General features: G+C 71.2%; 54 protein-coding genes, 3 tRNA genes and 1 pseudogene (1 of these 58 cut by a window edge). 16 read left to right on the top strand and 42 right to left on the bottom strand.

Annotated elements, in window-relative coordinates:
* Positions 1 to 1109, bottom strand: the 5' end (the start) of a protein-coding gene (locus tag ACZ6SA_RS41365) for a LuxR C-terminal-related transcriptional regulator (protein WP_465834448.1). Its footprint begins 1309 nt before the window's first position; the window shows 1109 of its 2418 coding nt (coding positions 1-1109); its start codon is at positions 1107 to 1109; its stop codon lies beyond the left edge, outside the window.
* Positions 1110 to 1242: 133 nt separating this feature from the next.
* Positions 1243 to 1986: an AMP-binding protein gene (locus tag ACZ6SA_RS41360; protein WP_465834446.1), complete on the bottom strand. Its 744-nt coding sequence runs from the start codon at positions 1984 to 1986 to the stop codon at positions 1243 to 1245.
* 173 nt (positions 1987 to 2159) lie between these two features.
* On the opposite strand from ACZ6SA_RS41360, the gene typA reads away from it, so the two are divergent.
* Positions 2160 to 4010: a translational GTPase TypA gene (gene typA, locus ACZ6SA_RS41355; RefSeq protein WP_347645257.1), complete on the top strand. Its 1851-nt coding sequence runs from the start codon at positions 2160 to 2162 to the stop codon at positions 4008 to 4010.
* 81 nt (positions 4011 to 4091) lie between these two features.
* On the opposite strand, the gene ACZ6SA_RS41350 is transcribed toward typA, so the two are convergent.
* The 5 genes from ACZ6SA_RS41350 to ACZ6SA_RS41330 form a co-directional block, all read right to left on the bottom strand.
* Complete coding sequence (locus ACZ6SA_RS41350; protein WP_465834443.1) at positions 4092 to 4742, bottom strand: DUF2461 domain-containing protein; 651 nt, start codon at positions 4740 to 4742, stop codon at positions 4092 to 4094.
* 36 nt (positions 4743 to 4778) lie between these two features.
* Positions 4779 to 5564, bottom strand: coding sequence for a polysaccharide deacetylase family protein (locus ACZ6SA_RS41345; RefSeq protein ID WP_465834441.1), 786 nt, complete (start codon positions 5562 to 5564; stop codon positions 4779 to 4781).
* Positions 5565 to 5594: 30 nt separating this feature from the next.
* A complete protein-coding gene (locus tag ACZ6SA_RS41340; protein ID WP_347645263.1) occupies positions 5595 to 5900 on the bottom strand; it encodes a hypothetical protein in 306 nt (101 codons plus the stop codon).
* 82 nt (positions 5901 to 5982) lie between these two features.
* Positions 5983 to 6558 carry a helix-turn-helix domain-containing protein gene (locus ACZ6SA_RS41335; RefSeq protein WP_347645264.1) on the bottom strand — a complete coding sequence of 192 codons (576 nt, stop codon included), beginning with the start codon at positions 6556 to 6558 and terminating at the stop codon, positions 5983 to 5985.
* Between the two features lie 125 nt (positions 6559 to 6683).
* Positions 6684 to 6821, bottom strand: a complete 138-nt coding sequence (locus tag ACZ6SA_RS41330) for a hypothetical protein (RefSeq protein ID WP_465834438.1) — start codon at positions 6819 to 6821, stop codon at positions 6684 to 6686.
* Between the two features lie 29 nt (positions 6822 to 6850).
* Here ACZ6SA_RS41330 and ACZ6SA_RS41325 point away from each other — a divergent pair, with 29 nt between their 5' ends.
* A complete protein-coding gene (locus ACZ6SA_RS41325; RefSeq protein ID WP_465834436.1) occupies positions 6851 to 7489 on the top strand; it encodes an EamA family transporter in 639 nt (212 codons plus the stop codon).
* Between the two features lie 18 nt (positions 7490 to 7507).
* Complete coding sequence (locus ACZ6SA_RS41320) at positions 7508 to 8452, top strand: anti-sigma factor RsbA family regulatory protein (protein ID WP_465834434.1); 945 nt, start codon at positions 7508 to 7510, stop codon at positions 8450 to 8452.
* Positions 8453 to 8478: 26 nt separating this feature from the next.
* On the opposite strand, the gene ACZ6SA_RS41315 is transcribed toward ACZ6SA_RS41320, so the two are convergent.
* Positions 8479 to 9063, bottom strand: coding sequence for a sigma-70 family RNA polymerase sigma factor (locus ACZ6SA_RS41315; protein ID WP_347645269.1), 585 nt, complete (start codon positions 9061 to 9063; stop codon positions 8479 to 8481).
* A 570-nt stretch (positions 9064 to 9633) separates the two neighbouring features.
* Positions 9634 to 10602 carry an ABC transporter substrate-binding protein gene (locus ACZ6SA_RS41310; RefSeq protein ID WP_465834432.1) on the bottom strand — a complete coding sequence of 323 codons (969 nt, stop codon included), beginning with the start codon at positions 10600 to 10602 and terminating at the stop codon, positions 9634 to 9636.
* 100 nt (positions 10603 to 10702) lie between these two features.
* Between ACZ6SA_RS41310 and ACZ6SA_RS41305 the strand changes: the two genes are divergently transcribed.
* Genes ACZ6SA_RS41305 through ACZ6SA_RS41295 form a run of 3 tightly spaced genes read left to right on the top strand, consistent with a single transcriptional unit; the run spans position 10703 to position 13577 of the window.
* Positions 10703 to 11737, top strand: coding sequence for a FecCD family ABC transporter permease (locus tag ACZ6SA_RS41305; protein ID WP_465834430.1), 1035 nt, complete (start codon positions 10703 to 10705; stop codon positions 11735 to 11737).
* The gene (locus ACZ6SA_RS41300; protein WP_443154773.1) at positions 11734 to 12777 is read left to right on the top strand and encodes a FecCD family ABC transporter permease; all 1044 of its coding nucleotides are present in this window, start codon (positions 11734 to 11736) and stop codon (positions 12775 to 12777) included. Before ACZ6SA_RS41305 ends, ACZ6SA_RS41300 begins: the two co-directional genes overlap by 4 nt.
* Positions 12774 to 13577, top strand: coding sequence for an ABC transporter ATP-binding protein (locus tag ACZ6SA_RS41295; protein WP_465834427.1), 804 nt, complete (start codon positions 12774 to 12776; stop codon positions 13575 to 13577). The genes ACZ6SA_RS41300 and ACZ6SA_RS41295 overlap by 4 nt, the downstream gene beginning before the upstream one ends.
* Here ACZ6SA_RS41295 and ACZ6SA_RS41290 read toward each other — a convergent pair.
* The 7 genes from ACZ6SA_RS41290 to ACZ6SA_RS41260 form a co-directional block, all read right to left on the bottom strand.
* On the bottom strand, positions 13498 to 14754 hold the full coding sequence (locus ACZ6SA_RS41290) for an MFS transporter (RefSeq protein ID WP_465834425.1): 1257 nt from the start codon (positions 14752 to 14754) through the stop codon (positions 13498 to 13500). The genes ACZ6SA_RS41295 and ACZ6SA_RS41290 overlap by 80 nt on opposite strands.
* A 4-nt stretch (positions 14755 to 14758) precedes the next feature.
* The gene (locus ACZ6SA_RS41285) at positions 14759 to 16447 is read right to left on the bottom strand and encodes a tetratricopeptide repeat protein (protein ID WP_465834423.1); all 1689 of its coding nucleotides are present in this window, start codon (positions 16445 to 16447) and stop codon (positions 14759 to 14761) included.
* A gap of 273 nt (positions 16448 to 16720) precedes the next feature.
* Positions 16721 to 17893: a signal recognition particle-docking protein FtsY gene (gene ftsY, locus ACZ6SA_RS41280; protein ID WP_465834421.1), complete on the bottom strand. Its 1173-nt coding sequence runs from the start codon at positions 17891 to 17893 to the stop codon at positions 16721 to 16723.
* 53 nt (positions 17894 to 17946) lie between these two features.
* The gene (gene smc, locus ACZ6SA_RS41275; protein WP_465834419.1) at positions 17947 to 21693 is read right to left on the bottom strand and encodes a chromosome segregation protein SMC; all 3747 of its coding nucleotides are present in this window, start codon (positions 21691 to 21693) and stop codon (positions 17947 to 17949) included.
* A 174-nt stretch (positions 21694 to 21867) separates the two neighbouring features.
* Positions 21868 to 22062 (bottom strand): hypothetical protein, encoded by a 195-nt coding sequence (locus ACZ6SA_RS41270; RefSeq protein ID WP_090938435.1) that lies wholly within the window; start codon positions 22060 to 22062, stop codon positions 21868 to 21870.
* 191 nt (positions 22063 to 22253) lie between these two features.
* Positions 22254 to 22559, bottom strand: coding sequence for an acylphosphatase (locus tag ACZ6SA_RS41265; protein WP_347645282.1), 306 nt, complete (start codon positions 22557 to 22559; stop codon positions 22254 to 22256).
* Between the two features lie 18 nt (positions 22560 to 22577).
* Positions 22578 to 23480: a LysR family transcriptional regulator gene (locus ACZ6SA_RS41260; protein WP_465834417.1), complete on the bottom strand. Its 903-nt coding sequence runs from the start codon at positions 23478 to 23480 to the stop codon at positions 22578 to 22580.
* A gap of 90 nt (positions 23481 to 23570) precedes the next feature.
* Between ACZ6SA_RS41260 and ACZ6SA_RS41255 the strand changes: the two genes are divergently transcribed.
* On the top strand, positions 23571 to 24821 hold the full coding sequence (locus ACZ6SA_RS41255; protein ID WP_465834415.1) for an MFS transporter: 1251 nt from the start codon (positions 23571 to 23573) through the stop codon (positions 24819 to 24821).
* Here the strand turns inward: ACZ6SA_RS41255 and mutM are convergent.
* The 8 genes from mutM to ACZ6SA_RS41215 all read right to left on the bottom strand — a co-directional run bounded on the left by mutM (position 24730) and on the right by ACZ6SA_RS41215 (position 32665).
* On the bottom strand, positions 24730 to 25614 hold the full coding sequence (gene mutM, locus ACZ6SA_RS41250) for a bifunctional DNA-formamidopyrimidine glycosylase/DNA-(apurinic or apyrimidinic site) lyase (RefSeq protein WP_465834516.1): 885 nt from the start codon (positions 25612 to 25614) through the stop codon (positions 24730 to 24732). The two genes, ACZ6SA_RS41255 and mutM, sit on opposite strands and share 92 nt — an antisense overlap.
* A gap of 60 nt (positions 25615 to 25674) precedes the next feature.
* Positions 25675 to 26394 carry a ribonuclease III gene (gene rnc, locus ACZ6SA_RS41245; protein WP_132628102.1) on the bottom strand — a complete coding sequence of 240 codons (720 nt, stop codon included), beginning with the start codon at positions 26392 to 26394 and terminating at the stop codon, positions 25675 to 25677.
* Positions 26395 to 26598: 204 nt separating this feature from the next.
* Positions 26599 to 26778 (bottom strand): 50S ribosomal protein L32, encoded by a 180-nt coding sequence (gene rpmF / locus ACZ6SA_RS41240; RefSeq protein WP_033409409.1) that lies wholly within the window; start codon positions 26776 to 26778, stop codon positions 26599 to 26601.
* A 1-nt stretch (position 26779) separates the two neighbouring features.
* Positions 26780 to 27349, bottom strand: coding sequence for a YceD family protein (locus ACZ6SA_RS41235; protein ID WP_465834412.1), 570 nt, complete (start codon positions 27347 to 27349; stop codon positions 26780 to 26782).
* 120 nt (positions 27350 to 27469) lie between these two features.
* Positions 27470 to 27946 (bottom strand): pantetheine-phosphate adenylyltransferase, encoded by a 477-nt coding sequence (coaD, locus tag ACZ6SA_RS41230; RefSeq protein WP_347618539.1) that lies wholly within the window; start codon positions 27944 to 27946, stop codon positions 27470 to 27472.
* A gap of 26 nt (positions 27947 to 27972) precedes the next feature.
* Positions 27973 to 28539: a 16S rRNA (guanine(966)-N(2))-methyltransferase RsmD gene (rsmD, locus tag ACZ6SA_RS41225; protein ID WP_347645289.1), complete on the bottom strand. Its 567-nt coding sequence runs from the start codon at positions 28537 to 28539 to the stop codon at positions 27973 to 27975.
* Positions 28540 to 28826: 287 nt separating this feature from the next.
* Positions 28827 to 31001 carry an ATP-dependent DNA helicase RecG gene (gene recG, locus ACZ6SA_RS41220; protein WP_465834409.1) on the bottom strand — a complete coding sequence of 725 codons (2175 nt, stop codon included), beginning with the start codon at positions 30999 to 31001 and terminating at the stop codon, positions 28827 to 28829.
* A gap of 116 nt (positions 31002 to 31117) precedes the next feature.
* On the bottom strand, positions 31118 to 32665 hold the full coding sequence (locus tag ACZ6SA_RS41215) for a DAK2 domain-containing protein (protein ID WP_465834407.1): 1548 nt from the start codon (positions 32663 to 32665) through the stop codon (positions 31118 to 31120).
* Between the two features lie 198 nt (positions 32666 to 32863).
* On the opposite strand from ACZ6SA_RS41215, the gene rpmB reads away from it, so the two are divergent.
* Positions 32864 to 33049 (top strand): 50S ribosomal protein L28, encoded by a 186-nt coding sequence (rpmB, locus tag ACZ6SA_RS41210; protein WP_043618345.1) that lies wholly within the window; start codon positions 32864 to 32866, stop codon positions 33047 to 33049.
* 323 nt (positions 33050 to 33372) lie between these two features.
* Here the strand turns inward: rpmB and thiD are convergent, their stop codons facing one another.
* From thiD to ACZ6SA_RS41195, 3 genes are all read right to left on the bottom strand, one after another.
* Positions 33373 to 34200 (bottom strand): bifunctional hydroxymethylpyrimidine kinase/phosphomethylpyrimidine kinase, encoded by an 828-nt coding sequence (gene thiD / locus ACZ6SA_RS41205; protein WP_347645294.1) that lies wholly within the window; start codon positions 34198 to 34200, stop codon positions 33373 to 33375.
* A gap of 17 nt (positions 34201 to 34217) precedes the next feature.
* The gene (locus ACZ6SA_RS41200) at positions 34218 to 35846 is read right to left on the bottom strand and encodes a hypothetical protein (RefSeq protein ID WP_465834404.1); all 1629 of its coding nucleotides are present in this window, start codon (positions 35844 to 35846) and stop codon (positions 34218 to 34220) included.
* Between the two features lie 269 nt (positions 35847 to 36115).
* Positions 36116 to 37063: a thiamine-phosphate kinase gene (locus ACZ6SA_RS41195; protein WP_465834514.1), complete on the bottom strand. Its 948-nt coding sequence runs from the start codon at positions 37061 to 37063 to the stop codon at positions 36116 to 36118.
* A gap of 68 nt (positions 37064 to 37131) precedes the next feature.
* Between ACZ6SA_RS41195 and ACZ6SA_RS41190 the strand changes: the two genes are divergently transcribed.
* Together ACZ6SA_RS41190 and ACZ6SA_RS41185 are read left to right on the top strand one after the other, a co-directional pair.
* On the top strand, positions 37132 to 37365 hold the full coding sequence (locus tag ACZ6SA_RS41190; RefSeq protein ID WP_132503568.1) for an Lrp/AsnC family transcriptional regulator: 234 nt from the start codon (positions 37132 to 37134) through the stop codon (positions 37363 to 37365).
* 13 nt (positions 37366 to 37378) lie between these two features.
* The gene (locus ACZ6SA_RS41185) at positions 37379 to 37801 is read left to right on the top strand and encodes a DUF3515 family protein (RefSeq protein WP_347645298.1); all 423 of its coding nucleotides are present in this window, start codon (positions 37379 to 37381) and stop codon (positions 37799 to 37801) included.
* 12 nt (positions 37802 to 37813) lie between these two features.
* Here the strand turns inward: ACZ6SA_RS41185 and ACZ6SA_RS41180 are convergent, their stop codons facing one another.
* From ACZ6SA_RS41180 to ACZ6SA_RS41165, 4 genes and pseudogenes are all read right to left on the bottom strand, one after another.
* Positions 37814 to 38908: a D-alanine--D-alanine ligase family protein gene (locus ACZ6SA_RS41180; protein WP_465834401.1), complete on the bottom strand. Its 1095-nt coding sequence runs from the start codon at positions 38906 to 38908 to the stop codon at positions 37814 to 37816.
* Positions 38909 to 38974: 66 nt separating this feature from the next.
* Entirely contained in the window at positions 38975 to 39985 is a 1011-nt protein-coding gene (locus ACZ6SA_RS41175) for an NAD(P)H-dependent glycerol-3-phosphate dehydrogenase (RefSeq protein WP_347645302.1), read from the bottom strand.
* A 4-nt stretch (positions 39986 to 39989) separates the two neighbouring features.
* Entirely contained in the window at positions 39990 to 40700 is a 711-nt protein-coding gene (locus ACZ6SA_RS41170) for a lysophospholipid acyltransferase family protein (RefSeq protein WP_347645304.1), read from the bottom strand.
* A 274-nt stretch (positions 40701 to 40974) separates the two neighbouring features.
* Positions 40975 to 41088: pseudogene (locus ACZ6SA_RS41165) on the bottom strand (helix-turn-helix domain-containing protein); the annotation flags it as partial.
* A gap of 142 nt (positions 41089 to 41230) precedes the next feature.
* Here ACZ6SA_RS41165 and cofC point away from each other — a divergent pair.
* Positions 41231 to 41869: a 2-phospho-L-lactate guanylyltransferase gene (gene cofC, locus ACZ6SA_RS41160; protein ID WP_443154784.1), complete on the top strand. Its 639-nt coding sequence runs from the start codon at positions 41231 to 41233 to the stop codon at positions 41867 to 41869.
* Positions 41870 to 41917: 48 nt separating this feature from the next.
* Here the strand turns inward: cofC and ACZ6SA_RS41155 are convergent, their stop codons facing one another.
* Entirely contained in the window at positions 41918 to 43123 is a 1206-nt protein-coding gene (locus tag ACZ6SA_RS41155; RefSeq protein ID WP_347645307.1) for an MFS transporter, read from the bottom strand.
* A gap of 81 nt (positions 43124 to 43204) precedes the next feature.
* Here ACZ6SA_RS41155 and ACZ6SA_RS41150 point away from each other — a divergent pair, with 81 nt between their 5' ends.
* Positions 43205 to 43411, top strand: coding sequence for a hypothetical protein (locus tag ACZ6SA_RS41150; protein ID WP_347645309.1), 207 nt, complete (start codon positions 43205 to 43207; stop codon positions 43409 to 43411).
* A gap of 44 nt (positions 43412 to 43455) precedes the next feature.
* On the opposite strand, the gene ACZ6SA_RS41145 is transcribed toward ACZ6SA_RS41150, so the two are convergent.
* From ACZ6SA_RS41145 to leuC, 4 genes are all read right to left on the bottom strand, one after another.
* Entirely contained in the window at positions 43456 to 43755 is a 300-nt protein-coding gene (locus ACZ6SA_RS41145; RefSeq protein ID WP_132334500.1) for an HU family DNA-binding protein, read from the bottom strand.
* Positions 43756 to 43854: 99 nt separating this feature from the next.
* On the bottom strand, positions 43855 to 44094 hold the full coding sequence (locus tag ACZ6SA_RS41140; protein ID WP_347645311.1) for an SCO5555 family protein: 240 nt from the start codon (positions 44092 to 44094) through the stop codon (positions 43855 to 43857).
* On the bottom strand, positions 44073 to 44660 hold the full coding sequence (gene leuD / locus ACZ6SA_RS41135) for a 3-isopropylmalate dehydratase small subunit (protein WP_347645312.1): 588 nt from the start codon (positions 44658 to 44660) through the stop codon (positions 44073 to 44075). The genes ACZ6SA_RS41140 and leuD overlap by 22 nt, the downstream gene beginning before the upstream one ends.
* 81 nt (positions 44661 to 44741) lie before the next feature.
* Positions 44742 to 46127 (bottom strand): 3-isopropylmalate dehydratase large subunit, encoded by a 1386-nt coding sequence (gene leuC, locus ACZ6SA_RS41130; RefSeq protein ID WP_347645313.1) that lies wholly within the window; start codon positions 46125 to 46127, stop codon positions 44742 to 44744.
* A 180-nt stretch (positions 46128 to 46307) separates the two neighbouring features.
* Between leuC and ACZ6SA_RS41125 the strand changes: the two genes are divergently transcribed.
* Both ACZ6SA_RS41125 and ACZ6SA_RS41120 read left to right on the top strand, forming a co-directional pair.
* Positions 46308 to 47024 (top strand): IclR family transcriptional regulator, encoded by a 717-nt coding sequence (locus tag ACZ6SA_RS41125; protein WP_347645314.1) that lies wholly within the window; start codon positions 46308 to 46310, stop codon positions 47022 to 47024.
* A gap of 71 nt (positions 47025 to 47095) precedes the next feature.
* Positions 47096 to 48802, top strand: coding sequence for a hypothetical protein (locus ACZ6SA_RS41120; protein ID WP_347645315.1), 1707 nt, complete (start codon positions 47096 to 47098; stop codon positions 48800 to 48802).
* A gap of 554 nt (positions 48803 to 49356) precedes the next feature.
* Here the strand turns inward: ACZ6SA_RS41120 and ACZ6SA_RS41115 are convergent.
* The 5 genes from ACZ6SA_RS41115 to ACZ6SA_RS41095 form a co-directional block, all read right to left on the bottom strand.
* A tRNA-Glu gene (locus ACZ6SA_RS41115) sits at positions 49357 to 49429 on the bottom strand.
* Positions 49430 to 49447: 18 nt separating this feature from the next.
* Positions 49448 to 49523, bottom strand: a tRNA-Glu gene (locus ACZ6SA_RS41110).
* Positions 49524 to 49602: 79 nt separating this feature from the next.
* Positions 49603 to 50184 carry a hypothetical protein gene (locus ACZ6SA_RS41105; RefSeq protein WP_347645317.1) on the bottom strand — a complete coding sequence of 194 codons (582 nt, stop codon included), beginning with the start codon at positions 50182 to 50184 and terminating at the stop codon, positions 49603 to 49605.
* Positions 50185 to 50295: 111 nt separating this feature from the next.
* On the bottom strand, positions 50296 to 50910 hold the full coding sequence (locus ACZ6SA_RS41100; RefSeq protein WP_347645319.1) for a response regulator transcription factor: 615 nt from the start codon (positions 50908 to 50910) through the stop codon (positions 50296 to 50298).
* 31 nt (positions 50911 to 50941) lie between these two features.
* Entirely contained in the window at positions 50942 to 52126 is a 1185-nt protein-coding gene (locus ACZ6SA_RS41095) for a sensor histidine kinase (RefSeq protein ID WP_465834394.1), read from the bottom strand.
* 108 nt (positions 52127 to 52234) lie between these two features.
* Between ACZ6SA_RS41095 and ACZ6SA_RS41090 the strand changes: the two genes are divergently transcribed.
* The gene (locus ACZ6SA_RS41090; protein WP_347645323.1) at positions 52235 to 53173 is read left to right on the top strand and encodes an alpha/beta hydrolase; all 939 of its coding nucleotides are present in this window, start codon (positions 52235 to 52237) and stop codon (positions 53171 to 53173) included.
* 38 nt (positions 53174 to 53211) lie between these two features.
* On the opposite strand, the gene ACZ6SA_RS41085 is transcribed toward ACZ6SA_RS41090, so the two are convergent.
* Positions 53212 to 53283, bottom strand: a tRNA-Gln gene (locus ACZ6SA_RS41085).
* 164 nt (positions 53284 to 53447) lie between these two features.
* Between ACZ6SA_RS41085 and ACZ6SA_RS41080 the strand changes: the two genes are divergently transcribed.
* Positions 53448 to 55418 (top strand): M3 family metallopeptidase, encoded by a 1971-nt coding sequence (locus ACZ6SA_RS41080; protein ID WP_347645325.1) that lies wholly within the window; start codon positions 53448 to 53450, stop codon positions 55416 to 55418.
* The last annotated feature ends 92 nt before the right edge of the window (positions 55419 to 55510 follow it).

Here is a 55510-nt window from a genome sequence, read left to right as displayed (position 1 = left end):
GGCACTTCCGGCTCGACCAGCTCGGTGGCGAAATGGTGTTCCTGCAGCTCGCAGAGCGCGCCGAGGTGCCGCTCGCGCAGGATCTCCCGCTCGCCCGCCGTGTCGAGGCGCCCGGCGGCGTACCGCTTGATGGTCTCGAGCAGCCAGTAGCGTGCGCGGCCCTCGTCGCAGAGCACGAGCGACTTGTCGACCAGGCCGCCGAGCAGGTCGACGATCTCCGCCTCGGAGATCGGCGGTTCGGCGCAGACCTGCTCGGCCAGGTCGAGGTCGAACGCGCCGGCGAACACCGCCAGCCTGCGCAGCAACACCTGCTCCTTCGCGGAGAGCAGGTCGTGGCTCCACTCGACGGCGCGGAGGAGCGTGCGCTGCCTGGCGGGAGCCGTGCGGCCGCCGGTCGTCAGCAGCGCGAACCTGTCGTCGACGCGGTCGGCTATCTGCCCGGGGCTGAGCAGGCTCGTACGGGCCGCCGCCAGCTCGATGGCCAGCGGCAGCCCATCGAGCGCCCGGCACAGGCGCGCCACGTCGGGCATGCTGCCGGGGCCCAGCCGCGTGCCCGCGGCGGCCGCGCGGTCGAGGAACAACCGCACCGACTCGGCGTCGGGACGGCCCGTGACGGGCGGCAGTTCGAGCGGCGGCACCCGCCAGACCAGCTCGCTGGCGATGCGCAGCGGCTCCCTGCTGGTCGCCATGACGTTCAGCGGCGGGCAGGCCGCGATCAGCGCCGCGACCACTTCCGCGCACCGTTCGACCAGGTGCTCGCAGTTGTCGAGCAGCAGCAGGCAGGGTTGACCGCGCAGCCTGGCCGCCACCGTGTCGAGCAGCGGGCGGCCGGCCTCATCGCGCACGCCGAGCACGCCGGCGAGCTCCCGCTCCACGAGCTCTGGACGGCCGGCCCCGGCCAGCTCCGCGAGCCAGACGCCGCCCGGGTAGGAGGGCAGCAGCCCGGCGGCCGCCCGCACCGCGAGCCGGGTCTTGCCGATGCCGCCGACCCCGCACAGCGTCACCACCCGCGTCTCGCCCATCAGCCGGCGCAGGTCGCCGACGTCGCGTTCGCGGCCCACGAACCGGTTGGGCTCGGCGGGAAGGTTGTGCCGGGGCAGCTCAGACATGTGGTCACCCGCGCATCGCAGAAGGATCACACTCTCCGACAGTGTCGCACTTTCCCCGCCAGGAGACCGGCGCATCAGACGCGCGCGCTCATGTTCCTCCAGCCGACCAGGGACGCGGCGGCGCCCGTCAGGATCACAGGCCGAGCGAGCTCACGACCGTCCGTTCGTCGACGACGCGCAGCGCGGGATTGCCGAGCAGCCTCCTCGCCAGGTCGTAGGGTGCGACGACGACGTTCGCCCCCCGCTCCTGGGCGAGCACGCGGCAGCCGACCAGGCTCGGCTCGTGGGCGACCACGACGTGGGCGCCGGACATCATGGCCAGGTCGATCACCCGCAGCACCCTGAACGGATCGTTGACCGCGCTGATCAGGACGTCGTCCTTGGAGATGGCCACCCGCGCGGCGAGCCTGCGCAGGTCGCCTGCCAGCTCGTCGTGGTCGAACACGCGCCGGCCGTCGAACGTGAGCGCCGGGCCCGCCAGCGGCCCGAACTCCACCCCGCGCTCGTCGAGCAGCTCGGAGAACGGCTCGGCACCCTCGACCGGGTAGAAGGAGTAGACCTGCTCGACCTGCGTGGCGGCGGGGTCGTAGTGGCGCTGGGTGATCATCATGCGGGCGGCGCCGGAGGTCGCGAGCACCGCGACGCCGCCCGCCCAGGCGACGGCGTGGATCGCGACCGGCAGCGTCGCGCCGGGCGGGACGTTGACGATGACCCTCTCGCCGTAGCCCAGACCCCGGCGGCGCAGGCCCGCCGCGCCACGGGTGACCCGTCTGACGAAGGTCGCGTACGACAGCACCTCGCCTGTCCGGACATCGCTCACCGCCGGCCGTTCGCCCCGTGTCGGCGCCGCGGCCATCACCAGCTCTGTCCAGGTCATGCCGTTAATGTAGGGACCCTGGCCAAGATTGCCATGCGCACAATTGTGCAACCGGCTATGTACGTAGGCGCCCCGCCGTCGTCCCGCTCGCGCTCGCCATCAGAGGGGATCAATTAGACTTGATGGGTCGCGACTTCGCGCGGCCGCCTCCACGACACAGAGCGAGACCTCTCATGCCTTTGAACAGCCGCGAAGACCTGCGGAACATCGCGATCATCGCGCACGTCGACCATGGCAAGACCACGCTGGTCGACGCCATGCTCTGGCAGTCCGGGGCCTTCCGCGCCAACCAGGACGTCGACGACCGCGTCATGGACTCCAACGACCTCGAGCGCGAGAAGGGCATCACCATTCTCGCGAAGAACACCGCGGTCAAGCACGGCGGCATGACCATCAACATCATCGACACCCCCGGCCACGCCGACTTCGGCGGCGAGGTCGAGCGCGGGCTCTCGATGGTCGACGGGGTCGTGCTGCTGGTCGACGCCTCCGAGGGCCCGCTGCCGCAGACCCGCTTCGTGCTGCGCAAGGCGCTGTCGGCGAAGATGCCGGTCATCCTGTGCATCAACAAGGTCGACCGCCCCGACGCCCGCATCAAAGAGGTCGTCGACGAGGTCTATGAGCTCTTCATGGATCTCGACGCCACCGAGGAGCAGATCGACTTCCCGATCGTCTACGCCTCGGCCAAGGCGGGCAGGGCCTCCATGGAGCGCCCCGACGACGGCGGCATGCCCGACTCGGGAGACCTCGAGCCGCTGTTCGACATCATCAAGTCGACCATCCCGGCGCCGACCTACGACCCGAGCGCGCCGCTCCAGGCCCACGTCACCAACCTCGACGCCTCCTCCTATCTCGGCCGCATCGCGCTGTGCCGCATCCACCAGGGCGTCATGCGAAAGGGCCAGCAGGTGGCCTGGTGCCGCACCGACGGCACGATCCAGCGCGTGAAGATCACCGAGCTGCTCATGACCGAGGCCCTGGAGCGCAAGGCGGCCGAGCAGGCGGGCCCCGGCGACATCATCGCCATCGCCGGCATCCCCGAGATCATGATCGGCGAGACGCTGGCCGACCCCGACGACCCGCGCCCGCTGCCGCTCATCACGGTCGACGAGCCGGCCATCTCGATGACCATCGGCACCAACACCTCGCCCCTCGTGGGCAAGGTCAAGGGCTCCAAGGTCACCGCGCGCATGGTGAAAGACCGCCTCGAGAAGGAGCTGGTCGGCAACGTGTCGCTGCGGGTGCTGCCCACCGAGCGGCCCGACGCCTGGGAGGTGCAGGGCCGCGGCGAGCTGGCGCTGGCCATCCTGGTCGAGCAGATGCGCCGCGAGGGCTACGAGCTCACCGTCGGCAAGCCGCAGGTGGTCACCAAAGAGATCGACGGCAAGGTGCACGAGCCCGTCGAGCGCCTCACGGTCGACTGCCCGGAAGAATACCTCGGCGCGGTCACGCAGCTCCTGGCGGTGCGCAAGGGCCGCATGGAGCACATGACCAACCACGGCACCGGCTGGATCCGCATGGAGTTCGTGGTCCCGGCGCGCGGCCTGATCGGCTTCCGCACGGAGTTCCTCACCGAGACCCGCGGCACGGGCCTGGTCCACCACGTCTTCGACTCCTACGAGCCCTGGTTCGGCGAGCTGCGCACCCGCAACAACGGGTCGCTGGTGGCCGACAGGTCCGGCCCGGTGACCGCGTTCGCGATGCTCAACCTGCAGGAGCGCGGCACGCTGTTCGTCTCGCCGACGACCGAGGTCTACGAAGGCATGATCATCGGCGAGAACTCCCGGTCCGACGACATGGACGTCAACATCACCAAGGAGAAGAAGCTCACCAACATGCGCTCCTCCACCAGCGAGGAGACGGAGAAGCTGATCCCGCCGCGCGTGCTCTCTTTGGAGCAGGCGCTCGAGTTCATCCGCGAGGACGAATGCGTGGAGATCACTCCTGACGCCGTGCGCATCCGCAAGGTGGTGCTCGACGCCGCGACCCGCGGCCGCGCGGCGGCCCGCGCCAAGCGCGCCTGACCCACCGGCCCACCGCGCCTGACGCACCGCGCCTGGCGCGGCCAGGCCGGTGGGGCGCGGCCTCCTGCTCCGGCGGCCAGGTCAGCGGGGCGGCAGCTCGCTGCCTCTCACGTGGGTGCAGAGCCACTCGACCAGGGGCCCGAAGTCGCGCCACGTGCGCGCCACCCGCTCGCGCACCTGCGGCGTGTGCACCCACGGCGCCGGCTCGAACCGTTTCCCCGCGTGGAGCGACCTGTGCCGCAGCAGCTCGATGCGGGGGTGGCCGGCGTCGAAGCCGCGCGGCCTGGTCTTGAGCCGCTCGCCGTGGAGCGTGTAGCCGGCCGCCTCCAGCGAGTCGACGATCGACTCCAGCGGCTTGCCCGACAGGTCTTCGTCGACGGCCGCGCGATAGCGGGCGACCTGGTCGGGGGCCTTCGTGTAGACGCCGCCCGCGGTGAACAGCCCGGCCGCGCTCAGCTCCACGTAGAGCCCGATGCCCGGCATCAGGTCGACGAACGCGCCCTGATGCGTCTTGTACGGCGACTTGTCCTTGGCGAAGCGCACGTCACGATAGGGCCGGAAGAGCTGCGCGGGCCCGAACTCCGTGGCCAGCTCGTCGGCGAGCGCGAGCATCGGCTCCCGCACGGCCTCCTCGTAGAGCTGTTTGTGCCGGCCGAAGTAGGTCTTCGAGTTGTCAGCCTCGAGCCCCTCGTAGAACAGGAACGCCTCGTCGGGAAAGCCGGTGAACCCCATGTGGACCAGCCTGCCACGCGGCCGGGCCGCCCCGGGTCACCGCCTCATGTACTTCCTCCCCGGCGTGGGGCTCCGGTGGCCGTACAGCTCTGAGACCGTGACGAACGTGAAGCCCCTTCTCGCGAGCGCGTCGAGCAGGGCGGGCACGGCCTTCACGGTGGTGCGGTGGATGTCGTGCATGAGGATGATCGAGCCGGGTGTGGCCCGGCCGGCCCGCCGGGCCACGATTTCGGGCGTCCGGTCCCGCCAGTCGAAGGTGTCGACGTTCCACAGGATCTGGGCCATGCCCGCGCGGCGTGCCTCGGCCGCGACGTGCCGGTCCGTCAGCCCGTACGGCGGCCGCATCACCCGCATCCTGACCCCGGTGAGCCGGCGCACGAGGCGGCCGGTGTGCCGCAGCTCCCGGTGGAGCTCCTTCCGCGTCAGCTCGGACAGCGCCCGGTGGCTCCAGGAGTGGTTGCCGAGCTCGTGCCCGTCGGCCGCGATACGCTGCACGGCTCGCCCGCCGCCGGCCGCCACCATCTCCCCGACCACGAAGAACGTGGCCCTGACGTGGCGCTCGTCCAGCACGTCGAGCAGCTGGTCCGTGTGCTCGCCCGGCCCGTCGTCGAAGGTCAGGGCCACGCACTTGGCCGAGGCGCAGTCGACGTGGCGCGGCCAGTCGGCCTGCATCGACTCCAGCCGCCTGGCCAGAACGGAGCGCTCGACCTGCGGCGGCTGGACGGGCACGATCGGGAGCGCCGGAGGATGGGGGTGCACCACCACCTGGGTGGCGAAGCTGACCAGAGCCAACAGGGCCAGCGGCAGAGCCCACCCGCGCATGCGTCCCCCCGAAACACCGCGTACGGGGGGCTACGGATAGTCCTGGGCCGGTTTCCCCCGCAGTTCCCTGACCAGGTCATCCCACCAGGGTGGGATATCGGCCCGCAGTTCTTCGGAGCGGCGCGCCACGCGCATGGCACATCCGGCCGGATCCGTACCCAGATGCCGACGTTTCACCGGCCCTTCCTGCCAACGGTAAAAGCCGTCCCTGTAGCGCACGACCAGGCCTATCCACACCGAGACGGTCGCATCGTCGCCCACGTCGTACGCGCTGGTGACGCCCAGACCGTGGAGCTCCGCCTGGAGCTTCTCCGTCGCCGCTCGGGCCTCACTCACCCGCCACCCCCTGCCGACGTTCTGCACACATCAGTGATGTACCCAGACAACGGGTGCCAGCCGCTTATAAGGGATATCTCCGTCATTGGTCGGGTGTCTCGCGGGGCTCGGCGACCACCATGACGAACCTGAGCTGCTCCTTGCCGTTGTTCGCGTAGCGGTGGGGACGGTCGGCGGTGAAGAGCACCGCGTCGTCCCTGCCGATGGTGTGGCTTTTGCCGTAGACGGTGATCGTCAGCTCGCCGTCGAGCACCGTGAGCATCTCGCGGGTGCCGGGCGGGTGGGCGTCGCCGTCGTGGTGCTCGCCAGGGGCCAGCCGCCAGTCCCACAACTCCAGGATCATCGGCACGTCCGCGCCCACGAGCAGGCGGGCCTGCACGTCGCCCTGGCGGAACGTGACGACGTCGGCCTTGTCGATGACGCGCACCATGGGCACGTCGGCGACCTCGACGAGTCGGGCCACGGTGACGCCCAGGGCGGAGGCGATCCTGGTGAGCGTGGAGACGCTCGGGTTGGTCCGGCCCTGCTCCACCTGGACGAGCATCCCCCTGCTCACCCCCGACCTGGCGGCCAGCGCGTCGAGCGTCAGCCCGCGGTGGGAGCGCTGGGCCCGGACGTTGTTGGCGATGGCCTGGGTGATCAGCTCGGGGTCCTCCATGGAGTGCAGTGTAGTGAAAACCTATTGCACTGTGCTGAACCTAATATGTTGTACTAAGCGTGCAGTTTGTTGGACTGGACGGAGTGCGACATGACGGTGATCCTGGCGGCCGCCTGCGCGGTGGTCTACGGCACGGCCGACTTCTTCGGCGGCCTGGCCACCAGACGAACCCAGGTGCTCTCGGTCGTCGTGCTGTCGCAGATCGCCGGCCTGGGGCTGATCCTGGCCCTGCTGCCGCTGCTGCCCGGCGCGTTCAGCGACACGGCGCTGTCATGGGGGCTGGCCGCGGGGCATGTCGGGGGCGGCCGGGCTGGTGCTGTTCTACCGGGCGCTGGCCACGGGCGTCATGTCGGTGGTCGCGCCGACGACCGCGGTCACCTCGGCCGCGCTGCCCGTGGTGTTCGGGCTGGCGACCGGCGAGCGGCCGGCGTCCTGGGCACTGGTCGGGGTGGCGCTGGCGCTGGGCTCCGTGCTGCTGGTCAGCCAGGACAGCTCAGGCGGCGGACACGGCTCCGTCGCCTCGGTGGCGGCGGCGCTGGCCGCGGGCGCCGGGTTCGGCGGCTTCTTCGTCCTGCTCTCCATGGCCTCCCACGAGTCCGGCCTGTGGCCGCTGGTCGGCGCCAGGCTCTCGTCGGTGACCGTGGTGGCCCTGCTCGCCCTGGTCACCCGGAGGACGCTCAGACCGCGGCCGGGGTCACTGGACATCATCGTCGCCGCCGGCGTGCTGGACATGACGGCGAACGTGCTCTTCCTGCTCGCCCAGCAGGACGGCCTGCTCAGCCTCGTCGCCGTGCTCGTCTCGCTCTACCCGGCCAGCACCCTTCTGCTGGCCCGCCACGTGCTCGGCGAGCGGCTGCGGGCCGTCCAGATGACCGGCGTGGCCTGCGCGCTCGGGGCGGTGGCGCTGATAGCCGTTGCACAGCATCCCTAGCCTTGCTACGTTTCGCCCGTGCGCCCTGATCGGGCACGTTCCGGTGACGAGCCGTTGAGGCACGTCGCGGTGCCGTACGGCTCGGACGAGGCGTTCGTGAGCCTGACCGTCCCGCGCGTGCGCGCGGCGCTGGGCGAGGGCAGACGGGTCCTGGTGATCACCGGGCCGGCCAAGCTCCGCCTGCTGGCCGACGCCCTGGGCCGCGACGCCGGGCGCGTCGACCTCCGCGACTCCGTGTCCTGGTACACCCACCCCTACCGGACCCTGGCCGGCCTGCACGACTACACGCGCGGCCGCCGCACGTTCGTCGTGGGCGAGCCCGTCTGGGAGGGCAGGAGCGCGCGAGATGTCAGGGAGCTCATCCGTTACGAGTCCGTCATCAACGCCGCGCTCCGCGCGCGGCCGGCGATCCTGTGGTGCCTCTACGACGTCCGCCACGTTCCCGCTGGCGTGCTCGACCACACCCATGTCACCCATCCCCTGCTGCTCGGCCCCGGTGGCGAGGGGGCCTGCGCCCGCTTCGTCGAGCCGCACGACCTGGTGCTGGACACCGATCGCGCGCCCCTGCCCGAGCCGGGCGGCGACGCCAAGACGTTCGACTTCACCGCGCGCGAGCTGAAGCGGCTGCGCCGCAGCGTCGGCGACTACGCCAGGGCGGCGGGCATGGACGGCGACCTCGTCCCGTCACTCGTGCTCAGCGCGTCGGAGATCGCGGCCAACAGCATCGAGCACGGCGCAGGCCACGGCACGATCACGATGTGGGTGGACGACGAGGAGCTCGTGTGCGAGATCGCCGACCCTGGCGGCGCGCTCCACGATCCCCTGCCCGGCTACATACCACCGGAGCCCGGATCCCCCAGGGGATACGGGCTCTGGATCAGCCGGCAACTGTGCGATCTCGTCGAGTTGCGCGCCGAGGACGGCCTGTTGCGCGTCCGCCTCCGTCTCGCCATGGGACCGTAGGCGCGCGCCGGAGCCGTGGCTCTGAGCTAGGCGGCGCTCTGTGCGGGGACGCGTACGGCGCCCTCTTCGCGGGCGTATCCCTCCAGCATGCCGCGCAGCTGGCGGCGGCCTCGGTGGAGGCGCGACATCACGGTGCCGATCGGGGTGCCCATGCGCTCAGCGATCTCCTTGTACGCGAAGCCCTCGACGTCGGCCAGGTAGACGGCCACGCGGAAGTCCTCGGGCAGGCTGCGCAGGGCGTTCATCACGATGTTGTCGGGGAGCCGGTCGAGCGCCTCGTTCTCGGCGGAACGCAGCCCGGTCGAGGAGTGGGACTCGGCGGCGTGCAGCTGCCAGTCCTCGATGTCCTCGGCCGCGGACAGCTTGGGAGAGCGCTGCTTCTTGCGGTAGTCGTTGATGAAGTTGTTGGTGAGGATCCGGTGCAACCACGCCTTGAGGTTGGTGCCCTCGCGGAACTGGTGGTAGGACGTGTACGCCTTCGCCACCGTCTCCTGCACGAGGTCCTCCGCGTCGGCGGTGTTGCGGGTCAGGCGCATGGCGGAGGCGAACAGCTGCGACGTCACGGGCACGACGTCCCGTTCGAACCAGTCCTGACGCTGCTCATCGGTCATAGTGATCAAATCAATCCCCCTTGCGCTATCCCCCGTTTCGGCACAAGCCGCCTGACAGCGGTTCCATCATCGCAAGCACCAGGTAAGGGGCGCGTTAGTGCGGTTCCGCCTTGGTCAGAAGAGGTCTTCGTCCATCTGCTCGCGGCGTGCGTGGTCACGTCCACGGCCGGACAAGTCTCATTATCATAACACTACCCACCCATTTTCACAGTAAGAGTGGCAAGAGTCACATGGGATAGCGTATAGGCATGAGTCTCGCCGGCCGTCATGTCCCTGGCACCCGCCGCTGGGTGGCCGACGCCATGCACCAGGTCGATGCCGACCGTTGCCGTGACACACATCTGCACGTCTTTCCGCTGCCCTCGGGCCGGGGTGTAAACCTTTCCTTGAAAGACGAGCCGATGCGGCCGGGAGTTCACTCGAACATCGAACTAGTTCGAACCGGGTCGTTGCCTGCCGTCCACGAGTTGGCCGGATCGGGCCGGCCACGGCCGTCGCCGGGCACCTGACAACCCCGAGTCGGTGCACAACGACAGCGCCGGGCCGGCTGTTCCCCGACCTCCATGGGCGTCAGGAGGCGGGTCTGGCGGGATCGACGGCGAAGAACTTCGCCACGTCGTCCAGCATGGCGTGCGCGCCCTGGATGCCCACGGCGCTCATCCAGGTCAGGTCGCTGACCTCGTGCTTGTCACCCTTGAGCTTGCCCCAGAGCGGGTTGTTGACGAACTTCTCCTTGGGCCCGTCAGACGACGGATCCGGATATGTCGCGACGAAGATCTGGTCGGCGTCCAGCTCCGCGATCCGCTCCTGGCTGACGTCCACGGCGATGGCGTCCTTCGCGGCCGGCTGGCCCTCAGGGCGGGGGAAGCCGACGTCCTTCATGACCACGCCGGAGTAGGAGTTCTCCACGTAGAGCCGGGTCGTCGGCTCGCCGGCGAAGCGCACGACGGAGATCGTCGGCAGCTCGCCGTCCTTCTTCTTGATCGCCTCGCCGATCGCGGCGGCCCGCTCCTCGTACTCCTTGATCCTGGTGTCGGCGAGTGCCTCCTTGCCCAGGGCCTGGCCCATGAGGCGGAGGTTGTCCTTCCAGATGGCCCCGGTGGTCTCGCTGAAGACCGTGGGCGCGATCTTGGAGAGCTTGTCGTACAGCGCCTCGTGACGGACCTTGGCCGAGACGATCAGGTCGGGCTTGAGCGCGATGATCTTCTCCAGGCTCGGCTGCTCCAGCGTTCCGACCGGAGCGGCCCGCTTGCCGTACCGCTCGGCGACGGCCCCGAGATAGCCGGGGAGCTCGGTGTCGATCGAGCGGTAGGTGGTGTAGCCCACCACCGGCGTCTCCAGGGTGAGCACCGCGTCGACGAAACTCTGGTCGAGCGCCACCACCCGCTTCGGCTGCTCCGGGATCACCGTCTCGCCCATGACGTGCTTGACGGTCCTGAAGGGGGCGCTCGGCGAGGGGGCGTCGGCGGTCTCCGCGGAACCGCAGGCGGCGAGCCCCACCACGAGGACGGCGCAGACCAACGCGCGCAACGGTCTCATCAGCACCCTTTCGGTCAAGATAAGGCAAACCTAATTTAGGTTAGCCCTGCCTAAGCTGGCATACTGCACCGGGATCCGGCAAACATCGAGGAGGGCGCGGGTGAGCGCAACGGCCGTCGCCCCCGGGCTTCGTGGCGTCCGCCACCGGCGGCTCACGGTCCTGATCGTGCTGGTCGCCTCCGTGCTCGTCGCCGTGGTGCTGAGCGTCACCGTCGGCTCCAAGTCCGTGCCGGTCACCGACGCCTGGCACGCGCTCACCGCGCCGACCGGCACCGAGAACGACATCGTCATCCGCGCGCTGCGCGTCCCCAGGACGGTGCTCGGCGTGCTCGCCGGAGTCGCGCTCGGCGTGGCCGGCGCGCTCATGCAGGGCCACACCCGCAACCCGCTCGCCGACCCCGGCCTGCTCGGCGTCACGCAGGGGGCGGCGTTCGCGATGGTGTCCTCGATCGTGCTGCTCGGCGTCTCCAGCCTGCTCGGCTACATCTGGTTCGGCCTGGCGGGGGCGCTGGTCGCCAGCGTCGCGGTGTTCGCGCTCGGCATGACGGGTGGCAAGGGCAGCCCGACCCCGGTCACGCTGGCGCTCGCGGGCACCGCCGTGAGCGCCTTCCTCTACGCGCTGACCTCGGCCATCGTGCTGCTGGACGAGCAGGCGATGGACGTGTTCCGCTTCTGGCAGGCGGGCTCCATCGCGGCCCGCGGCGCCGACGTCGTCTGGCAGGTGCTGCCGTTCATCCTGGTGGGCCTCGTGCTGGCGGCGGTCAACGCCCCCGGGCTCAACGCCCTCTCGCTCGGCGAGGACGTCGCGCGGAGCCTCGGCCAGAACATCCCCGTGACCCGCGCCGTCGGCGTCGCCGCCGTCACCCTGCTGTCGGGCGCGTCGGTCGCCGCCTGCGGCTCGCTGGCGTTCGTCGGGCTCATCGTGCCCCACCTGGTCCGTCCGCTGTCGGGCACCGACCACCGGTGGCTGCTGCCGTACTCCGGGCTCGTCGGCGCGGCGCTGCTGCTGCTCGCCGACGTGATCGGACGCGTGGTCGCCCCGCCGGGAGAGCTGGAGGTCGGTGTGGTGCTCGCGCTGCTCGGAGCGCCGTTCTTCGTCGCCCTCGTACGGCGCAGGAAGCCGGTGCGCCTGTGACCGCCCTCCCCTTGCGCGTCGCCGGCCTGTCCTGGCAGGTGCGCCCGCGCGGCGTCGTGCTCACCCTGGCCGGGCTGGTCCTGCTCGCCCTGCTCATGGGCCTGAACATGCGCATCGGCGACATCGAGATGAGCCTCGCCGACGTGGTCGCCGGCACGTTCGACGCCGGCAACGCGGGCCACTTCGTCATCATGGAACTGCGCCTGCCGCGCGCGCTCACCGGCGCCCTCGTCGGCGCGGCGCTCGCGCTGTCCGGGGCGATCATCCAGTCCATCGCCCGCAACCCCCTGGCCAGCCCCGAGATTCTCGGCGTCACCACCGGCGCCTCCGTCACGGTCGTGGCCGGCGTGGTGGCCAGCGGCAGCGTCTACGGCGGCGTGAGCGGCCTGCTGTCCACCCTCGGCATCCCCGCGCTCGCCCTGCTCGGCGGCCTGCTCGGCGCCGCCGTCGTCTACGGGCTGGCCTGGCGGCGGGGCCTGGACGGCTACCGCCTGGTGCTGGTCGGCATCGGCGTGGCCGCCGTGTTCACCAACATCAAGTTCTGGCTCCTCACGGTCGGCGACGTCAACGACACCAGCCGCGCCATGATCTGGATCAGCGGCTCGCTCAACGGCCGGGGCTGGGAGCACGTGACGCCCACGGCGCTTGCCCTGGCCGTGCTGGTGCCGCTGACCCTGCTCGGCACCCGCTCGCTCGACGCCCTGCGCTTCGGCGACGACACCGTCACCGCCCTCGGCGTCCGCATGAATCCGGCCCGCGCCCTGCTGATTCTCGCCGCCGTGCTGCTGGCGGCCGTGGCCACCGCCTCCGCCGGCCCGATCGCGTTCGTGGCCCTCGCCTCTCCGCAGATCGCGCTCAGGCTGGTCCGGTCAGGACGGCCGCCCCTGTTGTGCTCGGCGGTCATCGGCGGCGTGCTCACCACGGGCGCCGACCTGATCGCGCGCACCGCGTTCTCCCCGCTCGAGCTGCCCGTCGGCATCGTCACCGCCGTGCTGGGCGCGCCCTACCTGATCCATCTGATCTGGAGGTCACGCAAGTGAGACTGCAGGCCGCCGACGTCAGGCTCGGGTACGGCGAGCGCGTCATCGTCGACGGGCTCGACCTCGGCATCGAGGCGGGCACCGTGACCGCCATCATCGGCCCGAACGGCTGTGGCAAGTCCACCCTGCTGCGCGCGCTCGGCCGCCTGCTCAAACCGCAGGGCGGTGAGGTGCTGCTCGACGGCAAGCGCATCGACAAGCTCCCCACCCGGGAGGTCGCCAAGATCCTCGGCATGCTTCCCCAGGCGCCCGTCGCCCCCGAAGGCCTGACCGTGGCCGACCTGGTGGCCAGGGGGCGGCATCCGCACCAGACGTGGTATCGGCAGTGGTCCTCCGACGACGAGGGCGCGGTCACCGCGGCGCTGGACATGACGGGCCTCGCCGACCTGGCCGAACGTCCGCTGGACGAGTTGTCGGGCGGGCAACGGCAGCGGGCGTGGATCTCCATGGCCCTGGCCCAGGGCACCGACCTGCTGCTGCTCGACGAACCCACGACCTTCCTCGATCTCGCCCACCAGGTGGAGGTGCTGGAGCTCGTACGCCACCTGCACCAGCGGGCCGGACGCACGGTCGTCATGGTCCTGCACGACCTCAGCCTGGCCGCCCGCTACGCCGACCGGCTCGTGGCCATGCGCGCCGGGCAGGTGATCGCCTCGGGCGCCCCGCACGACGTGCTGACCGAGGAACTGCTGCGCGAGGTGTTCGAGCTGGACGCCAAGGTCATCGAGGATCCGGTGGCCGGGACTCCCCTGGTGGTGCCGATCGGCCCGCGTGCCCGTCCCGCAGGGCGGGAAGCCTGAGCCGGCCCAGCGGCGTGTGCGCCACGACCGCGGCGATGGCCAGCCAGCTCACACCAGCGACGGCCATCAGCGCGTACGCGTTGCGCGTCCCCGACTCGAACACGCCCGTGGCCAGCGACGCGAGCGGGATGGACAGAAAGGCGATCATCCTGGCCGTGCCGAGCACCCGTCCGAGCAGATGGTCGGGGACGAGCAGCTGGCGCGCGGTCGCGATGGCCACGATCGACGTCCCCGCCGCGGCGAACTGCCCCAGCCAGGCGAGCCCGATCGGCACAGGGCCGCGCGCCACGATCATGGCCAGCATCGACAGGCCGCCCGCGGCGACGGCCAGGCAGATCACCGGTCCCGGCGGATACCTGCGCAGCAACCGGCTGCCGAGCGCCGCCCCGAGCACCGCGCCCACCCCCTGGAAGGCGTAGACGACGCCGATCTCCCCCGGGCTGAACCCGTGGTACGAGCTGAGGTAGTAGACGAGCCCGGCCAGCAGCAGCCAGACCCCGAAGTTGCACGCCGCGGTCGCGAGCGCGGTGGTGAGCACCACCTTGTCGCCACGGAACAGGAAGCTGAGGCCCTCTCCGATGTCCGCGAGCACGGACCGGCCTCGTTTCGTCAGCGGGCCCCGCGCCGCCCTGACGGGCCAGATCAGCAGGGCCGACAGCAGGAACGTGCCCGCGTCCACGTAGATCGCGGCCTGGTGGCCGAGACCCACGACGAGAGCGCCGCCGATCACGGGGCCGACCATGTTCACCGCGTGCTCGCCCATGTGGAGCCGCGCGTTCGCCTGCGGCAGCCGCTCCACCGGGACCAGCGAGGGCACCATCGAGCGGAACGCGGGCTGGTAGAGGGGATCGACGCAGGCCAGCAGGAACGCCACCGCGTAGATCGCCCAGACCTGCCGCACGCCGGCCGTCACGATCACCGCGAGCAGCACGGTGACCGCGCCGGACGTCAGGTCGCCGATCACGAGCACGCGCCGCCGGTCGACCCGGTCCGCGAGCGCCCCGCCGACCATGCCGAGCGCGACGTACGGCAGGTATTCCATGGCGTACACGAGCCCGGTGCCGAGCGCCGAGCCGGTCAGGTCGTAGACCAGGAGCGGCAGGGCCAGCCGGTAGATCCAGGTGCCGAGCGAGGAGGCGAGGAAGGCGCTGAGCAGGAGCCAGTAGCGCCGTCCCATGGGCTCAGACCTCGCTGAGAGCCTGCCCGATGTCGCCGTCGCCGGGTGCCAGGACCGCGGCCCTGAGAAGGTCGTGGCGGGCTTCGCCCGGGTGTCCCGCGGCCCGGTGCACCACCGCCCTGTTGAACAGCAGCTCGGCCGTCTCCGCACGCTTGAGCGCGCTCGTCAGGTCGGCCAGGGCCGCGCCGTGGTCGCCGAGCTCGAAGGCCAGCTCGGCCCGCCCCGCCCAGGCCGCGACCAGATCGGGGGCGAGCTCCAGGGCCCGGTCGAAGGCGGCGCGCGCCTCCGGGTGGCGCTGCTCGGCCAGCTCGACCTGGCCGAGCACGCACAGCAGGTGCGGGTCGCGCGGCGCGAGCCGCAGCCCTCGCTCGACGTCCTGCCGGGCTTCGGTGTACGCGCCGGCCGCCGAGCTCAGCCCGGACCTGTTCACGTACGCGGGCGCGAACTCCGGGTCGAGCTCCAGCGTGTGATCCAGGTCGGCGCGGGCACCCGCGAGGTCGCCCGCCGCGTAACGCAGCTCGGACCGGTTGTAGTACGCCTCGGGGAAGGGCGGGCTGAGGCGCATGACGCTCTCGTAGTCGGCCAGCGCCTCGTCGTCGCGGCCCAGCTTGTGCAGCAGGTTGCCCCGGTCGAGGTAGTAGTCGGGATAGCCGGGATCGGCCTCGATGGCCCGCGTGTAGTCGGCCAGCGACTCCTCCGCCCGGCCCGTCATGGCCAGGAGCTGGGCCCGGTTGGCGCGGAGCACGAGCTTGTGGATCGGATGCTCGGCCGGCAGGTCGGCCTCGGCCAGGTCGATGGCCTGCCGCACCAGCTCCATCGCGGCGGCCGGGCGGCCCCTGCGCACCTCGACCAGGGCTTTGCCGTTGAGGTCGAAGCCGAGGTGGAAGGCCCGCTCCCTGGGGTCGGGCAGCAGCGACGTGATCGTGATCGCCTCGTTGATCCAGGCCAGCGCCTCCTCGGGGTCGCGCCGGGCGGGGTCGTGGTGGCGTACGAGGATCATGGCGGTGGCGTAGGCGATGGTGGCGCGATGTTTGGGGTCGGTGCTCTCGCGTCTGGCGCGGTCGTAGAGCTCTCGGGCTTCGTCCTCGCGCTCGATGGCCTCCAGCGAGGCGGCCACGCGCTGCAGGAGCTGCCGCCACCGCCCCGGGTCGGCGTCGTACGCCATGCCGCGCAGCGCCTCCAGGCCCGACTCGGCCATCGCGTGGTGGAAACCCTCGTCGCGGTAGCGGTCGAAGTCGCCCGGCAGCGCCCTTGTCGGGGGTGCTGTCGACGGCGCCTGCGGGCCCTCGTCGATCCGCAGCAGGCCGGGGTCGAGCCGGCGCCGCAGCACGGCGACGAGCTCGGTGTCGGTGTGGTCGGCGGCGTCGAGGTTGGCCACGGTCACGGCGAGCGGGCCAGCGCGGTGGAGGTGGTCACGGACGAACTCGGCCAGCCCGTTGGCGATCCTGAGGCTGCGCCGGGCGGCGGGGATGAGGATGCGCTGCGCGCGGGGGAGGTCGTCGGCCAGCGAGCGCCTGCGCGCCGGGACGACGTCGCGGAGTTTCGGCCCGGCCGTCCGGATCTCGATGTCATGCGCGGCGACCAGCTCGGGATGCCGCGCCAGGGCGGCCGGGACGAGATGGCCGAGCAGCCCGGCGGCGAGCGTGTACGGGCCGCCGATGCGGCGGTCCGCGTCCAGCATGATCGTGTCCACACGACCCCATTTCCGTGCTCGGGCGGGGCCGGCGCCCTCGATCAGGCGCCGGCCGGGGTGGGTCAGGTGCCGTGCCTCGGCGCTGCCGCGGCGGTCGGCTTCACGGTCCCTGGCCGGTGAACAACGATCTTCTTCATGATGCCCCTTCGTCGTTGAATGGAACCGAGCATTCAGCTTGGACCGGTACATGTCAGCACACGAAAAAGACATCAATCAATGGATATCTGGTAAGGCGTATTTCAGGACGAATTACGGCCAAGCCGGAAATTGTCCTCAGTCGCCGAGAATCGCGTCCACGAAGACCTCGGGATCGAACGGCGCCAGATCGTCGGGCCCCTCGCCCAGCCCCACGAGCTTGACCGGCACCCCCAGCTCCCGCTGCACCGAGATCACGATGCCGCCCTTGGCCGTGCCGTCGAGCTTGGTCAGCGCGATGCCGGTGATGTTGACCACCTCGGCGAACACCTGAGCCTGGCGCATGCCGTTCTGGCCGGTGGTGGCGTCGAGGACGAGCAGCACCTCGTCGACCGTGGCCTTCTTCTCGATGACCCGCTTGACCTTGCCCAGCTCATCCATGAGACCGGTCTTGGTGTGCAGGCGGCCGGCGGTGTCGACGATGACGACGTCGACCTTCTCCTCCGTGCCCTTGGCGACCGCGTCGAAGGCCACGGAGGCCGGGTCGCCGCCCTCGGGGCCGCGCACCGTGTCGGCGCCGACCCGCTCGCCCCAGGTCTGGAGCTGGTCGGCGGCGGCCGCCCGGAAGGTGTCGGCCGCGCCGAGCACGACCTTCTTGCCGTCGCCGACGAGCGAGCGCGCGAGCTTGCCGGTGGTGGTGGTCTTGCCGGTGCCGTTGACGCCCACGACGAGCACCACCGCGGGCCGTTCGCCGTGTTTGCGCACGTGCAGCGTGCGGTCGAGATCGGGGCCGACCTGCGTGAGCAGCTGCTCGCGCAGCAGGCCGCGCACCTCCTCGGGCGTGCGGCTGCCCAGCACCTTGACCTTGGTGCGCAGCTCCTCGACCATGACCTGGGTCGGCGCGACGCCCACGTCGGCCGTGATCAGGCTCTCCTCGATCGCGTCCCACACGTCGTCGTCGAGCCGGTCGCGGGAGAGCAGCTCCAGCAGCCCGCGGCCCAGAGCGCTCTGCGAGCGCGCCAGCCGCGAGCGCAGCCGCACCATCCGGCCCGCGGACGGCGGCGGCACCTCGACCTCGGGCTCCACCACGACCGGCTCGGCCGGCTTGGCCGGAGGCGGCAGCGTGGTGGTCGCCCCCTCGCCCTCCTCGCCAGCCCCCGCGGGCCGCTTCTCCTCGGGAAGCACGGGAGACTCGGGCGGCTTGACCGGCGGCGGCGCTTTTCGGCCCGGCCGGAAGAGCAGGAACAGACCGCCGACCGCCAGCAGGGCGACGACGGCCACGATCACGATGACGCCGAGGTAACCATCCACAAGATGTCAGTTTTCCAGATCGACCCCCATGCTCATGCCCAAGGCCACACCTATCAGGCCGACTCGCGCTCCCTCAGTCGCTGGCTGACCACCTGTGTGACACCGTCGCCGCGCATCGACACGCCGTAGAGGGCGTCGGCGATCTCCATCGTGCGCTTGTTGTGGGTGATCACGATGAGCTGCGAGCTCTGCCGCAACTCCTCGAACAACGTCAGCAGGCGCTGCGTGTTGGTGTCGTCGAGCGCGGCCTCGACCTCGTCCATCACGTAGAACGGCGACGGCCGCGCCTTGAAGATGGAGATCAGGAACGCCACCGCCGTCAGCGAGCGCTCGCCACCCGACAGCAGCGACAGCCGCTTGACCTTCTTGCCCGGCGGCCTGGCCTCGACCTCGATGCCGGTGGTCAGCATGTCGGCCGGCTCGGTGAGGACCAGCCGGCCCTCGCCCCCGGGAAAGACCCTGGTGAAGATCTGCTCGAACTCCCTGGCCACGTCGTCGTACGCCGAGGCGAACATCTGCTCCACCCGGTCGTCGACCTCCTTGACCACCGTCAGCAGGTCGCGCCTGGTCTTCTTGAGGTCTTCGAGCTGCGAGGTGAGGAACGCGTGCCGCTCCTCCAGCGCCGCGAACTCCTCCAGCGCCAGCGGGTTGACCTTGCCGAGCTGGTTCATCTGCCGCTCGGCCGCCCTGGCGCGCTTCTCCTGCTCCTCGCGGACGTACGGCACGGGCGGGTCACCGGGCACCGGGGCGTCGGGGCCGTACTCGGAGATCAGGGATTCGACCTCGACCCCGAACTCCTCCAGCGCCCGCTGCTCCATCTGCTCCAGCCGCAGGCGCTGCTCGGTGCGGGCCACTTCACTGCCGTGCACCCGGTTGACCAGCTTGTCCAGCTCCTGGCCGAGCTCGCGTACGCGCAGGCGCACCTGCTTGAGCTCGGCGTCGACGGCGACCCTGGTGAGGTCGGCCTCGTCACGTTCCCCGGCGGCCAGCTGGATGGAGGTCGCCAGGGCATCGAGCACCCGCTTGGCGCCCTTGCTGACGGCCTCGGCCACGGCGGCCTGCTGCCTGCGCCTGGCGCGCTGGGCGGCCGCCTGGGCGCGTTCCTGGCGCTCGCGCTGGGCGGCCCGCAGCAGGCCGTCGGCACGGCCCTCGATGCCCTTGACACGCTCCTCAGCGGTGCGCACCTGCAGGCGGGTGTCCATCTCGCGCTGCCTGGCGGCCTCGCATGCGCCCGCCAGCTCGTCGCGGCCGTCGGTGGTGGGCTCGGACTGCAGCTCCTGGGCGTATTCGGCCTCGGCCAGCCGGATCTCCAGCTCGGCCAGCTCTTCCAGCCCTTCCGCGCGGGCTTCCTCCGCCTTGGTGACGCTCCTGGCCAGGCGTTCGGCCTCGGCGCGGGCGGCGCCGGCGGCGGCCTCGAGCTGGGCCAGTTGCCTGGCGGCCGCGGCGTTGCGCTGGTCGGCCTCCCGCTGGCGGCTCCTGACCTGGTCGAGCGTGCCCTGCGCGGCGCTCACGCCGGCCTGGGCGGTCGTGACGGCGGTCTGGGCCTCGCCGACGCGGGCCTGCGCGGCCTCCAGGGCCGACTGAGCGGCCTGCTCCTGGTCGATCGCCTCGTCGAGGGCGCTGACGGTCTCCTCCGCCCTGCTCTCGGCCTCCTCCAGGTCTTTGACCGCCTCGTCGAGGGCGGCGCGGACCTGGAGCACGGAGGTGCCGCCGTCGGATCCGCCATCGGCGACGTACGCGCCCACCAGGTCGCCGTGCGTGGTGACGGCCCGCAGGCCGGGATGGCGCTCGACCAGCTCGCGCGCGGCCTGCACATCGTCGACGACCGCCACACCGGCCAGCACGTGATCGAGTGCCGGACGGAGATGGCGGGGCACGGTGACGAGGTCGGCCACCCAGCGACTGCCGTCGGGGGCCTCCCCCCGCCGCGCCGCACCCGCGCCTGTCGCGCCCGCCGCTGCGGGGTCGGCTGCGGGCTCCTGGCCGGACGGGGCCGATGAGGGATGGCCGGGGGCATGGGCGACAAGGAGCGTGGCCTGGCCCTTGCCCTGGGCGCGGAGCAGGTCGATGGCCTCGACGGCGGCGCCGAGGCTCTTCACGGTGATCGCCTCGGCGACGGGACCGAGCACGGCCGCCACGGCCGGCTCCGCCCCCGGCGTGACCTGCATGGCGGCCGCCAGCGGGCCGAGCACTCCGGCGAGGCCGGCGTCCAGCAGCGCCGCGCCGCCGTCGCCCTTGGCCAGCCCCAGCTCCAGCGCCTCCCTGCGCGCGGCCAGCGCGGCCACCGAACGCTGGGCCTCCTGGTCGGCGGCGCGGGCCGTGGCCACGGCCGACTTCGCGGACTGCAGGGCGGCCCGCGGCGCGTCGAGGCCGGCCTTGGCCTCCTCGGCCGCAGCCCGCGCCTCGTCGGCGACCGCCGCGGCCTCCTCGACCATGGCCTGCGCCGTGGCCAGCTCCTCGGCAAGCGCGGGGTCGGCGGCGGGCTCCTCCAGCCGCCGCGCCTCCAGGTCTTCCGTGGCCTGGCGCTCGCGCTCGGTCGCGTCGGCCACCGCCGCCCGGAGCCTGCCGATCTCCTCCTCGGCGGCCCTGGCCCTGCTGCGTACGGAATCGACCTGGCCGCGCAGCTTGGCCAGCCCTTCCCTGCGGTCGGCGGCGGCCCTGGCGGCCATCGCGAGCCGCTGCTCCTCCGCGTTCAGCTCGGATTCGGCCTCGGTGCGCCGCTCGACGGCCGCCTCCAGGAGCTCGTGCGCGTGTTCGAGCTCGGCCCTGAGGATCAGCTCCTGCTCGCGGGCCTCGGCCGCCTCGCGCTCCAGTTCCTCGGGGTCGCGGCCCCTGCGCTCGATGGCGGCGGCGTCGAGCGCGTGCCGGTGGCGTTCGGCGGCGAGTTGTTCGAGGCCGGTGATGCGCTCGCGCAGCGACGAGAGCCGGAAGTAGGTCTCCTGGGCGGCGGCCAGCCGGGGCTGTGCCTCCGCCTCGGCGGCCTCCAGCGCGGTCTCGCGCTGCTGGCCTTCCGCGAGCTCGTTCTCGACCTGGTTGCGCCTGGCCGTGATCGCGGCCTCGTCGGCGGCCTCGCGTTCCAGGGTGGCACGCAGCGTGCCCACGTCGTCGGCCAGCAGCCGGAGCCTGGCGTCACGCAGGTCGGCCTGGATGACGGCGGCCTTGCGGGCGATCTCGGCCTGGCGGCCCAGCGGCTTGAGCTGGCGGCGCAGCTCCGTGGTGAGGTCCTGCACGCGGGTCAGGTTGGCCTGCATGGCGTCGAGCTTGCGCAGCGCCTTTTCCTTGCGCTTGCGGTGTTTGAGCACGCCGGCGGCCTCTTCGATGAACGCCCGCCGATCCTCGGGCCCGGCGTGCAGCACGGCGTCGAGCTGCCCCTGCCCGACGATGACGTGCATCTCGCGGCCGATGCCCGAGTCGGACAGCAGTTCCTGGATGTCGAGCAGGCGGCAGGTGTCGCCGTTGATCGCGTATTCGCTCTGCCCCGACCTGAACATCAGCCGGCTGATCGTGACCTCGGTGTAGTCGATCGGCAGCGCGCCGTCGCTGTTGTCGATGGTCAGCGTCACCTCGGCGCGCCCGAGCGGGGGCCTGGAGGAGGTGCCGGCGAAGATGACGTCCTCCATCTTGCCGCCGCGCAGCGACTTGGCGCTGTGCTCGCCCATGACCCAGGCCAGGGCGTCGACGACGTTGGACTTGCCCGAGCCGTTGGGGCCGACGACGCAGGTGATGCCGGGCTCGAACCGCAGGGCGGTCGCGGAGGCGAAGGACTTGAAGCCGCGCAGGGTGAGGGTCTTCAAATACAAGCGCGGCCCCCTTTTCCCTCGACGACTTCGGAAAAGACTACTGGTCCCTGATGCGGCCCGCGGGCGCATGCCGTCGGAACCGGCGTGACCAGGGCAAAGGAAGCTTTCCGAGCAGGGGAAAATAACAAGGGACGCCTCTTCGAGACGTCCCTGGGTCTTGCGCTCCGATCACTCTCAGGTGAGTGCCGGCTCGCGCTCTTGCATGCGGCTTAGCGCCTCGTCGCGGGTTTGCGCCGCAAGAGCGTCATTCGTGGCCTGAAGTCGGATGAGTTCTGCCTCCAGATCCCGGATACGCTGCTGCAGGCGGCGCATTTCCGAGACCATTCGAGGGTCAGGACCGCCGACGTGGCCGAGTAGAGCCTTCGCCATGGTAAAGGGTCCTCCACGCTGAGTGACCAGACTGGTTCGCGCACTTCTTATTCCGCGGGAGGGGTGCGCGTGGTACTTAACAAGAGTCGCACCGGCAGTGTGGGCGGTCAAGTCGATCGAACCGCTGAGCCCTACTGATGGGCACTCCCGACATACAACTATACCCCATTTGGGGGGTTTAGGGGAAGTCGCTATCGCTCCACAAAACCGCCCAAACTACCTCGTGGTTCGCTCCAACGTTCCACTACTCCATCGACCCTGCCCGGCGTGTCGCAACCTCTGAGCAGCTCCAGCAGCTTGACGCACGCCGACCGCGGCCCCTCGGCGACCACCTCCACCCGGCCGTCCTCGGTGTTGCGCGCCCATCCCGCCAGTCCGAGCTCGAGCGCTCTGGCCCGGGTCCACCAGCGGAACCCCACACCCTGGACCCTCCCCCGCACCCAGGCAGTCACCCGGACGTTCTCCGATTTTTCGGTATTTTTCGTGTTCTCCGACATCTGATCTCCCCTGTGCTCTCACGCCACCAAGGCCTCCGAGCCGAGCGCGTGCCGGGCCGCCGCGTCGCGGAACGCCCGGATCGCCGCCGTCTCGGCCGCCCGCGCCCAGGCCAGGCCGAGAATCGACGGAGGCAGGCCGGCGACGGGGACGAAGCTCACGTCGGGACGCCTGTGGTGGGCGGCCGTGGGGGCGCAGAAGAGCATGCCGCCCCGGCCGAGCGCCACCTGGGTCAGGCCCTCCTGGCTCGTGGTCACCGTACCGGCCCGGGGAATCGGACGTCCTGAAGGGGTCACGGAGGGTGCCACGCGTTCCCGCCAGGCGCGCGGTGCTGGACCGTCCAGGCCGATCAGGGGCAGGCCCGCCAGTTCCTCGGCGCCGATGCTCGCCCGGCCGGCCAGGGGATGGCGGGTGGAGACGCCCAACTCGTACGACACCCGGTTCAGGCCCTCGCCCACCGCCAGGTCGGGCTCGCCCACCGGCAGCAGCGTGAACACGATGTCCACCCGTCCGGCCCGCAGCCTGCCGAACGGGTCGGACAGCGGGATCTCCACCAGTTCGACCTCGCAGCCGGGGTGGCGGCTCTCGAAGGCGCGTACGCTGCCCGTCACGACATCCGTGGGCGTGGCCAGGAACCCCACCCTGAGCACGCCCGTCACCTCGCGGGCGGCCGCCTTCGCCCGGCTCACGGCCGTGGCCAGCCCTTCGTACGCGGGCCTCAGGTCGGCCAGGAAACGTTCGCCGAGCGGTGTCAGGCGCACCCGCCTGCTGGTCCGCTGGAAGAGCCGGCCGCCGATCCTGGTCTCCAGCGAGCGCATGAGCTGGCTCACCCGGCCCGGAGACAGGTAGAGGCGCTCGGCCGTACGCGCGAAGTGCAACTCCTCGCTGAGCACGACGAAGCACTCCAGTTCCCTGAACTCCATCTCCACCTCCACCGATCGCTTAGCCTGCCTAAACCAAGCTTTCGGCCTTCGCCATTGTTCCCGCCCGCGGACGCCAGAAGGCTGAGCGACATGACAATGACCGATGTACGCGCCTCCACCCAGGCGCGATGGCTCGCCGTGACCTCGGTCGCGGTCGGCACCTTCACCATCGTGACCAGCGAGATGCTGCCCGTCGGGCTGCTGACCGCGATCGCCTCCGACCTCCGGGTCTCCGACGGCACGGCCGGGCTGATGATGACGGCCCCAGGGCTGGTCGCGGCGGTCGCCGCACCCCTGCTGGCGGTGACCACCCGCCGGGTCGACCGGCGGGTCACGCTGCTGGGGCTGATGGCGTTGCTGGCGGTGGCCAACCTGGCGGGCGCGTTCGCCCAGAGCCACGTCGTCATGATGGCCGCCCGGGTGCTGACCGGGGTGAGCATCGGCGGTTTCTGGGCGTTCGCGGCCGGGCTGGCGCCCCGGCTCGTGCCCGGCCGGTCGGTCGGACGGGCCACGTCGATCATCTTGTCCGGGGTGTCGGTGGCGTCGGTGCTGGGGGTGCCGGCGGCCACGTTCGTGTCGTCGTTCGCGGGGTGGCGGAGCGCGTTCATCGCCATGGGGGTGGTGGCGCTGGTCCTGCTCGCCGTGCTCGCCGCCACCCTGCCGCCGCTGCCCGGCGACCCGCCGCCCACGCCCGCCCGGCCGCGGAACGACCGCGAAACCGCCCAGAACGGCTCCACACCGGCGCGGGACGCCGCGGGGGGCACCGAGGCCGCCCGCCGGCCCGGCAGGCGGGCGGCGTGGCTCTCACGGCCGCTCAGGCTCGTGCTCGTGCTGACCGTCCTCCTCGTGTCCGGCCACTTCGCGGCCTACACCTACGTCCGGCCGTTCCTGGAGCAGGTCTCGCACGCCGGCCCCGCCCTCATCAGCACCGCGCTCCTCGTGTACGGCGCCGCCGGCGTGGCGGGCAACTTCGCCTCGGGTGCGCTGGCCGCCAGGAACCCCAGGCCGGTGCTGATCGCGCTGGCCGCGCTCATGGCCCTGGCCACGGCGGCGCTGCCGGTGATCGGGCTGCCCCTGGCCTTGCTCGTGGTGTGGGGCCTCGGCTACGGCGGCGTGGGCGTCGCCCTCCAGCTGTGGATCATGCGGGAGGGCGGCGGCGAGCTCGGCACGGCGCTGTTCGTCAGCGCCTTCAACGTCTCCATCGCGCTCGGCGCGCTCGCCGGCGGCCGGGTGGTCGACGGCGTCTCGATCAGCGCGGTGATGGGACTGGCGGCGGGCCTGGCCGCTCTGGGCGCGGTCGTCGCTGGCATCTGGGGCAGGAATAGGACGACCGGTTCATGAACGCCTCGCGCCGGATCGGGGCGCCGCAGCGCGAGCACGGCAGGTCGCGCCGGCCGTAGACCTCCAGAGAACGCTCGAAGTAGCCGCTGTCGCCGTTGACGTCGACGTAGAGGCTGTCGAACGACGTGCCGCCCTGCTGGAGGGCGGCGGCCATCACCGCGCGGACCGCGGCCAGCAGCTCGGCGATCTTGGGCCTGGTGAGCGTCTGCGTGGGACGGGCCCAGTGGAGCCGGGCGATCCACAGAGCCTCGTCGGCGTAGATGTTGCCGACGCCGCTGATCAGCGACTGGTCGAGCAGGGCCCGCTTGATCTCGGTGCGTTTGGCCCTGAGCCTGCGGGTGAACTCCTCCTCGTCGAACGCCGACTCGAACGGGTCGGGCGCGATGTGGGCGATCGGCTCGGGCACGCCGCCGACCAGGGCGGTGAGCATGATGTGGCCGAACGTACGCTGGTCGACGAAGCGCAGGTCGGGGCCGCCGTCCTCGAAGCGGAGGCGTACTCTGAGGTGTTTCTCCGGCGGCGCGTCACCGTCGACCACCAGCAACTGGCCGCTCATCCCCAGGTGGGCCATGAGCGCCTCCTCGGCGCCCGACAGCGGCAACCACAGATATTTGCCGCGGCGCTCGGCCGACAGCAGCGTGCGGCCCTTCAGCCGCGCGGTGAACTCGTCGGGGCCGGGCATGTGACGCCTGATCGCGCGGGGGTGCAGCACCTCCGCCGAGGCGATCTCACGGCCGATGACCCATTGCGCGAGGCCGCGCCTGACGACCTCGACCTCGGGCAGCTCGGGCAACACGCACCTCGCCCTCTGGACGCCGAACTCTCACCTTGTGGAAACCCCGGACGCGGACACTCAGCTCGCGGGCTGGCTCTCCCGCTGCTCCCTGCGAGCCCTGATGCGGGTCCACGCCGCCTCGGCCGCCTGCTGCTCGGCCTCCTTCTTGCTGCGCCCGGTGCCCGAGCCGTAGGACTCGCCGCCGACCCGCACCATCGCCGTGAACGACTTGGCGTGGTCGGGGCCGCTCTCCTCGACATGGTATTCGGGCACGCCGAGCGCCTCGGAGGCGGTCAGCTCCTGCAGGGAGGTCTTCCAGTCGAGCCCCGCGCCCAGCGACGCCGAGCGCACGATCAGCGGGTCGAACAGCAGGTGCACCACCCGGAACGCCTCGTCGAGACCCTTGTCGACATAGACCGCGCCGATGAGCGCCTCGAGCGTGTCGGCCAGGATGGACGACTTGTCGCGCCCGCCGGTGCCCTCCTCGCCCCTGCCGAGCCGCAGGAACCGGCCCAGCCCGAGCCCGCGGGCCACGTCGGCCAGCGCCCGCATGTTGACCACCGCGGCGCGCAGCTTCGCCAGCTGGCCCTCGGGCAGATCGGGATGGTTGCGGTAGAGAGTGTCGGTGACCACCAGGCCCAGCACCGAGTCGCCCAGGAACTCCAGGCGCTCGTTGGTGGGCAGGCCACCGTTCTCGTACGCGTAGGAGCGGTGCGTCAGCGCCCGCTCGAGGATCGCGGGATCCAGGGCGACCGCCAGGACCCGCTCCAACTCGTCTCTGGCGACCTCCACGGCCACCGGCTTAGGACCTGCGCCCACGTGCTTCCTCCTCGGACATCTTCACACGGCGCGCCGGCTGCGGAAGATGCCCGAAAACGTGGTGGGCGTCGGGGTAACGCGTAGCCCCGGCGTCCACCACGGCCGCGGGCGAACCGCCGCCGCACGCATCCGAAACGGTAACGCCGACCGAGGCACAATGGCACCCGGCCGGCATCACGTCAATCAGGCGGACGGCTCGATGACCTGACGACGGTTGTAGGTGCCGCAGGTGGGGCACGCGATGTGCGGCTGCTTCGGCGAACGGCACTGCGGGCAGCTCACCAGGGCGACAGCAGTCGTCTTCCACTGGGAGCGACGGGCGCGGGTGTTGCTCCGCGACATCTTTCGCTTCGGGACGGCCACGTCACTTCTCCTGATCGTTATCGTTCTCGGAAATCAGACCCTGCAACGACGCCCAGCGGGCGTCGATCTTCTCGTGCCGGTGACCCGCGCCGGCCTCGGCCAGCTTGATCCCGCACTCCGCGCAGAGCCCTTCGCAGTCATCCCTGCACACCGGGCTCAACGGAAGTGCGAGCACCACCGCGTCGCGGAAGGTCGGCTCGAGGTCGAGCAGCTCCCCGTCGAGCAGCGAATCCTCCTCCGAGGCGTCCTCGTCGGAGTAGAAGAACAGCTCCTGCAAGTTGACCTCGACATCCGAGGTGACAGGGTCGAGGCACCGCGCGCACTCCCCGGCCAGCGGGGCCTGCGCCGTGCCTGAGACGAGCACGCCTTCCATCACTGCCTCGAGCCGGAGATCCAGCTCGACTTCGGCGTCCTTGGGGACACCGATCATGTCGACGCCGAGATCTGCCGGTGCCGGGAGCGACAGGGTCATCTGCCTCATCGTGCCCGGCCGCTTTCCCAGGTCATGAGTGGAGATCACCCAAGGGGAGCGGGGGTCGAGGTGCTGAGTCATCCTGCTCTCGCTAGGCATGGCGAAAACCGTCGCCGTCGTACAAGGCCGAAAAGAAAGAATAGCAGCCCTGCGGGGGGCATGCCCCCCGCATACCCCCCGACCGCATCGCGCCGCGCCCGTTCCCTCAACGCTCGGGCGCTAGCTTCTGAGGCGCTCGATGAGCAGCTTGTGCACCAGATCCGGCACGAGGCCCGACACGTCGCCGCCGTATCGGGCGATCTCCTTCACCCGGCTGGAGGAGAGGAACGAGTATTCGGGGTTGGTCGGCATGAACAGCGTCTCGACCCCCGACAGGCGGTAGTTCAGCTGCGCCATCTGCAGCTCGTAGTCGAAGTCGCTGACCACCCTGATGCCCTTGACGATGGCGGGGATGTCGTGCTGCCTGCAGAAGTCGACCAGCAGGCCATGGAACTTCTCGACTTTGACGTTCGGATATTCCTTGGTCACGGTCTGCAGGATGTCGATCCGTTCGTCGACCGTGAACAGGCTGCTCTTCTCGACATTGATGAGAACGGCCACGGTCACCTCGTCGTACAGCCGCGCGGACCGGCCGATGATGTCGAGGTGGCCATTGGTGATGGGGTCGAACGACCCCGGGCAGACTACGCGGCGCAAGACGCCTCCCAGGTTTACGGGCAGGTCTACGGGTTCCCGGCGGCGCGACCGTACCAAACGGACGCTTCACCATATCGACGGACCCTCTCCTCAACGTAGCCTTCCGGCCACATAAGGGCCTTTCCCCTGCTTTCCCGCTCGAACGCCACCAACGCCTCTCCAGCCAGCCAGCCGTTGTCGCGCAGCAACTCCAGAACCCGCTCCACCTCGCCGTCGGTCGTGGCGTAGGGCGGGTCGGCGAACACGATGTCGTACGGCTCGTCAGGCGCCTTCCCGAGCACCCGCGTCACCTTGTCGGCCACCACGCGGGCGCCGTCGAGGCCGAGCGAATCGACGTTGGCCCTGATCGTCCTGACGGCCCTGGCATCGGACTCGACCAGCAGGGCCGCGGCCGCACCCCTGGACAGCGCCTCCAGCCCGACCGCGCCCGAACCGGCGTAGAGGTCGATCACCCGGGCGTCGCGGATCCCGTGCAGGGAGTCGAGCGTCAAGAGGATCCCTTCTCGCGCCCTGTCACTGGTCGGTCTCGTCCCGCGCCCCGGCGGCACGGCCAGGCGCCTGCCACCCGCGATGCCTGCGATGATCCGCGTCATGTGACCCATTGTTCCGTATGTTCGCGCAGGTCAAGGATGCACAAGTGTCTGCCTCGACTACGCAAGGGTGATTCACATCGGGAGGATCGGCCCGCATGATGAGTTCTGCGGCCTTCAAGGTGACCCACATGAAGGCCGACCGGCGTGATCGTGAGCCCTTCCGCACGCCGGTTCCCTCGGCACCTGACCCGAGGGTGGGCCCAGCCGGGGACGGCATTCGGGGGGAGGCCGTCCCCGCGGCTGGGCCTTTTACATGATCGTTTTGATCGGCGGCCGCCCTGCCCGCCTCAGGTCTTCTCCAGGTATTCCGCACGCTCGTCGGCCAGCAGCCGTTCGATCTCCGCGCGCAGACCCTCGTGGGACGCGAGCTCGGGATCGCGGGCCAGCAGCGCGCCGGCCTCCTCCCTGGCCGTGGCGATGACGTCCTCGTCGCGCAGGAGTTGCAGCAGCTTCAGCGAGGAGCGCTTGCCCGACTGCGCCGCGCCCAGGACGTCGCCCTCCCGCCGCTGCTCCAGGTCGACCCGTGACAGCTCGAACCCGTCGAGCGTCGCAGCCACCGCGTCGAGGCGGGCGCGGGCCGGGGTGCCCTCGGGGAAGTCGGAGACCAGCAGGCACAGGCCGGGCAGGCCGCCCCGGCCGACCCGACCGCGCAGCTGGTGGAGCTGGGAGACGCCGAAGCGGTCGGCGTCCATGATGATCATGACGGAGGAGTTGGGCACGTCGACCCCGACCTCGATGACCGTGGTGGCCACCAGGACGTCGAGCTCGCCCCGCGTGAAGGCGCGCATGAGCGCGTCCTTCTCCTCCGGAGGCAGCTTGCCGTGCAGCGTGCCGACCCGCAGGTCGTGGAAGGGCCCCTCGGACAGGAGCTGGGCCACGTCGAGCACCGCGAGCGGCGGGCGCCGCTCCTCGTCGGCGGGGGTCGCCAAATCGCCCTCGTCGCCCTCCAGGTCGCCGATGCGGGGGCACACGATGTAGGCCTGCCGCCCCAGCCCGACCTCCTCCCTGACCCGCTGCCAGGTGCGTTCGAGGTAGTGGGGCTTCTCGGCTGCCGGGACGACGTGGGTGGTGATGGGGGCACGACCCGACGGGAGCTGGGACAACGTCGAGACCTCCAGGTCGCCGAAGACCGTCATCGCGACCGTGCGCGGGATCGGCGTGGCCGTCATCACCAGGACGTGCGGGCGCGTCCCGCCGGCCTTCTCGCGCAGCGCGTCGCGCTGCTCCACCCCGAACCGGTGCTGCTCGTCGACCACGACCAGCCCGAGGTCGGCGAACTGGACGTGCTCCTGCAGCAGAGCATGCGTGCCGACGACGATGCCCGCCGTGCCGGAGGCGGCGTCGAGCAGGGCCGATCGGCGGCCGGCGGCGCCCATCGAGCCGGTCAGCAGGGTGACGGATGTGCCCCCGAACATGCCTCCCTGCGCCAGGTCGCCCAGCATGGTGGTGATCGAGCGGTGGTGCTGCTGGGCGAGCACCTCGGTCGGCGCCAGCAGCGCCGCCTGGCCGCCCGCGTCGACCACCTGGAGCATCGCGCGCAGCGCCACCACCGTCTTGCCCGCCCCGACCTCGCCCTGCAGGAGCCGGTGCATCGGATGCTCCAGCGCGAGGTCGGCGGCGATCTCCTCGCCGACCTTCGCCTGGCCCTCGGTCAGCGCGAACGGCAGCCGCGCGTCGAAGTCGTCCAGCATGCCGCCGGACCGCCTGGGCCTCGGCCTGGCGGGCCAGGCGGTGGCCGCCTGCCGCCGCTGGAGCAGCACCGCCTGCAGCACGAACGCCTCGTCGAACTTCAGCCTCTTGCGCGCCCTGCCGACCTCGGCGAAGTCTTTCGGCCGGTGGATGGCCACGAGCGCCTCGCCCAGGTCCTGCAGGCCGTGGCGGGCCCGCAGCTCGGCCGGCAGCGGATCTTCGAGCGGGCCCAGCGTGTCGAGCACGACGCCGACCGCGCGCCTGATCGCCCACGGCGTCACGTCCTTGCCCGCCGGGTAGATCGGCACCGGCGCCGCCGCGAACTCCTCCGCGCTCGCCTCTCCCTCCTCGAACAACTCGAACTCCGGATGAGCGAGCTGCCAGCGCGGCTTGGCCCGCGCGCCGAACAACCCCACCTTGCCGGCGAACATCCCGCGCCGCCCCGGCTTGAGCCGCGACTCGGCCACGTGGGAGCCCTTGCCGAAGAACGACAGGTAGAGCCGGTTGCCGTTGCCGTCGACGATCTCGACCTCCAGCCAGGTGCCGCCCCGGTTGCGCATGGGCTTGCGCATCAGCCTGGTCACCTCGCCGACCACCGTGACGTGCTCGTCGACCGCCAGCGCGTCGAGCGAGGTCAGCTCGCCGCGCTCGGCATAGCGGCGCGGATAGTGGCGCAGCAGGTCGCCGACCGTCTCCAGGCCGAGCACGCTGTGCAGCAGCTTGGCGGTCTTCGGGTCGAGGGCCTTCGTCAGAGGCTCGTCGAAACGGCTCACGGCACTTAGTTCTACCGCCTGAGGCCGACAGGAATCCCCTCCCCCGCCGCCCGCGTGCCGATCCTGGCCGCCTTCACGGGGAATCCCGCACGGAAGGCGCGGCTCGGCGCTCGCCGTCATTCCACGCCGATGAGGAGCGGGTAGCCGCCCTGCTCGCCGTCGTACACGACGAGGTCGACATCGGGGCGCGTACGCCTGAGATGGTCCTCGACGCGGCCGGCGAGCCCGGCGGGCGCCTGCGCGCCCGTGACCAGGGTCACCAGCTCGCCGCCGCCCGCCACCATCCGGTCGACGACCGTGGTGGCCACGTGGTCGACCGTGTCGCCGATCACGGCGACGTCCCCGTCGATCAGGCCGAGCACGTCACCGGGGCGGCACACCCCCGCGCTGGTGAACGCCTCCCTGTCGGCCACCGTCACGTGCCCGCGCCGCGTGTGGCCCGCCGCGTCGGTCATCGCGACCACGTCGTCGTCGAAACGGCGCAGCGGATCGTGTACGGCCAGCGCCGCCAGCCCCTGCACGGTGGCCTCCGTGGGCAGCACGCTGACCGTGACGCCGTCCTCGCGGGCGATCTCCGCCGCCGCGGCGGCGACCGCCCTGACCCCCTCGTCGTTCGGCAGGACGGCCACCTCGCCACCCGCCTGCCTGATCGCGGCGAGCACGGCGGGCAGCGTGGGCCTGGCGCCGGGGGCGCGCCGCACCACGACCGCGCCGCACTCCTCGAACAGCGCCGCGATCCCGTCTCCCGCGGCCACCGCCACCACGCCCCTGCCGGCGCCGCCGCGGTGGGTGCGTTCGGCCAGGTAGGTGATCCTGATCCGGTGCGGCCTGCCCGCGCGCAGCCCTGCCTCGACCGCGGGGCCCGCCTCGGCCACGTGCACGTGCACGTTCCAGAGCCCCTCGCCGCCGACCACGACCAGCGAGTCGCCCATGGCGTCGAGCTCCTCGCGCAGCGCCCGCACCGCGCGGTCGGGGGCGTCCAGCAGGTACATCACCTCGTACCCCGCCCCCACCTCCGCCATGGGCGCCACCCGCGCGGTCGGCGCGGGAACGTCGTAGTGGCCGGTGGACGAACCCGTGATCACGGAGGCGAGCGTCTCGAGCACGATCGCCGCGCCGGCGCCGCCGGCGTCCACGACGCCGCTGCGGGCCAGCACGTCGAGCTGGCCGGTCGTCCGGCGCAGCGCGACCCTGGCCTCCTCCGCCGCCTGCCGCGCCACCGCGCCCAGGTCGCCGGCCTCGGTGTCCTGGACGGCCCTGGCGGCGGACTCCAGCACGCTCAGCACCGTGCCCTCGACCGGCCTGGCCACGGCCTCTCTGGCGAGGGTGGCGGCCCTGAGCAGCCCGGCGCGCAGGTCGGGACCCTCCTTCAGCACCTCGGCGAGCCCGCGCAGCGCCTGGCTGACGATCACCCCTGAGTTGCCGCGCGCGCCGACGAGGGCGCCGTACGAGAGGGTCTGCCACACCACGGCCGCGTCCACGTCGTCGGGCAGCGACTCGACGGCCTCGGCCGCCGACAACATGGTCAGGTGCAGGTTGGTGCCGGTGTCACCGTCGGCGACGGGGAACACGTTGAGCGCGTCGATCTCCGTCCTGGCCTGGCCGAGCGCGTCGGCGGCCAGCCGGGCCCAGCGGCGCACCGCGGGCGGGTCGAGGATCTTCATGCCGGCCCTCCGACCTCCCCGATGCGCTACGGTTGTGCGAGGAGAATATCGCCGCATCGGACCTGGTCCAGTGCTCTGGTTCGCGCCCATCGGGGTGGATCGGATATTCTCGTCTGGCTGGCCGGTTGTCCCGGCATGCCCTCCGCCCGGAATTCATCCGCGGACAGGGCTACATCGACTGTTTTAAGGAGCGATACCGTGGCTTCCGTCTGCGATGTCTGCCGCAAGGGGCCGACGTTCGGCAACAACGTGTCACACTCCCACCGCCGCACCCGCCGTCGTTGGAACCCCAACATCCAGACGGTCCGCGCGGTCGTCGGCGGCACGCCGAAAAAGCTGAACGTGTGCACCTCGTGCATCAAGGCGGGCAAGGTCACCCGCTAGTCCGCGCTTTTCACGAAGCCCGTCCGTTCCTGAGGGAACCGGCGGGCTTTCGTCATCCCACCCCCCTGTGACCGGGGCTCTCCCTCACCTCCGAAGTGCCCCGCCTGGGGCGGAGGAACCTCTGGGAGCAGGGCTCTGCGGGCCCTGGGAAGGCCCGGGACGACCGCGCGCCAGGAGGAGCCCAGTGCGGGACACGACAGCCCAGGAGAGCCGGTGCGGGGCGCGGGCGGTCCCTCGGTCGCCTCACGCCGGCCCGGCGACAGGAGAGCGGCTCAGCACCCACGTGGACGGTTCTCCCGCGCCGTGGTTCACGGAGGAGACGGTCAGCGCCAGCGCCAGGCGTGGTCGACGGGGCCGATGCCGCCGCCGAGGGGGAAACCTCTGGCGATCGCTCCCGTCACGTACTCCTTCGCCCTGCCCACCGCCGACGGCATGTCGTCGCCCATCGCCAGGCGGGAGGCGATGGCCGAGGCGAGCGTGCAGCCCGTGCCGTGGGTGTGGCGGTTGTCGAGGCGTTCGGCGGCGAAGCGGAACTCTTCCGTGCCGTCGGTGAGCAGGTCGACCGGGGCCCCGGGCAGGTGGCCGCCCTTGATCAGCGCCCACGCGGGCCCCAGTTCCAGGACGGCGTCGGCGGCCCTGCGCAGGCCGTCCTCGTCATCGACCTTGACCGAGGTGAGCTGCTCCACCTCCCACAGGTTCGGCGTCACCACGGTGGCCACGGGCAGCAGGCGCGTCCGCATCGTCTCGATCGCTTCGGGAGCGAGCAGCGAGTTGCCGTGCTTCGACACTCCGACGGGGTCCACGACCAGCGGCGCGTCGTACGGGCCGAGCGCGTCGGCCACCGTCTCGACCAGCACAGGCGAGGCGAGCATGCCGGTCTTCACCGCCTGCGCGCCGATGTCGCCGAGCACCGAGTCGAGTTGCGCGCGTACGGCCTCGGGCGGCAGCTCCCAGTAGCCCTGGACGCCCAGCGAGTTCTGGGCGGTCACGGCGGCGATGACGCTCATGCCGTGAGCGCCCATCGCCATCATGGTCTTCAGGTCGGCCTGGATGCCCGCGCCGCCCCCGGAGTCGGAGCCGGCGACGGTCAGCACGCGTGGCGGGGTGGAAACCGCCGTGGAAGGGGCGTTTTGCGGGGATCGCTCCGTCATGTCCCCTATCCAACCACTCAGCTGACGACGCACTCCCCGCTGACCATCCCGCAGTTGGCCGCCGGCGCGCCCCTGCCCGTCGCGGTGAACGACACCTCGGCCGTGGCACCGACAGGCAGCTGGGCCGACAGGTCGAGGATCAGCAGGTCACCGTCCTGCGTCCAGTCGGCGCCCCGGACGTCCACGACCCTGCCCTCGACCGGGACCGAGACCGTGGGGTTCCGCAGCGTCCCCGCCGAGGTGTTGGACAGGCGCAGGTTGACCGCATACGTGGTCATCCGCTGTCTGATGGTCTGCTGGACGTTCACCGAGCCCGTGCCGGCGGGCGGCGAACCGAAGGATCCCTCGTCGTCCGTGGGATCGGGGGCGCTGGTGGTGGTCGGCGCGGCGCCGATGTCGGCGTCCACGGAGGAGGGCTCGTCGAGTGGCGTGTCCTGAGGAACGCTCTCATCGTCCGGCTCCTGCACCGGCTCCTGCGGGGGCTCCTTGGCCGGCTCCTTCGACTTCTTCACCCTGGTCTTGGTGGGCGTCGGCTTGGCCTGCTCGGTGTGGCGCGGGCGGGCTTGGTACGTGACGGTGGGCGTCGGGGTCTCTGCCGGTCCGGTGTCCTCCACCGGCTCCTCCGAGGGCTCCTCTTCCGGCTCGGTCTCCTCGACGGGAGGCTGGGAGACCTCCGGTCCCGGCCGGTTGGTGGCGCCCTGCACGGCCGCGCACGTGGTGTCCGCGCACTTGTCCGTGCCGCCGGAGGTGCTCATGAACTTGACGCCCGCCACGGTGCCGCCGAGCACGACGGCCACGGCGGCGACGGACAGCAGCGCGACCCGGCCCTTGCCGCCGCTCGACGAGGCGCCGGAGAGCAGCTCGTCGTCGCGGCGGCCCTTGCGGCGGCCGCGACGGTCGCGGGGCTCCTCGGGCCCGGCGGGGCCGGAGTCGGCCGACCAGCCGGAGCCCAGGAAGCCTGTCTCCGTGTTGGCCCAGGCCGGCGCCTGCGCGGCGGTCGGCGCTCCGGCCACCTTGACGTCGCCGGGCTCGGGCGGGCCGCTGCTCGGGGCAGGGCCGGAGGGCGCGTCGAATCTGGCGGTGCGGTCATCGGGCTCGCCGGAGAGCCCGGAGCGATCCGCGGCCCCGTCGAAGAACGCGGTCCGGTCGTCCTGGCCCCCGAACGGCCCGGACCTGTCGTCCGGCGCGAACGGATCAGAAGGACCCCCGGAGGCGCCGAACGGGCCGGGCGGGTTCGCAGGGCCGCCGAACGGCTGGTGGGCCTGGTCGCCGAACTGCCCGCCGTCCGCGGGACGGCTGAAGGCGCTCGCGTGGCCCGACCCTGGGGCTCCCGGAGCCGGCATGCCGGGGTGGCCGCCGAACACGGCCGTCTGGTCGGCGGGATCGCTTCCAGGTCCTGCGCCAGGTCCGTTGAAGGGCCGGTCGGCGGGCGGGCCCCACTCGGACGGGCGGGCGAACGCGCCCGTCGTCTCCATCGGCCCGGCCTCCTCGATCCCCTGTCCCTGAGGTGGCTGGAACGGGCTCCTGGAGCCGGTGGCCGGTGGGAATCCGCTGGCGGCGTCGGCGGGCAGCGCGAAGGCTCCGGTGGTCTCGAACGGCTCGGACTGCGGCGTGCGCGGCGGCGGTGCGTCCGTACGCCGTGGCATGGGAGCCCACTGGCCCGTCACCTCGGGTTGGTCCGGCAGGGAAGGCCAGCCTGGCTGGTCGACCTCCTCGTCAGGACCCCAGAATGCGCTGCCGTTCCCCCGTTCGTCCCCGTCTTCGGATCCACCTGTGCCGTGGCGGCCCATGGCTGCCCTTTCTCCCGGTTACAGTGGCCGCCAATCTTCATAACACCTTCACTACGCCGCTGTCACAACAATCCCGTTAGTCACGGCCTAAATCCGGAAACTTTCACGCAAATCGGGACAAGTAGTCACTCAAAGTGATCCCAGCCTCGTCGCCCGACCTTCCGGCCATGCACCACGACGCCGGCGCCTTCGACCACGCGGCCCACGACCTGCCACGACTCCGGCAGGCGTACCTCTGGGGGGAAGACCGCCGCGAGCGCGTGATCCTCACCGCCCGTGAGCACCCACTCCAGCGGATCGGCCCCCATCTCCTTCGCCGCCACCGCGACGGGCTCCGCCACGGCGAACGCCTGCGGATCGAGCTCGATCCGCACCCCGCTGGCCTCGGCGACATGGCCGAGGTCCTGCAGCAGCCCGTCACTGACGTCGAGCATCGCGCCGGCACCCAGCTCGGCCGCCCGCGGCCCCATCGCGTACGGAGGTGACGGCCTGCGGTGCGCCGCCACGACCTCCTCCAAGGCCGCGGAGCCGGCCGGCAGGCCCTCCTCCAGCAGCGCCCATCCGGCGGCCGCGTACCCGAGCCGGCCCGTCACCGCCACCACGTGCCCGGGCCTGGCCCCCGAGCGGAGCACGGGAGCGCGCCCCTGCAGATCGCCCAGCGCGGTCACCCCGATGACGACCTGGTCACACCGGGTGACGTCACCTCCGGCCACGCTGGCGCCGACCACGGCGCACTCGTCGCGGAACCCGTCGGTCAGCTCGTCGAGCCAGGCCAGGGGCAGGTCGGCGGGGATGCCGAGCCCCACCACGATCGAGGTGGGGACAGCGCCCATGGCCGCCACGTCGGCGAGGTTCTGGGCCGCGGCCTTGCGGCCCACGTCATAGCCGCCGGACCAGTCGCGGCGGAAGTGCCGGCCCTCCAGCAGCAGGTCGGTCGAGACCGCGACACGCCTGTCGGGCGCGGCCACCACGGCGGCGTCGTCACCCGGCCCCACCATCACCGCCGCACCCTGGGGAAGGCGTGCGGTAATACGATTTACCACACCGAATTCGCCGAGATCTCCGACTGTGATGACGCACCTCCTGACGCACACAGGGTACGGTTACCCATCGGCGTGATCCAATCGCCCGGGAGGACGTAATGGTGCAGGCCTACATCCTTATTCAGACCGAGGTAGGCAAGGCCGCCGCCGTGGCCCACGAGATTTCCGGCATTCCCGGGGTCACTCAGGCGGAAGACGTGACAGGGCCCTACGACGTGATCGTGCGCGCCGAGGCCAACAACGTCGACGAGCTGGGCAAGCTCGTCGTCGCGCAGATTCAGGCGGTGGAAGGGATCACTCGTACCCTGACGTGTCCGATCGTCCACATCTGAAGGCAGTCGTCGCATGCGTGCCGCCGCCGTCCTGCTCGTTCTGCTGACGCTCGCCGGGTGCGGCACGGTGCAGGTCGATCCGCCCACGCCGCGGGGGGAAGCGGTGGCCGCGTGCGACAAGCTGGCCGGGCTGCTGCCCGAGACCCTCGACGGTGACGAGCGCGGCACGTCCACGCCTGAGTCACCGTACGTCGCCGTGTGGGGGGAAGGAACCATCGCGCTGCGCTGCGGGGTGGGCCGCCCGGCAAGGATGGCGCCCACCGACCAGCTCCAGGAGATCGGCGGCGTGGGCTGGTTCGCCGATCCGGAAAGGCCCACGTTGTTCACCGCGGTGACCGACACCGCGTACGTCGAGGTCACCGTCGGAGGCGAGCACGTGCCGGCCGAGGTGCTCGCGGACCTGTCGAAACCGATAGCCAGGACGTCGGCCCGCTGACCGCGCGATCGTTCAGCGAAGCCCTGCCGGCCGGGCCAGCGCGAGCTGGATGAGCCGGTCGACCAGCGCCGGGTAGGACAGGCCCGAGGCGGCCCAGAGCTGCGGCGCCACCGACAACGACGTGAACCCCGGCATGGTGTTGATCTCGTTGAAGACGAGCCCGCCCTCGGGCGTGTAGAAGAAGTCGGCCCGCGCGAGCCCTTCGCAGTCGAGCGCCTCGAACGCGCGCACGGCCATCGCCCGAAGCTCCTCGGCCGTCTCGGCCGGGATGTCGGCGGGCACGGTCAGCGACATCTGGTCGGGATAGTATTTCGCCTCGAAGTCGAAGAACTCCTGCCCGCCCTCGACCCTGACCTCGCCGGGGATCGACGCGGCGGCCGGCTCGTCACCGGGCGACTCCAGCACCGCGCACTCGATCTCGCGGCCGGCGATGGCGGCCTCGATGAGCACCTTGGGGTCGTGCTGCCTGGCGGCCTCCACCGCCGCCTCCAGCTGGGACCGGTCGGACGCCTTGGAGATGCCCTGCGAGGAACCGGCCCTCGCGGGCTTGACGAACACCGGGAAACCGAGCGCCTCGGCCTCCTTGACCACGCGCTCCCGGTCGAGCCGCCAGTCGCGGTCGCGGACGACGACGTGACGGCCGACGGGCAGCCCCGCGGCGGCCATCACGGTCTTCATGTGAGCCTTGTCCATGCCGACGGCGCTGGCCAGCACGCCCGAGCCGACGTAACGCACACCGGCCATCTCCAGCAGGCCCTGGATCGTGCCGTCCTCCGCGAACGGCCCGTGCATCACCGGGAACACCACGTCGACCGAGCCGAGCTCCACGGGGATGCTGCCCGGATCGTAGGCCACCAGCGCGTTGCCACCCGACGGCAGCGCCAGCGCCGCGCCCGCGCCGTCGACGACCGGAAGCTCGCCCGACTCGATGGCGAACCGCTGGTCGGACGTGGCCAGCACCCACCTGCCGTCCTGGGCGATCCCGATGGGGATCACCTCATATTTGCTCCTGTCGATCGCTTCCAGAACGCTGCCCGCGCCCATCAGGGACACGGCGTGCTCAGAATTGCGACCTCCGAAAACGACGGCGACGCGTGGCTTGCTCATGGTGTCCGAATCTACCGGGGTGTCCCTGTCACAGCGAGCTGAGCACGCCGCAATCAGGCCTTTCTCTTATACGCCGTAACGCTCGGGTTTGGGCGAGCGCGACATCAGCAACATGCCCGCCTCCGCCGGCGACATGCCGTCGTGCACCACTCCGACGACGACCTCGGTGATCGGCATCTCCACGTCGTGCTTCCTGGCCAGCTCCAGCACGGACTCGCAGGACTTCACGCCCTCCGCCGTCTGCTTGGTGGCGGCGACGACCTCGTCGAGCGTCATGCCCCTGCCGAGGTTCTCGCCGAACGTACGGTTACGCGACAGCGGCGACGTGCACGTGGCCACGAGATCACCCATCCCGGCCAGCCCCGCGAACGTGTGCGCGTCGGCGCCGAGCGCCGCACCCAGCCGGGAGATCTCCGCCAGCCCTCTGGTGATGAGCATGGCGCTGACGTTGTCGCCCATGCCCATGCCCGCCGAGACGCCGACGGCCAGCGCGATCACGTTCTTCACCGCGCCGCCCAGCTCCACGCCGACGACGTCGGGATTGGTGTACGGGCGGAACCAAGGCGGCAGGTGGCAGGCCGACTGGAGACGGGCGGCGACGGACTCGTCGGCGCATGCGACGACGGTGGCGGCGGGCTGGCGCATGGCGATCTCCTTGGCCAGGTTGGGCCCGGAGATGACCGCGACGCGCTCTTCCGGCACCTCGGCGACCTCACGGATCACCTCGCTCATCCGCTTGGTCGTGCCCAGCTCGATGCCCTTCATCAGGCTGACCAGCACCGCACGGGGCGGGAGGTGCTCGCGCCAGCGGGCCAGATTGGGCCGCAACTGCTGCGACGGCACGGCCAGCACCACGAAGTCGGCCCCGTCGAGGGCCCGCGCGGCGTCGGTCGTGGCGCGCAGCGTGGCCGGCAACTCGATGCCCGGCAGATAGTCGGGGTTGCCGTGATCACGGTCGATCGCCTCGACCAGCTCTTGCCTGCGCCCCCACAGCGTGACCTCGTTGCCGGCCTCCGCCAGAATCATGGCGAACGTCGTGCCCCACGAGCCCGTGCCGAAAACGGCCACCTTTGTCATGCCATCACCGTCCGGCGGGATCGTAGGGGGTTTCCGGCGCCTTCTCGCCACGCAGCTCCGCGAGCTGCACGGTGATCGCCGCCATGATGTCGGCCGTCGCCTCGCGCAGCACGGCCGCGTGCGGTGGCCGGCCCGCGTACTTCGACAGATCGACCGGCGGACCCACGCTCACGCGGAACGTCTTGCGCGGGAACAGCCTGGGCTTCTTCTCCCCGTAGGGGAGCAGCTCATGCGCGCCCCAGTGGGCGACCGGGATGACGGGCGCGCCGCTCTGCAACGCCAGCCGGGCGGCACCCGTCTTGCCCACCATGGGCCACAGGCCGGGGTCGCGCGTGCAGGTGCCCTCCGGGTAGAACATGATCGCGCACCCGTCGGCGAGCCGCTCGGCCGAGACCTGCAACGATCTGGCCGCCTCGTTGCTGCCGCGGTCGACCGGGATGGCCAGCAGCGCCGCCACGGCCCGGCCCAGGAACGGCACTCTGAACAGCGCGGACTTGGCGAGGATTACCGGCCAGCGCCCGTTGTTGTAGAGGAAGTGCGACAGCAGAACAGGGTCGGCCCAGGAGAGATGGTTGGTCGCGATGATCACGCCGCCGGTGCGGGGAATGCGCTCCCCGCCGCGCCAGTCCTTCCTGACCAGGAGCCGGGAGAGCGGTTTCACCACGACTACGGCCAGGGTTTCCCAGAAACGCGACGGTCGCGTGGGGCGGCTCATGGTCTCCTCCAACACCTGCGGGATGCGCCCCAAGTCTCCCTGCTGGCTGCTCGGGATGTCGAGGTGGGGGGTGCGGGGGCGCGACGCTCAAGGTTCCGGCTTCCTCCCCACGCCTAGCGGCGGGGGATTCCCACCTTCACCGCGACGTTCTTCACACCGGACTCCACCCCGGCCACGGCGCCCGCGGCCGGGCCCGGCCGGGACCGCGAACCTGCACGGCGAGCGGGACGTGCCGGCGGCCGTCGGGACCGCGGGAGACGGTCACCGTGGACGGGTGCCGCCAGGCGAGTGTCCGGTTCCGCACCGCGCGGACGCACCCGAACGTGCGACCGAGCACCGCCGCCTGCTCGGGACCCGGGTAGGCCCGACACTTGTCCGCCGTCCGCACACCCGGGATCTTAGCGGGCAGAGCCGCTCCCGCTTAATCGTGCTCCGCCTAGATGGCGAACTGACGTTCCCCGCGCCACCACGCGGCGGATCCGCTTTCCTCCCCGCGGCCGAAGCCGGGGGTCTCCAGCGAAGGAGCAGCATTGACGAGCATCCGGTGGTCACTGGTGATTCCGGTGAAGACGCTGGTCGCGGCGAAAACCCGGCTCGCCGCGGCGACAGGGCCGCACCGCACCAGACTGGCCGTGGCCGTCGCCTGCGACACCGTGGCGGCGGCGCTCTCGTGCCCGCGGGTGGCGAGGGTGATCGTGGTGACCGCCGACCCGGCCGCCGCGGGCCCCCTCGCCGGGCTCGGCGCCGAGGTCGTGCACGACCCTGATCGCGGGCTGAACACCGCGCTCCGCACCGGAGCCGCCCATGCCGTACGCGTCGCGCCCGGCGACGCGGTGGGCGCGCTCCAGGCCGACCTGCCCGCCCTGCGGCCGGCCGAACTCGGCCTGGCGCTGGAGGCGGCGGCCGAGTTCGACCAGGCGTTCGTGCCCGACGCGCTCGACGTGGGGACGACCTTCTACGGAGTGCTTCCCGGGACGCCGTTCACCCCGAGGTTCGGCGGGGAGTCGCGGGCCAAGCACCTGGCCACCGGCGCCAAGGAGCTGGCCGTGCCGGGGATCGACTCGGTGCGCCGCGACGTCGACACACCCGACGACCTGCGCGCGGCCGTCGCCCTCGGGCTCGGCAGGCACACCGCGGCGGTGGTCAAGGAGTTGTGGCCGGGCACATGAATGTGGCGTGCCGGCCGGAGCGGCGCCGGGCACATGACCGGGCGGTCGTCAGGGAGTGGCGGCCGTCCTCATGATGGCGGGCGCGGTGACCACCGCCAGGTGCGACAGGCCCAGCAGGGCGATGCCCGCGGCGAAGACCGCGTACCCGCCGAGCCACTCCCCCAGCGCGCCGCCGGCCAGCCCGCCCAGCGGCACGACGCCCCACATGAGGAAGCGCATGCTGGCGTTGACCCGGCCGAGCAGGTGTCCAGGGGTGATGCGCTGGCGGTAGCTGAGCTGGGCGATGCCGAAGATCGCGCCGGCCACGCCGAACAACGACGCGGCCACCGGGAAGACCAGCAGCCGCCAGCCAGGGCCGGTGGCCAGCGCGGGCAGGTAGAGCACGGTGGCCAGCGCCGCGGAGCCGTACAGGGTGCGGCCGGTCCCGAAGCGGGCCGTGACGCGGGCCACCAGCGCGGCGCCCGCCAGGGAGCCCACGGCGGCGGCCGACAGCAGCAGGCCGTACTGCGCGGAGCCGACGCCGAGCTCCTTGACCAGGTAGAGGGGCAGGCCGACGAGGCAGATGGAGTTGGCGGTCATGGCCAGCGCGCCGCCCGCAGCGATCCTGCGCAGCACGGGCTCGCCCATGACGAATCTCAGGCCCTCCACGACCTCGTGGCGCAGGGACCGTTCGCTTCGCCGCACCGTCTCCTCCGCCCGCACGCCCGCCAGCAGGAGCGCTGAGACGAGATAGCTGACGGCGTCGGCGAGGAGAGCGATCGGGGCGGTGAGCGCCGCCACCGCCCAGCCGCCGACGCCTGGCCCGGCGAGCAGGGAGACGTTCTTGGTGATCTCGAGTACGCCGTTGCCACGTTCGAGCCGCTCCTTGGGCACGATGGCGGGCAGCAGGCTCATATGGGCGACGTCGAAGAACACCGTGCCGGCGCCGAGCACCAGCGCGACGACGTAGAGCTGGGGCAGCGTGAGCACGCCCAGCCAGGCGGCCACGGGGACCGAAAGGAGCGCCGCTCCGCGTACGACATCGGCCCAGATGATGATCGGGCGGCGCCGCGACCGGTCCACCCACACGCCGGCGGGCAACCCGATCAGGAGGAACGCGAGCATCTGGGCGGCCGACAGCAGGCCGAGATCGAAGGCGCCGGCGTCGAGCGTGAACAGCGCGGTCAGCGGCAGGGCCACCACGGTGACCTGGGTGCCCATCTGGGTGATGCCGTTGGCCCAGGCGAACAGCGCGAAGTCACCTCGATGTCTCATGACGGGCGATCCTCGCGACCTGCGCGGGCGGAGACAAACGATTATTGGACCGCCTGGCGTGGCCGCCTTAGGCTGGTCCTCGTGCAGGCGACGGTGCGGAGTTACGACGAGGCCACCCGCTCTGGCACGGTGTTCCTCGACGACGGGACGGTGCTGGAGTTCGGCACGCCCGCCTTCGACGCGGGGCCGTTGCGGCTGCTGCGCTCGGGGCAGCGGGTCAATCTCGCGATGTCCGGAGGCGAGATCACTTACATCACGCTCTCCACTTTCCCGGTGCCCGGTGCTTAAATGCGGACGCCCGGGCCGGACGGCCCGGGCGTGGTCCGCTGAGTTTACTTTTTCTTGCCGATTTTCTTGCCGCCCTCGTTCACCAGCTCTTTGAAATCGGAGCCGGGACGGAACTTCGGCGCCCAGCTCTCCGCGACGTTGATTTCCGCACCGGTCGACGGATTGCGCGCCGTGCGGGCGGGCTTGTTCACCATCTCGAACGCGCCGAAGCCCGTGATCGAGACCTTGTCGCCGCTGGCCACGGCCTTCTGGATGGCGTCGACGACCGCGTTCACGGCCTCGGTGGCCGTCTTCCTGTCGCCCACCCGATCCGCGATGGCCTCGACGAGTTCACGCTTGTTCATGAAAGTCCTGCTCCCCCAGTTACGGCTCGGGGCTCCAGTTTACGTGTTTGACGGAGAAACCCCTTACGGGCTCGAAAGTAGGCGGGATCGCAGGGGAACTCAATCACCGGGCGCGTTTTCCGCACTTCGTGGCGTGTCGGGAAGCTCGTCAAGCGAGGCCAGAAACGCGTCGAGGCGCAGCGCAGCCCTTTTCCGATCGTGCTTCGCAAGGTCACAAATCGACAGATAGCGGCGCGCTATCCGTTCCTTGTCGGCGGCGGGGAGCATGCGGACGCGGCGGTGCGCCTCGCGCAACCGCCGCGCCAGTTCGTCGTCTTCTAGACGGTCGTCGGCAGCCATGGCTGCCGACCATTCTCGTATGCCGCCACGTCGCCGGCGTGACGCAGGGTCAGCCCGATGTCGTCGAGGCCCTCCATGAGCCGCCAGCGGGTGTAGTCGTCGATCTCGAAAGCGATGACCTCGTCCGCCCAGCGGACCTGGCGTTCCCGCAGGTCGACGGTGATCTCGAGCTTCGGGTCGGCCTCGACCGCCGACTGCAGGTCCGCCACCTTGTCGCCGGGCAGGACGACCGGCAGCAGGCCCATCTTGGTGGAGTTGTTGCGGAAGATGTCGCCGAACCTGGCGGCGATCACGACGCGGAACCCGTACTGCTGGAGCGCCCAGACGGCGTGTTCGCGCGAGGAGCCGGTGCCGAAGTCGGGGCCGGAGACCAGGATCGAGGCGCCCTCGTGGGCGGCGTCGTTGAGGACGAACTCGGGGTCCTCACGCCAGGCCGCGAACAGGCCCTTCTCGAAGCCGGTGCGGCTGACCTGCTTGAGCCAGACGGCCGGGATGATCTGGTCGGTGTCGACGTTGCTGCGGCGCAGCGGCACCGCCGTGCCGGTGTGGGTGGTGAAGGCTTCCATCGATTTTCCTTACGGGTCTACAGGTCTGAAGGTCTACGCGGGAAGGGCCGGCGAGGCCGGCTCCGGCTCACCGCGGCCGCGTCAGAGGTCGGCGGGAGCGGTGAGGCGGCCGGTCACGGCGGTGGCGGCGGCGACCTGAGGCGACACCAGGTGGGTGCGGCCCCCCTTGCCCTGGCGGCCCTCGAAGTTGCGGTTGGAGGTCGAGGCGCTGCGCTCGCCCGGCTTGAGCGTGTCGGGGTTCATGCCCAGGCACATCGAGCAGCCGGCCTCGCGCCACTCGGCGCCCGCGGCCTTGAACACCTCGTGCAGGCCCTCCTGCTCGGCCTGCAGCTTGACCTGCATCGAGCCGGGGACGATCAGCGTGCGGGTCTTCACCTGGCGGCCGCGCAGGACCTCGGCGGCCGAGCGCAGGTCCTCGATGCGGCCGTTGGTGCACGAGCCGACGAACACCGTGTCGACCTCGATCGCGCGCAGCGGGGTGCCCGCGCTGAGGCCCATGTAGTCGAGCGCCCGCTCGGCCGCCGAGCGGGCGACCGGGTCGGCGAAGGAGTCGGGGCTCGGCACGGACTCGGCGAGCGGCAGGCCCTGGCCAGGGTTGGTGCCCCACGTGACGTAGGGGGTCAGCGTCGAGGCGTCGATCTCCACGACCTTGTCGAACACGGCGTCGTCGTCGGTGCGCAGCGACTTCCAGTATTCGACGGCCTGGTCCCACGCCTCGCCCTGCGGCGCGTGCGGGCGGCCCTTGAGGTAGGCGAACGTGGTCTCGTCCGGCGCGATCATGCCGGCGCGGGCGCCTGCCTCGATCGACATGTTGCACACCGTCATGCGGCCCTCCATGGAGAGCTTGCGCACCGCCTCGCCGCGGTATTCGACGATGTAGCCCTGGCCGCCACCGGTGCCGATCCTGGAGATGATCGCCAGGATCAGGTCCTTGGCCGTGACGCCGGGAGGCAACTCGCCCGAGACCTCGATGGCCATCGTCTTCGGCCGGTAGGCGGGCAGCGTCTGGGTGGCCAGCACGTGCTCGACCTCGGAGGTGCCGATGCCGAACGCGATGCCGCCGAACGCGCCGTGCGTCGAGGTGTGGGAGTCGCCGCAGACGATCGTCATGCCCGGCTGCGTCAGGCCGAACTGCGGCCCGATGATGTGCACCACGCCCTGCCCGGCGTCGCCCATCGGGTGGAGCCTGATGCCGAACTCGGCGGCGTTCTTGCGCAGCGTCTCGACCTGCTTCTTGGACACCGGGTCGGCGATCGGGCCGAGCACGGTCGGCACGTTGTGGTCTTCGGTGGCGATCGTGAGATCGGGACGCCGCACCTTCCGGCCGGCGAGACGGAGCCCGTCGAACGCCTGCGGGCTGGTCACCTCATGGATGAGGTGCAGGTCGATGTAGAGCAGGTCGGGCTCGCCGTCGGCGCGCCTGACGACGTGCTGCTCCCAGACCTTCTCGGCCAGTGTGCGGCCCATGTGATCTCCTCCTGCATAGAGCGATGCGACGCATCGCGGCTCAGTCGCTCGGATCCGGTCTCTTCCCTTGTCGCTGGGGTCGCCCCGCTCCCTGCGCTCCTCAGTCCAGAGACCGGCGCTCCCTCGCGGGAGAACCTTTGTGACTTGCCTTCTCATATGTCGAGACGGCAGTATCGTCCTATGGACAACTCTAGCGGAGTCGGAGTACTCGACAAGGCAGTTCTTGTACTCAATGCCCTCGAAGCGGGACCCGCTTCACTGGCGCAGCTCGTCCAGGCCACCGGTCTGGCCCGTCCCACGGCCCATCGGCTGGCCGTCGCACTTGAGCACCACCGCATCGTGACCCGCGACACGCAGGGCCGTTTCGTGCTGGGCCCGCGGCTCTCCGAGTTGTCCACCGCGGCCGGCGAGGACCGGCTGCTGGCGGTGGCCTCCCCCGTGCTGATGCAGCTCAGGGACCTGACCGGGGAAAGCGCGCAACTCTATCGCCGCCAGGGCGACGAACGCGTCTGCGTCGCGGCGGCGGAGCGGGCCAGCGGCCTGCGCGACACGGTTCCCGTGGGCTCGGCGCTGCCCATGACGGCGGGCTCGGCAGCGCAGATCCTGCTCGCCTGGGAGGAGCCCGACCGGCTGCACCGCGGGCTGCGCGGCGCCAAGTTCACCGCCGCCACGCTCGCGTCCGTCCGTCGCAGGGGCTGGGCCCACAGCGTCGGCGAGCGGGAGCAGGGGGTCGCCAGCGTGTCCGCCCCCATAAGGGGCAGTGGAGGCAAGGTGATCGCGGCCGTGTCGGTCTCCGGGCCCATCGAACGGCTCACGCGAGCCCCCGGGCGGTTGCACGCGGTGCCCGTCATGGCGGCGGCCGAACGCATTACCGAGGCGATGCGCCGCACGTCATGATCGGCTGTCATGATCGGCGAAACCAGGTATTTCTGGGGCCGACAGCCTCGCGGGCGCACTAGCCTGAGTGCGTGACAGATCGCATCGAGGTAGCCGCCACTGAGCTGCGACCCCTGCTCGAAGAGTTCATCATGTGGGCGCGCGCGAACGCGCCCGGAAGCGACCCCGAGCTCGTGGGGCCTGCCGCACTCTGGCACCGTCTCGCCTTCTCGCAGGACCTCGGCACGTGGAAGCGTGCCGACCTGCGCAACCTGCTGCTCGACCGCATGCCCAAGGTCGTGGAGGATCCCGACGCCGCCGCCGACGGGATGCTCCCGGCCGTGGACGCGTACCTCACGTTCCTCTCTCAGACCGGCAGGCTCGCCAAGGGCTCCGACTCCCTCGCCGATCTGCAGGCCGAGCTCGACGACGTCGAAGACGAGTTCGTCGACCTGATGGAGGAGCTGATCGACGACGGCGAGGGCGAGGAGGACGAGGAGACCGGCGACCTCGGCGACTTCGAGATGTTCGCCGACGAGCTGGCCGAGCTCGACACGATCAGGCTGCGGCCCGACACCGAGCTGGCCGCGGCCGCCCGCGAGGCGCCGCTCATCGCCAAGGCCCGCGACCTGGCCGTGTGGGTGGGCTCGGGCCGGCGCGTGGGCGAGGAGACCCTGCTCAGCGACACCGAGGTGGAGGAGGCGCTGGCGGCCGTCGGGTTGCCCAGGCCGGAGACCGAAGGCCCGGTCGCCGAGGCCGTCCCCTACCTGTGGAACATCTGGAACCTGGCCGTCGATCTGGAGTTCCTCGAGCCGGGCGACGCCAACACGGTGGCGGTCCAGGACGACACGTCGGAGTGGCCGTTCGACGACGACGAGGACGTGCTCGACGCCTGGATGCTCGGGCTGCACTCGGTCGACTACGGCGACCCCGAGCTCGACGACGACGATCTCACGATGGCGCTGGCGGGCCTGACCCGCGGCCTGCTGGTCAGGCTCCTGCTGGCCGGCGGCTCACGTGACCTCGACGAGCTGAGCCAGGAGCTGGCGGAGGCCGCCGCCGACCTCGACGAGCTCGGATCGGACGCGTGGGAGGCGGCGGCCGACCCGCTCGCGCCCCCGATCGACTGGCTGATCGGCTACGGCATGGTGGAAGTCGACGGCAAGACCCTCAGGCTCACGCCGCTCGGCACCGAGGGGGTCGTCCACCTGGTCGACGACGCCGACATCGAGGTCGACGCCAGACCGGCGATCGAGTCCATGAGCGCCCACGAGCTGCTGGCGCTCAGCGCCGAGCTGCCCGAGGACGAGGCCGACACCGAGTTCGCCGCCTGGATGCGGCTGCGCGAGCCGGGAAAGGCCGCCGAGGAGCTGCTGGAGGCCGCGGGCGAGGACGAGAGCGACGCGCTGATCAGGGTGCAGGCGGCCAGCGTGGTCGGCACCCTGGGCGAGGCCGCCATCCCCGCCTGGCGGGAGGCGCTCAAGCAGCCCACCCTGCGCCCTTACGCCGCCACCCACCTCAGCCAGCTGGAGGTCGAAGGGGCGCCTGAGCCGACGCAGGACGACACGCACTGGCTGATCCTCGACATGTGGACCATCTCGGCCGGGCTGGGCCGGTCGGAGTTCGTGAGCAGCTTGCAGGACATCGGCCCCGACATGGTCGGCAACCTGCTGGAGGTGATCTGGAAGATCCCGCACGCGCACGTGGAGGAGCTGCTGGATCTGATCTCGCAGGTGCATCCGGACAAGCAGGTGGCCAAGGCCGCCCGGCGCGCCCTCTTCAAGGCCCGCTCCCTGTGATCTGACCACTCGGGGCCCGTCCGCGGCGCGTTTCGCGATCGGCGGCGCGGGCCCTCTGGTCGATTCGGCGCGAGCGCCTTCGCCATCCGCGCGTGTCGCGATCGGCTGCACGGGCCTTCCCGGTCGTGCGGCACGCGTGGCTGGGCCATCGTTTCCGGCGCGGCACCGCGCGTGGTGTTCCGTCGCGGGTTGCTGCTGGACGATCAGGCTGCGGCGCCGTGCGTGGCCGGGCTCCTCCCACCCTTTACGCTGACGGCGGCCGCCCCCACCCGCCGCACGGGGTCGGCGCCCGTCCAGGGGAACGCTCCCGCGGCTCGCAGGGCCGGGCGCCGTGACGTGCGCGCTGTGGGCCGATCGCGCGAGAGCCGGCGACCGGCGAAGAACCCCGGCAGCGGTAACCGTGCGGGACAGAAGGTGGGCCGGCCTCGGCCTCACCCGCGACCTGCCCGAGGGCGGCGCCATGCGGTTCTGGATGGGAAGAACCCCAGTAGCGGAAACCCTGGCGGAAAAGAAAAACTCCGGAGCGGAATCGCGCCGGAGCGGTGATGCAGACGTAGTCCCGACCGGATTCGAACCGGCGCTACCGCCTTGAGAGGGCGGCGTCCTGGGCCACTAGACGACGGGACCTTCGCTGGCTTGTGACAGTGGTAGTCCCGACCGGATTCGAACCGGCGCTACCGCCTTGAGAGGGCGGCGTCCTGGGCCACTAGACGACGGGACCCTGTCCACAAGCTGATGTGCCGGGCTTCCCCGGCGACGCGCGTAACTCTACCGCACCCCGGAGACCACAACCAAACCACTTAGCGGCCCATCAGATCGGGCCTGTAGTGGCGAACCCAGTCGCCCATCCGGCCGCGCTGCCACAGCGCGTCGAACTCGCCGAGCGGGATCGTCACCTCCGGACGGCCCGTCGCCGGGTCAACGGGGACGCGGGACAGCCGGTCGCGCATCCAGCCGGGGATCCGGGGCGGGACCGCGCGCTCGCCCCAGCCGATGAGCCCCACAGAGCGCAGCGCCTGCGCGCGCACCCGCACCCCACCCGGCCGGCCGACTCTCCTGGGGTTGGCGAGCTGGGTGTCGACGACGTCGATCCGGGTGATGTCGGGCCAGCGGAGGTGCACGCGGAAACCGAGCGAGTCGGTCAGTTCGACGCCTTCCGCGGTGAAGCGGACGACGGTGCCCGAGCTCATGCGGCGGTGTTTGGCGACGAGGACGGCGAGCAGGCCGCCGGTGGCCAGGGCACCGATGGCGATGCCCAGCAGGGTGCTGCCGGTGAAGATGGCGCCGAGCAGCAGGATGACGACGAAGAAGAGCACGAGGAGTGCGGCGAACGGGGCGACGAAGCGGGGCAAACTGCCCGCGCGAATGCGAAATTCCTCCATAAATCGGGCGACTCTACCGCACCGGCTTGGCGCCTCATTGGTCTCTCGTCGCTCCCTCGACCGGCACCTCCTCGACCGGCACCATGCCACGCCATCACGACGGCTGATCCGTCAGCCGTTGAGCAGTCCGCGGCGGTAGGCCTCGGCGACGGCGGAGGCGCGGTCGCGGACGTCGAGCTTGGCGTAGACGTGCAGCAGATGGGTCTTGACGCTGGCCTCGCTGATGAACAGCTCGGCCGCCGCCTTCTTGTTCGTCGCTCCCCCGGCCACCAGGCGCAGCACCTCGAGTTCGCGCTTGCTCAGCCGGCCCCGGGTGGGCCTGCGCAGGTCGCTGGCCAGACGGCCGGCCACGGAGGGCGCCAGCACGGTCTCTCCCTCGTGGGTGGCGCGGACGGCTCGGGCCAGCTCGTCGGGCGGAGCGTCCTTCAGCAGGTAGCCGCTGGCTCCGGCTTCGAGGGCGGGCAGGACGTCGGTGTCGAACGTGGTGAGCACCAGCACCCGCGGCCCGGTGCCGGAGAGCTCGCGGATGGCGGTGACGCCGTCCATGCCGGGCATGCGCAGATCCATGAGGACGACGTCCGGCCGGAGCTCGGCGGCCAGGCGCACGGCCTGCGCCCCGTCGGCCGCCTCTCCGACGACCTCCATGTCGGGCTCGCCGCCGAGAGCCGCGCGCAGGCCGTCGCGCACGATCGGATGGTCGTCGGCTATCAGCAGCCTCAGCCGCATCGTGTTCCCTCCGTGAGGTGGTCGTCCGCCGTCAACGTGCGTCACCCTGCCCGGCCGGCGGGATGGCGGGCACGGACACCGCGACGGCCGTGCCCTGTCCTGGCTCGGACTCGATCGCCAGCGTGCCGCCCACGCCGTGTGCCCGCCGGCGCATGCCGTCGAGCCCGAACCCGTCAGCGGGCGTCTGCGGGTCGAAGCCGGCTCCGTCGTCCCGGACGTCGAGAAGCACGGATTCGTCGGTGTAGGAGAGCGTGAGGGCCGTTCTGGTGGCGCGTGCGTGCTTGGCGACGTTGGCCAGCGCCTCCTGGGCGATGCGGAACAGCGCCGCCTCCACGTCGGCGGCAAGCGCGACCGGGGTGCCGGTGAGCTCCAGGGCGAGGCCGACGCCCGACGACTCGGACCAGGACCGGGCCATGCGGTCGACGGCCTCGGGCAGCCGGGAGTCCTCCAGCGACTCTGGGCGCAGCGCGCGTACGGACCTGCGGGCCTCGGACAGGCTGCGGCGGGCCAGTTCGGCGGCCTGGTCGAGGTGGCGGCGGGCCGGGCCGTCGCAGACGCGGGCGGCGGCGTGGATCTGGCCCATCAGCGCGACGAGGTCCTGGGCGACCGTGTCGTGGATCTCGCCGGCCATGCGGTGCCGCTCGTCCAGCACGCCGGCGCTCCTGGCCTGGTCGAGCAGGCGGGCGTTCAGCTCGGCGTTCTCGTCCATGGCGGCGCGCAGCCGCTCGACCAGGCGGCGGCGTTTGTCGTGCTCGGCGGAGACGTACCAGCCCGCCAGGGCCAGCGGCAGGGCCACGGCGGCGATCACGCTGAGCAGCGAGGCACGGGCGCCCGGGCTCGCCTGTGCGGCCAGGCTGACCACGGCGGTCACCGTCACGCCCAGCATGACCAGCCGGGCGGGCAACATCCCGATGGCGAGCGGGTAGCCGACGGAGGCGAACACCGTGAAGGCGGCGTGCTCGGCGGCCAGCGCCCCCGCGAGGGCGATGAGCACCAGGAAGTGCCCCACGACGAGCGCGCGGTGCGTGTCGCGGTGCGTATGGAGCCAGGCGATCGGCGCCAGCCACACCGCGGCGGCCGGCACGAGCACGGGCCAGCCCGGCCACCGCGCCGGGGTGTCGCCGCCCATGACGGCGGCCGCGATCGCGGAGACCGCGAGCAGTGCGTAGGCGAGCGCCAGATAGACCCAGCGCTCGCGCCCGTCGAGCCGGCTCATGGGTCAAGCCTGGCACGACATCAACCGATCGGTGGATGCCGGGCATCGGCCGCACGTCGAGCCCGGCGGGCGATGTGCGGGCCCGGCACGCTCAGGGAGCATCGCCTCATGAGCAATCCGAGCAGACGAAAGATGATCCAGTACGCCGCGGTCGCGGGCGCGAGCGCCGCCACCGCGACGGCCGGCGCCAGGGTCGCGCCCAAGCGCAAGGAGGTGACCACGTTCGTCTTCGTGACCGGCGCGAACGGCACGGCCGCGGCCGACGCCGAGCTGACGATGCGCGGCCACCGTTCCGTGGGCGTGAGCCTGCCCGGGCACGGCCCCTCCGAGCAGTTCACCCGCGCCTACCAGACGCCGCAGGACCTGAACAAGCTGGCCACGATGCCGTCGCCGGTGGCGGGCGTGACGCTGGACGACTACGTCGAGGCGACGGTGAACACCGTGCGCAGGGTCTCCCGGTACGGGCCGGTGATCCTGGTCGGCGGCAGCCTGGGCGGCGCGGCGATCACGAAGGCGGCCGACGAGGTGCCCGACCTGATCGACCGGCTCGTCTACGACACGGCCTACTGCTGCACCGACCTGAAGTCGCCGGCCGAATATCTGGAGACGCCCGAGGGCAAGCCGAGCCTGACGGGCAACATCGTGCCGGGCGTGATCGCCGATCCCCGGGTGATCAAGGCGATCCGCGTCAACTGGCGCTCGAACGACAAGAAGTTCCTGGACGGCGTCAAGGCGGCGTTCATGGCCGAGGCCGACGACGGCGAGTTTCTCGCGATGCTGAACTCTCTGCTGCCCGACGAGTCCCTGCAGGTGCCGAACGCCGACAGCCGGGGGCACAAGGACAAGTGGGGGCGGGTGCCCCGGGTCTACATCCGGCACTCGCGCGACCGGGTGATCCCCATCGCCCTGCAGGACCGCATGATCAGGGAGGCGGACGCCGCGACGCCGAAGAACACGTTCAAGGTCTTCACGGTGAACACCTCGCACGCGCCGACCGCCAAGGCGTATCAGCAGATCAGCGAAATTCTGCACCGGCTGGCGAAATAGAAAAAATGGACGCCTCACCGGGAGGCGTCCACCAAATGCTGGGGTACCAGGACTCGAACCTAGACTAACTGAACCAGAATCAGTCGTGCTGCCAATTACACCATACCCCACCGGGGCGAACCCTCTCGGGCGCGCTTCGGCGATGTCCGAAAGAATAGCCCAGCCGGAGGGCTAAGACCAAAACGAACGGCCAACCCGTCCTCCGCTGCCTGCGGCACCGGTCCGGTCATGCCAAGCTGAAGGGGACAAAACACCACGTGGAGGAGCCCGAGCGTTGGCCGAGAATCCGTTCTTCGCCCCTAGTGATCTGCCCTACCAACTGCCGCCGTTCGCGGACATCCGCGAGGAGCACTACGTTCCCGCTTTCGAGCGCGGCATGGCCGAGCAACTGGCCGAGGTCGACGCGATCGCCGACAACCCCGAGCCGCCGACCTTCGACAACACGATCGCCGCGCTCGAACGATCGGGGCAGATCCTTGATCGCACGGCCACGGCCTTCTCCAGCATTGCCTCCTCCAACTCCACCGACGGCATCATGGAGATCGAGAAGCAGATCTCCCCCCAGCTGACCAGGCACAGCGACGCGATCCGGCTCAACCGGGCGTTGTGGGCGCGCATCAAGCAGGTGGCCACGGACGACCCGGAGGAGTCCTGGCTGCTGGAGAAATACCGCGACGACTTCATCAGGGCGGGCGCCGACCTGTCGGAGACCGAGCAGGGCCGGCTGCGCGAGCTCAACGAGGAGTTGTCGAAGCTCTCCACGGAGTTCGCGCAGAGCCTGCTGAAGGCGTCGACCGAGTCGGCGCTGGTGGTGACGGACCGCAAGGAGCTCGACGGCCTCGACGAGGCCAAGATCGAGTCGCTGCGCAGGGACGACGGCACGTACGCCCTGCCGCTGCTCAACTACACCAACCAGCCAGGCCTCGCCCAGCTCACCAACCGTGACGTGCGCCGCAGGCTCTACGAGCTGAGCGTGGGCCGGGCGCCGGGCAACTTCGACCTCGCGGCCAGGATGGCGGCGCTGCGCGCCGAACGGGCGGCGCTGCTCGGCTTCCCCAACCACGCCGCCTACACGGTGGCCGACCAGACCGCCAAGACCGTCGAGGCGGTCGAGGAGATGCTCGGCCAGCTCGTCGGCCCGGCGGTGCGCAACGCGTACAAGGAGGCGGAGGCGCTGGCCGAGCAGGCCGGGTTCGCGATCGAACCGTGGGACTGGTCGTACTACTCGGAGAAGGTCCGCAAGGCCCGCTACGACTTCGACGGCGCCGCGATGCGGCCCTACTTCGAGCTCGACCGGGTCTACCGCGACGGCATCTTCTTCGCCGCCGGCAGGCTCTACGGGGTCACCTTCACCGAGCGGCCCGACCTGAGCGGCTACCACCCCGACGTGACCGTCTTCGAGGTGTTCAACGAAGACGGGAGCCGGCTGGGGTTGTTCGTGCTCGACCCTTACGCCAGGGCGGGAAAGCGCGGCGGCGCGTGGATGAACAACCTGGTCGACCAGTCGTTCCTGTTCGGGCAGCCGCCCGTGGTGATGAACAACCTCAACATCACCAAGCCCGCCTCGGGGCCGACGCTGCTGACGTACGACGAGGTCAACACGGCCTTCCACGAGTTCGGCCACGCGCTGCACGGGCTGTTCTCCCACGTGCGCTACCCGCGCGTGTCCGGCACCAGGGTGCCCCGCGACTTCGTGGAATATCCGTCGCAGGTCAACGAGATGTGGGTGACCTGGCCCGAGGTCCTGGCCAACTACGCCAAGCATCACGAGACGGGCGAGCCCATGCCGGCGGAGCTGGTGGCGAAGCTGACGGCCGCGTCGACGTTCAACCAGGGCTTCAAGACCGTCGAATATCTGGCCGCCACGCTGCTCGACTGGGCCTGGCACAAGCTGACGCCGGGTGAGACGGTCGACGACCCCGAGGCGTTCGAGGCCGCCGCGCTGGAGGCCGCGCAGGTCGCCATGCCGGTGATCAGGCCGCGTTACCGTACGAACTACTTCGCGCACATCTTCGCCGGCGGCTACAGCGCCGGCTACTACTCCTACATCTGGAGCGAGGTGCTCGACGCGGAGAGCGTCGAGTGGTTCACGGAGAACGGCGGGCTCACCAGGGCGAACGGCGACCATTTCCGCCGCGAGCTGCTCTCCAGGGGCGGGAGCATCGACCCGCTGACCGCGTTCGGCAACTTCCGCGGCCGCGAGCCGAGCATCCAGCCGCTGCTCGCCCGCCGCGGGCTCGTCTAGCCGCGGCGCGCAGTGGGCCTGACCGTCCCGGGGGGCCCCCCCGTCTCCCTCCCTCCCGCTCCCCACCCCCAGCAGCACAAAGGGGGGGCGCC

This window comes from Nonomuraea sp. NPDC049378 (assembly GCF_055586745.1).
This window is presented reverse-complemented; position numbering and strand designations above follow the sequence as displayed.

Excerpts from the sequence above, each read along its gene's own strand:
- ACZ6SA_RS41255 (WP_465834415.1), top strand. The coding sequence starts at position 23,571 with ATGACAATGACCGATGTACGCGCCTCCACCCAGGCGCGATGGCTCGCC.
- ACZ6SA_RS41200 (WP_465834404.1), bottom strand. The coding sequence starts at position 35,846 with ATGCCACGGCGTACGGACGCACCGCCGCCGCGCACGCCGCAGTCCGAG.
- ACZ6SA_RS41325 (WP_465834436.1), top strand. The coding sequence starts at position 6,851 with ATGTCGGGGGCGGCCGGGCTGGTGCTGTTCTACCGGGCGCTGGCCACG.
- ACZ6SA_RS41310 (WP_465834432.1), bottom strand. The coding sequence starts at position 10,602 with ATGAGACCGTTGCGCGCGTTGGTCTGCGCCGTCCTCGTGGTGGGGCTC.
- ACZ6SA_RS41105 (WP_347645317.1), bottom strand. The coding sequence starts at position 50,184 with ATGGAGGAATTTCGCATTCGCGCGGGCAGTTTGCCCCGCTTCGTCGCC.
- ACZ6SA_RS41090 (WP_347645323.1), top strand. The coding sequence starts at position 52,235 with ATGAGCAATCCGAGCAGACGAAAGATGATCCAGTACGCCGCGGTCGCG.
- ACZ6SA_RS41155 (WP_347645307.1), bottom strand. The coding sequence starts at position 43,123 with ATGAGACATCGAGGTGACTTCGCGCTGTTCGCCTGGGCCAACGGCATC.
- thiD (WP_347645294.1), bottom strand. The coding sequence starts at position 34,200 with ATGACGGAGCGATCCCCGCAAAACGCCCCTTCCACGGCGGTTTCCACC.
- ACZ6SA_RS41125 (WP_347645314.1), top strand. The coding sequence starts at position 46,308 with ATGGACAACTCTAGCGGAGTCGGAGTACTCGACAAGGCAGTTCTTGTA.
- ACZ6SA_RS41345 (WP_465834441.1), bottom strand. The coding sequence starts at position 5,564 with ATGCGCGGGTGGGCTCTGCCGCTGGCCCTGTTGGCTCTGGTCAGCTTC.
- ACZ6SA_RS41270 (WP_090938435.1), bottom strand. The coding sequence starts at position 22,062 with ATGGCGAAGGCTCTACTCGGCCACGTCGGCGGTCCTGACCCTCGAATG.
- ACZ6SA_RS41175 (WP_347645302.1), bottom strand. The coding sequence starts at position 39,985 with ATGACAAAGGTGGCCGTTTTCGGCACGGGCTCGTGGGGCACGACGTTC.
- ACZ6SA_RS41290 (WP_465834425.1), bottom strand. The coding sequence starts at position 14,754 with ATGGGACGGCGCTACTGGCTCCTGCTCAGCGCCTTCCTCGCCTCCTCG.
- ACZ6SA_RS41190 (WP_132503568.1), top strand. The coding sequence starts at position 37,132 with ATGGTGCAGGCCTACATCCTTATTCAGACCGAGGTAGGCAAGGCCGCC.
- ACZ6SA_RS41095 (WP_465834394.1), bottom strand. The coding sequence starts at position 52,126 with ATGAGCCGGCTCGACGGGCGCGAGCGCTGGGTCTATCTGGCGCTCGCC.
- ACZ6SA_RS41180 (WP_465834401.1), bottom strand. The coding sequence starts at position 38,908 with ATGAGCAAGCCACGCGTCGCCGTCGTTTTCGGAGGTCGCAATTCTGAG.
- leuC (WP_347645313.1), bottom strand. The coding sequence starts at position 46,127 with ATGGGCCGCACACTGGCCGAGAAGGTCTGGGAGCAGCACGTCGTCAGG.
- ACZ6SA_RS41235 (WP_465834412.1), bottom strand. The coding sequence starts at position 27,349 with ATGCCTAGCGAGAGCAGGATGACTCAGCACCTCGACCCCCGCTCCCCT.
- ACZ6SA_RS41265 (WP_347645282.1), bottom strand. The coding sequence starts at position 22,559 with ATGTCGGAGAACACGAAAAATACCGAAAAATCGGAGAACGTCCGGGTG.
- ACZ6SA_RS41315 (WP_347645269.1), bottom strand. The coding sequence starts at position 9,063 with ATGACCGATGAGCAGCGTCAGGACTGGTTCGAACGGGACGTCGTGCCC.
- rsmD (WP_347645289.1), bottom strand. The coding sequence starts at position 28,539 with ATGACGCGGATCATCGCAGGCATCGCGGGTGGCAGGCGCCTGGCCGTG.
- ACZ6SA_RS41350 (WP_465834443.1), bottom strand. The coding sequence starts at position 4,742 with ATGGGGTTCACCGGCTTTCCCGACGAGGCGTTCCTGTTCTACGAGGGG.
- ACZ6SA_RS41170 (WP_347645304.1), bottom strand. The coding sequence starts at position 40,700 with ATGAGCCGCCCCACGCGACCGTCGCGTTTCTGGGAAACCCTGGCCGTA.
- ACZ6SA_RS41185 (WP_347645298.1), top strand. The coding sequence starts at position 37,379 with ATGCGTGCCGCCGCCGTCCTGCTCGTTCTGCTGACGCTCGCCGGGTGC.
- ACZ6SA_RS41140 (WP_347645311.1), bottom strand. The coding sequence starts at position 44,094 with ATGGCTGCCGACGACCGTCTAGAAGACGACGAACTGGCGCGGCGGTTG.
- ACZ6SA_RS41360 (WP_465834446.1), bottom strand. The coding sequence starts at position 1,986 with ATGACCTGGACAGAGCTGGTGATGGCCGCGGCGCCGACACGGGGCGAA.
- ACZ6SA_RS41100 (WP_347645319.1), bottom strand. The coding sequence starts at position 50,910 with ATGCGGCTGAGGCTGCTGATAGCCGACGACCATCCGATCGTGCGCGAC.
- ACZ6SA_RS41215 (WP_465834407.1), bottom strand. The coding sequence starts at position 32,665 with ATGAAGATCCTCGACCCGCCCGCGGTGCGCCGCTGGGCCCGGCTGGCC.
- ACZ6SA_RS41335 (WP_347645264.1), bottom strand. The coding sequence starts at position 6,558 with ATGGAGGACCCCGAGCTGATCACCCAGGCCATCGCCAACAACGTCCGG.
- typA (WP_347645257.1), top strand. The coding sequence starts at position 2,160 with ATGCCTTTGAACAGCCGCGAAGACCTGCGGAACATCGCGATCATCGCG.
- ACZ6SA_RS41145 (WP_132334500.1), bottom strand. The coding sequence starts at position 43,755 with ATGAACAAGCGTGAACTCGTCGAGGCCATCGCGGATCGGGTGGGCGAC.
- leuD (WP_347645312.1), bottom strand. The coding sequence starts at position 44,660 with ATGGAAGCCTTCACCACCCACACCGGCACGGCGGTGCCGCTGCGCCGC.
- ACZ6SA_RS41260 (WP_465834417.1), bottom strand. The coding sequence starts at position 23,480 with ATGGAGTTCAGGGAACTGGAGTGCTTCGTCGTGCTCAGCGAGGAGTTG.